The organism is Gulosibacter sediminis (genome assembly GCF_030011715.1).
Classification (GTDB): Bacteria; Actinomycetota; Actinomycetes; order Actinomycetales; family Microbacteriaceae; genus Gulosibacter; species Gulosibacter sediminis.
Window position 1 is genome coordinate 1 of the sequence record NZ_JASCYH010000016.1, and the last position, 51637, is coordinate 51637.

52 protein-coding genes are annotated in these 51637 nt (G+C 68.1%); 49 read left to right on the forward strand and 3 right to left on the reverse strand.

What is annotated here, in order from left to right:
- Nucleotides 1-23 precede the first annotated feature (23 nt).
- The 10 genes from pdxT (at nt 24) to QM019_RS07025 (ending at nt 10631) form a co-directional block, all read left to right on the forward strand.
- Nucleotides 24-620 carry a pyridoxal 5'-phosphate synthase glutaminase subunit PdxT gene (gene pdxT, locus QM019_RS06980; RefSeq protein ID WP_282852435.1) on the forward strand — a complete coding sequence of 199 codons (597 nt, stop codon included), beginning with the start codon at nt 24-26 and terminating at the stop codon, nt 618-620.
- A gap of 20 nt (nt 621-640) precedes the next feature.
- A complete protein-coding gene (locus QM019_RS06985) occupies nt 641-1915 on the forward strand; it encodes a M18 family aminopeptidase (RefSeq protein WP_282852407.1) in 1275 nt (424 codons plus the stop codon).
- 66 nt (nt 1916-1981) lie between these two features.
- Complete coding sequence (locus QM019_RS06990; protein WP_125105825.1) at nt 1982-2743, forward strand: YebC/PmpR family DNA-binding transcriptional regulator; 762 nt, start codon at nt 1982-1984, stop codon at nt 2741-2743.
- Nucleotides 2744-2759: 16 nt separating this feature from the next.
- The gene (ruvC, locus tag QM019_RS06995) at nt 2760-3380 is read left to right on the forward strand and encodes a crossover junction endodeoxyribonuclease RuvC (RefSeq protein WP_282852408.1); all 621 of its coding nucleotides are present in this window, start codon (nt 2760-2762) and stop codon (nt 3378-3380) included.
- 4 nt (nt 3381-3384) lie between these two features.
- A complete protein-coding gene (ruvA, locus tag QM019_RS07000) occupies nt 3385-3981 on the forward strand; it encodes a Holliday junction branch migration protein RuvA (RefSeq protein WP_282852409.1) in 597 nt (198 codons plus the stop codon).
- Nucleotides 3978-4976 (forward strand): Holliday junction branch migration DNA helicase RuvB, encoded by a 999-nt coding sequence (gene ruvB, locus QM019_RS07005; protein ID WP_282825387.1) that lies wholly within the window; start codon nt 3978-3980, stop codon nt 4974-4976. Before ruvA ends, ruvB begins: the two co-directional genes overlap by 4 nt.
- 80 nt (nt 4977-5056) lie before the next feature.
- Complete coding sequence (gene yajC, locus QM019_RS07010) at nt 5057-5491, forward strand: preprotein translocase subunit YajC (protein ID WP_164509674.1); 435 nt, start codon at nt 5057-5059, stop codon at nt 5489-5491.
- A gap of 44 nt (nt 5492-5535) precedes the next feature.
- Nucleotides 5536-7263 carry a protein translocase subunit SecD gene (gene secD, locus QM019_RS07015; RefSeq protein ID WP_282825390.1) on the forward strand — a complete coding sequence of 576 codons (1728 nt, stop codon included), beginning with the start codon at nt 5536-5538 and terminating at the stop codon, nt 7261-7263.
- Complete coding sequence (gene secF / locus QM019_RS07020) at nt 7263-8330, forward strand: protein translocase subunit SecF (RefSeq protein WP_282852410.1); 1068 nt, start codon at nt 7263-7265, stop codon at nt 8328-8330. The genes secD and secF overlap by 1 nt, the downstream gene beginning before the upstream one ends.
- A 54-nt stretch (nt 8331-8384) precedes the next feature.
- A complete protein-coding gene (locus tag QM019_RS07025; RefSeq protein ID WP_282852411.1) occupies nt 8385-10631 on the forward strand; it encodes a RelA/SpoT family protein in 2247 nt (748 codons plus the stop codon).
- Here the strand turns inward: QM019_RS07025 and QM019_RS07030 are convergent.
- From QM019_RS07030 to QM019_RS07040, 3 genes are all read right to left on the reverse strand, one after another.
- Nucleotides 10533-11057 carry a hypothetical protein gene (locus QM019_RS07030; RefSeq protein WP_282852412.1) on the reverse strand — a complete coding sequence of 175 codons (525 nt, stop codon included), beginning with the start codon at nt 11055-11057 and terminating at the stop codon, nt 10533-10535. The genes QM019_RS07025 and QM019_RS07030 overlap by 99 nt on opposite strands.
- A 75-nt stretch (nt 11058-11132) precedes the next feature.
- The gene (locus tag QM019_RS07035; protein ID WP_282852414.1) at nt 11133-12389 is read right to left on the reverse strand and encodes a DUF349 domain-containing protein; all 1257 of its coding nucleotides are present in this window, start codon (nt 12387-12389) and stop codon (nt 11133-11135) included.
- A gap of 84 nt (nt 12390-12473) precedes the next feature.
- The gene (locus QM019_RS07040) at nt 12474-13241 is read right to left on the reverse strand and encodes a peptidylprolyl isomerase (protein ID WP_282852415.1); all 768 of its coding nucleotides are present in this window, start codon (nt 13239-13241) and stop codon (nt 12474-12476) included.
- Nucleotides 13242-13294: 53 nt separating this feature from the next.
- On the opposite strand from QM019_RS07040, the gene QM019_RS07045 reads away from it, so the two are divergent.
- The 39 genes from QM019_RS07045 (at nt 13295) to pyk (ending at nt 51563) form a co-directional block, all read left to right on the forward strand.
- Nucleotides 13295-14623: a replication-associated recombination protein A gene (locus QM019_RS07045; protein ID WP_282825402.1), complete on the forward strand. Its 1329-nt coding sequence runs from the start codon at nt 13295-13297 to the stop codon at nt 14621-14623.
- Between the two features lie 118 nt (nt 14624-14741).
- Nucleotides 14742-15371: a 30S ribosomal protein S4 gene (gene rpsD / locus QM019_RS07050; protein ID WP_125105833.1), complete on the forward strand. Its 630-nt coding sequence runs from the start codon at nt 14742-14744 to the stop codon at nt 15369-15371.
- A gap of 95 nt (nt 15372-15466) precedes the next feature.
- Nucleotides 15467-15838: a DUF948 domain-containing protein gene (locus QM019_RS07055; RefSeq protein WP_193127788.1), complete on the forward strand. Its 372-nt coding sequence runs from the start codon at nt 15467-15469 to the stop codon at nt 15836-15838.
- A gap of 40 nt (nt 15839-15878) precedes the next feature.
- Nucleotides 15879-16088 carry a Na+ dependent nucleoside transporter N-terminal domain-containing protein gene (locus tag QM019_RS07060; protein WP_193127789.1) on the forward strand — a complete coding sequence of 70 codons (210 nt, stop codon included), beginning with the start codon at nt 15879-15881 and terminating at the stop codon, nt 16086-16088.
- A gap of 15 nt (nt 16089-16103) precedes the next feature.
- A complete protein-coding gene (gene alaS, locus QM019_RS07065; RefSeq protein ID WP_282852416.1) occupies nt 16104-18773 on the forward strand; it encodes an alanine--tRNA ligase in 2670 nt (889 codons plus the stop codon).
- Nucleotides 18773-19228, forward strand: a complete 456-nt coding sequence (ruvX, locus tag QM019_RS07070) for a Holliday junction resolvase RuvX (protein WP_282825410.1) — start codon at nt 18773-18775, stop codon at nt 19226-19228. Before alaS ends, ruvX begins: the two co-directional genes overlap by 1 nt.
- A gap of 15 nt (nt 19229-19243) precedes the next feature.
- Nucleotides 19244-20599, forward strand: coding sequence for an endolytic transglycosylase MltG (mltG, locus tag QM019_RS07075; protein ID WP_282852417.1), 1356 nt, complete (start codon nt 19244-19246; stop codon nt 20597-20599).
- Between the two features lie 5 nt (nt 20600-20604).
- On the forward strand, nt 20605-21498 hold the full coding sequence (locus QM019_RS07080) for a shikimate dehydrogenase family protein (RefSeq protein WP_282825413.1): 894 nt from the start codon (nt 20605-20607) through the stop codon (nt 21496-21498).
- 12 nt (nt 21499-21510) lie between these two features.
- The gene (gene aroC / locus QM019_RS07085; protein ID WP_282825415.1) at nt 21511-22779 is read left to right on the forward strand and encodes a chorismate synthase; all 1269 of its coding nucleotides are present in this window, start codon (nt 21511-21513) and stop codon (nt 22777-22779) included.
- Nucleotides 22776-23315 carry a shikimate kinase gene (locus QM019_RS07090; protein ID WP_282825416.1) on the forward strand — a complete coding sequence of 180 codons (540 nt, stop codon included), beginning with the start codon at nt 22776-22778 and terminating at the stop codon, nt 23313-23315. The genes aroC and QM019_RS07090 overlap by 4 nt, the downstream gene beginning before the upstream one ends.
- 8 nt (nt 23316-23323) lie before the next feature.
- Entirely contained in the window at nt 23324-24415 is a 1092-nt protein-coding gene (gene aroB / locus QM019_RS07095) for a 3-dehydroquinate synthase (RefSeq protein WP_125105842.1), read from the forward strand.
- Between the two features lie 73 nt (nt 24416-24488).
- Complete coding sequence (efp, locus tag QM019_RS07100; protein WP_125105843.1) at nt 24489-25052, forward strand: elongation factor P; 564 nt, start codon at nt 24489-24491, stop codon at nt 25050-25052.
- The gene (gene nusB / locus QM019_RS07105) at nt 25052-25471 is read left to right on the forward strand and encodes a transcription antitermination factor NusB (protein ID WP_282825419.1); all 420 of its coding nucleotides are present in this window, start codon (nt 25052-25054) and stop codon (nt 25469-25471) included. Before efp ends, nusB begins: the two co-directional genes overlap by 1 nt.
- Nucleotides 25472-25604: 133 nt before the next feature.
- Complete coding sequence (gene pyrR / locus QM019_RS07110) at nt 25605-26159, forward strand: bifunctional pyr operon transcriptional regulator/uracil phosphoribosyltransferase PyrR (RefSeq protein ID WP_282825421.1); 555 nt, start codon at nt 25605-25607, stop codon at nt 26157-26159.
- Nucleotides 26156-27112 (forward strand): aspartate carbamoyltransferase catalytic subunit, encoded by a 957-nt coding sequence (locus QM019_RS07115; RefSeq protein WP_282825423.1) that lies wholly within the window; start codon nt 26156-26158, stop codon nt 27110-27112. Before pyrR ends, QM019_RS07115 begins: the two co-directional genes overlap by 4 nt.
- Nucleotides 27109-28419 carry a dihydroorotase gene (locus QM019_RS07120; RefSeq protein ID WP_282852418.1) on the forward strand — a complete coding sequence of 437 codons (1311 nt, stop codon included), beginning with the start codon at nt 27109-27111 and terminating at the stop codon, nt 28417-28419. Before QM019_RS07115 ends, QM019_RS07120 begins: the two co-directional genes overlap by 4 nt.
- Nucleotides 28419-28940, forward strand: coding sequence for a PH-like domain-containing protein (locus QM019_RS07125; RefSeq protein ID WP_282852419.1), 522 nt, complete (start codon nt 28419-28421; stop codon nt 28938-28940). Before QM019_RS07120 ends, QM019_RS07125 begins: the two co-directional genes overlap by 1 nt.
- Nucleotides 28937-30091 (forward strand): glutamine-hydrolyzing carbamoyl-phosphate synthase small subunit, encoded by a 1155-nt coding sequence (carA, locus tag QM019_RS07130; RefSeq protein WP_282825429.1) that lies wholly within the window; start codon nt 28937-28939, stop codon nt 30089-30091. Before QM019_RS07125 ends, carA begins: the two co-directional genes overlap by 4 nt.
- 14 nt (nt 30092-30105) lie before the next feature.
- On the forward strand, nt 30106-33408 hold the full coding sequence (gene carB / locus QM019_RS07135; RefSeq protein WP_282825432.1) for a carbamoyl-phosphate synthase large subunit: 3303 nt from the start codon (nt 30106-30108) through the stop codon (nt 33406-33408).
- Nucleotides 33405-34310: an orotidine-5'-phosphate decarboxylase gene (pyrF, locus tag QM019_RS07140; protein ID WP_125105851.1), complete on the forward strand. Its 906-nt coding sequence runs from the start codon at nt 33405-33407 to the stop codon at nt 34308-34310. Before carB ends, pyrF begins: the two co-directional genes overlap by 4 nt.
- The gene (gene gmk / locus QM019_RS07145; RefSeq protein WP_282852420.1) at nt 34307-35212 is read left to right on the forward strand and encodes a guanylate kinase; all 906 of its coding nucleotides are present in this window, start codon (nt 34307-34309) and stop codon (nt 35210-35212) included. Before pyrF ends, gmk begins: the two co-directional genes overlap by 4 nt.
- A 32-nt stretch (nt 35213-35244) precedes the next feature.
- On the forward strand, nt 35245-35580 hold the full coding sequence (gene rpoZ, locus QM019_RS07150) for a DNA-directed RNA polymerase subunit omega (protein ID WP_125105853.1): 336 nt from the start codon (nt 35245-35247) through the stop codon (nt 35578-35580).
- A 19-nt stretch (nt 35581-35599) separates the two neighbouring features.
- Complete coding sequence (gene coaBC / locus QM019_RS07155; RefSeq protein WP_282825437.1) at nt 35600-36871, forward strand: bifunctional phosphopantothenoylcysteine decarboxylase/phosphopantothenate--cysteine ligase CoaBC; 1272 nt, start codon at nt 35600-35602, stop codon at nt 36869-36871.
- Between the two features lie 71 nt (nt 36872-36942).
- Nucleotides 36943-38145, forward strand: coding sequence for a methionine adenosyltransferase (metK, locus tag QM019_RS07160; protein WP_282852422.1), 1203 nt, complete (start codon nt 36943-36945; stop codon nt 38143-38145).
- Nucleotides 38142-40124 carry a primosomal protein N' family DNA-binding protein gene (locus QM019_RS07165; RefSeq protein WP_282852423.1) on the forward strand — a complete coding sequence of 661 codons (1983 nt, stop codon included), beginning with the start codon at nt 38142-38144 and terminating at the stop codon, nt 40122-40124. Before metK ends, QM019_RS07165 begins: the two co-directional genes overlap by 4 nt.
- A 26-nt stretch (nt 40125-40150) precedes the next feature.
- Entirely contained in the window at nt 40151-41071 is a 921-nt protein-coding gene (gene fmt / locus QM019_RS07170; RefSeq protein ID WP_282852424.1) for a methionyl-tRNA formyltransferase, read from the forward strand.
- Nucleotides 41068-42468, forward strand: coding sequence for a transcription antitermination factor NusB (locus QM019_RS07175; protein WP_282852425.1), 1401 nt, complete (start codon nt 41068-41070; stop codon nt 42466-42468). The genes fmt and QM019_RS07175 overlap by 4 nt, the downstream gene beginning before the upstream one ends.
- Nucleotides 42461-43144, forward strand: a complete 684-nt coding sequence (gene rpe / locus QM019_RS07180; protein WP_193127798.1) for a ribulose-phosphate 3-epimerase — start codon at nt 42461-42463, stop codon at nt 43142-43144. The genes QM019_RS07175 and rpe overlap by 8 nt, the downstream gene beginning before the upstream one ends.
- 9 nt (nt 43145-43153) lie before the next feature.
- A complete protein-coding gene (locus tag QM019_RS07185; RefSeq protein WP_125105860.1) occupies nt 43154-43417 on the forward strand; it encodes a phosphoribosyl-ATP diphosphatase in 264 nt (87 codons plus the stop codon).
- Between the two features lie 13 nt (nt 43418-43430).
- The gene (hisG, locus tag QM019_RS07190) at nt 43431-44270 is read left to right on the forward strand and encodes an ATP phosphoribosyltransferase (protein ID WP_282852426.1); all 840 of its coding nucleotides are present in this window, start codon (nt 43431-43433) and stop codon (nt 44268-44270) included.
- Between the two features lie 2 nt (nt 44271-44272).
- Nucleotides 44273-45058 (forward strand): imidazole glycerol phosphate synthase subunit HisF, encoded by a 786-nt coding sequence (gene hisF / locus QM019_RS07195; protein ID WP_282852427.1) that lies wholly within the window; start codon nt 44273-44275, stop codon nt 45056-45058.
- Nucleotides 45051-45422: a phosphoribosyl-AMP cyclohydrolase gene (gene hisI, locus QM019_RS07200; protein WP_193127801.1), complete on the forward strand. Its 372-nt coding sequence runs from the start codon at nt 45051-45053 to the stop codon at nt 45420-45422. The genes hisF and hisI overlap by 8 nt, the downstream gene beginning before the upstream one ends.
- A complete protein-coding gene (locus tag QM019_RS07205; RefSeq protein ID WP_211198206.1) occupies nt 45419-46048 on the forward strand; it encodes a Trp biosynthesis-associated membrane protein in 630 nt (209 codons plus the stop codon). Before hisI ends, QM019_RS07205 begins: the two co-directional genes overlap by 4 nt.
- Nucleotides 46049-46082: 34 nt before the next feature.
- Nucleotides 46083-46313: an HGxxPAAW family protein gene (locus QM019_RS07210; protein ID WP_125105865.1), complete on the forward strand. Its 231-nt coding sequence runs from the start codon at nt 46083-46085 to the stop codon at nt 46311-46313.
- A 6-nt stretch (nt 46314-46319) separates the two neighbouring features.
- Nucleotides 46320-47093, forward strand: coding sequence for an indole-3-glycerol phosphate synthase TrpC (trpC, locus tag QM019_RS07215; RefSeq protein ID WP_125107340.1), 774 nt, complete (start codon nt 46320-46322; stop codon nt 47091-47093).
- Between the two features lies 1 nt (nt 47094).
- A complete protein-coding gene (gene trpB, locus QM019_RS07220) occupies nt 47095-48318 on the forward strand; it encodes a tryptophan synthase subunit beta (protein WP_282852430.1) in 1224 nt (407 codons plus the stop codon).
- The gene (gene trpA, locus QM019_RS07225) at nt 48315-49100 is read left to right on the forward strand and encodes a tryptophan synthase subunit alpha (protein ID WP_282852431.1); all 786 of its coding nucleotides are present in this window, start codon (nt 48315-48317) and stop codon (nt 49098-49100) included. The genes trpB and trpA overlap by 4 nt, the downstream gene beginning before the upstream one ends.
- Nucleotides 49100-50065 carry a prolipoprotein diacylglyceryl transferase gene (gene lgt / locus QM019_RS07230; RefSeq protein WP_282852432.1) on the forward strand — a complete coding sequence of 322 codons (966 nt, stop codon included), beginning with the start codon at nt 49100-49102 and terminating at the stop codon, nt 50063-50065. Before trpA ends, lgt begins: the two co-directional genes overlap by 1 nt.
- 34 nt (nt 50066-50099) lie before the next feature.
- Entirely contained in the window at nt 50100-51563 is a 1464-nt protein-coding gene (gene pyk, locus QM019_RS07235) for a pyruvate kinase (RefSeq protein ID WP_282852434.1), read from the forward strand.
- The last annotated feature ends 74 nt before the right edge of the window (nt 51564-51637 follow it).

Consider the following 51637-nt stretch of genomic DNA (forward strand, 5'->3'; position numbering starts at 1 on the left):
CACCGCCTTGCCGCGCGCGGCGGGTGAGCCCCGCGCCGATCATCGGCGGGCTCGCGCTGCAGGGCGACGTGCGCGAGCACGCCCGGATGCTCGAGCAGCTCGGCGTGCGGGTGCGGCTCGTGCGCACCCCGGCCGAGCTCGCCGAGGTCGACGCGCTTGTGCTGCCGGGCGGCGAGTCGAGCACGATCGACAAGCTCTCGCGCATCTTCGAGGTGACCGAACCGATTCGCGCGCGCATCGCCAAGGGGATGCCCGTGCTCGGCACCTGCGCGGGCCTGATTCTGCTCGCCGACCGCATCACCGACGCGGCCCCGGGGCAGCAGACGTTCGGTGGCCTCGACGTCACCGTGCAGCGCAACGCCTTTGGCTCGCAGCTCGACTCGTTCGAGGCCGAGGTCGCGTCGCCGATCGAGGGGGAAGAACCGGCGACGGTCGCCTTTATTCGCGCGCCCATCGTCGTCGAGGTCGGCGAGCGGGCCGAGGCACTTGCTAGCGTTACGGGCGACCGGGTCGTCGCGGTGCGGCAGGACAATCTGCTTGGCATCTCGTTCCACCCCGAGGTGACCGGCGATACGAGCTGGCACCGCCACTTCCTCGAACTCGTCGAGGAGGCCCGCTAACCGACCCCGAGGAGCCGCGCGTGACGCCGACGATCGATACCACGTTTACCCAGATTCGTGAGCTCGTAAGCACGTCACCCACCGCGTTCCACGCTGCCGAGGAGGTGGCCCGGCAGCTGACGCTGGCCGGTTTCACCCGGCTCGAGGAAACCGACGAGTGGCACCTCGCGGCGGGCGGCTACGTCGTCGTCCGCGACGGCGCCGTCACCGCCTGGGTGCTTCCCGAGCACGGTGCGGCCGCCGCGCCAGTGCATCTCGTCGGCGCGCACACCGACTCGCCCGGCTTCCGGCTCAAGCCAAGCCCCGCATCCGCCCGCGAGGGCTGGCAGACGGTCGGCGTTGAGGTTTATGGTGGCCCGCTGCTCAACTCGTGGCTCGACCGCGACCTCCGCGTCGGGGCGCGGCTCGCCCTCGCCGACGGCAGCACCGTGCTCGCCCATACGGCCGACGGGGTCGCGCGCATCCCGCAGCTCGCGGTGCACCTCGACCGCGGCGTCAACGCCGACGGCGTCAAGCTCGATCGCCAGCAGCACACCCGGCCCATCGTCGGCCTCGACACCGCCGGCCAGCTCGTCGATGCGCTCGCCGCATCGGCCTCGGTCGACCCCGCCGCGGTCGTCGCGCTCGACGGCTTTGTGGTCGACGCGCAGGCGCCCGCGCGCATCGGCCTCGAGTCGAACCTGCTCGCGTCGGGCCGACTCGACAACCTTGTCAGCGTGCACGCCGGGCTGCGCGCGCTCATGTCGGCGACGAACCCCCAGGGCGCAATCCCGATGCTCGCCGCGTTCGACCACGAAGAGGTCGGTTCGGCCTCGCGCACGGGCGCGGCCGGGCCGTTCCTCGAGGACGTGCTCGCGCGCATCCGCGCCGGGCTCGGCGCGGAGGTCGAGACCGTGAAGCGCGCCAACGCCGCGAGCTGGAGCATCTCGAGTGATGTCGGCCACGCCGTGCACCCGAACTACCCGAGCCATCACGGCGACGAGGTGCGCCCCCACGCCGGCCGTGGGCCGATCCTCAAGATCAACGCCGACCAGCGGTACACGACGGACGCGGCGGGCGAGGCACTCTGGCACGGTCTGTCGACGCGCGCCGGGGTGCCGGTGCAGCGATTCGTCTCGCGCAACTCGATTCCTTCGGGGTCGACCATCGGCCCGATCTCGGCCACCCGGCTCGGCTTCCGCACCGTCGACGTCGGCATCCCGATCCTGTCGATGCACTCGGCACGCGAGCTCGCCTCGCTCGAGGATGTGCTCGGCCTTGAGCGTGTCCTGCGCGAGTTCTTGGGCCAGTCGTAAGCGGAGGGCGGGCTCGGCCCGCTAAAATGAAGCGTTCAGCAAGCGCAATCGATTCAGGGGGAACCAATGTCGGGTCACTCCAAGTGGGCAACTACCAAGCACAAGAAGGCCGTTATCGACGCCAAGCGCGCGAAGGCCTTCGCTAAGTACATCAAGGTGATCGAGGTTGCCGCGCGTACTGGCGGCCCCGACCCCGACGGCAACCCCGCGCTCGCCGATGCGATTCAGCGCGCCAAGAAGATCTCGGTGCCGAACGACAACATCGACCGTGCCGTCAAGCGCGGCGGCGGCCTTACCGGTGAAGTCGTCTCGTACGACAGCATCATGTACGAGGCCTACGCTCAGGGCGGCGTCGCAATGCTCATCGAGTGTCTGACCGACAACCGCAACCGTGCGGCCGCCGAAACGCGCCTCGCCGTGACGCGGTCGGGCGGCACCATGGCCGACCCGGGCTCGGTCGCGTTCAACTTCGAGCGCAAGGGCGTCATCGAGGTCGCAAAGCGCTCCGGCGAGCCGAGCGAAGACGACATCCTGCTCGCCGGCCTCGACGCCGGCCTTGAAGAGGTCATCGACCACGGCGAGGCGTTTGAACTGCGCACCGAGGCCACCGACCTCGTCGCCGTCCGCACCGCGCTGCAGGAGGCCGGCATCGACTACGAGTCGGCCGAGGCGGAATTTGTCGCGAACGTGCTCGTGCCGGTCGACCTCGAGACCGCGAAGAAGGTGCTCGGCGTGATTGACGCGGTCGAAGACCTCGACGACGTGCAGAACGTCTACACGAACATGGAGATCCCGAGCGACGTGCAGGAGCAGCTCGACGCTGAATAGCGGCGAGCGATCCCGCGTGGCCCAACGCATCCTCGGCATCGATCCCGGTCTCACCCGTTGTGGGGCCGGGATCGTCGACGTTGGCCAGGCGCGTCGGGTCGACCTCGTGCACGTCGAGGTCATCCGCACGCCCACCGACGCCGAGCTCCAGCCGCGGCTCGGGCTCATCGGAGTCGCGGTCGAGCGGCTACTCGACGAGTATCGTCCCGACGCGGTGTCGATCGAGCGCGTCTTCGCCGAGCAACGCAACCTCAACACCGTCATGGGCGTTGCACAGGTGACCGGCATCGTGATCCGCGAGGCGCACCGCCGTGGCATCGACGCCGAACTGCACACCCCATCCGAAGTCAAGGCGGCCGTGTCGGGCTACGGCAACGCCGACAAGGTCCAGGTGCAGCGCATGGTGCAGCGCATCCTGCGCCTGGATGCGCCGCCGAAGCCCGCCGATGCCGCCGACGCCCTCGCGCTCGCCATCTGCGCCGCGTGGCAGTCACCGCTCGCCCGCGTGCGCCCAGAGCAGCGCAGCCACGGCTCCGGGCTCGGGCAGGTAAAGCCCGTCAGTGGCGCCACGCCGGCGCAGGAAGCTTGGCTCGCCGCCGAGCGTTCCGCGAATTCGGGTCGCCGACGCCTACGCTGAATTAGTGATTTCTCAGCTCACCGGAACGGTGTCCTACGTCGGCGCCACGCGCGCCATCATCACGGTCGGTGGCGTCGGATTCGATGTGCTCGTCACCGCGACGCACGCGCTCGAGCTGCGCGTCGGCGCCGAGCTCACGCTGACCTGCACGCTCATCGTGCGTGAGGACTCGCTGACGCTCTACGGTTTCCGGGATGCGCGCGAGCGCGAAGTTTTCGGGTTGCTCACGTCGGTCACGGGCGTCGGCCCGAAGTCGGCAATGGGCGTGCTCGCGCAGCTGCGACCCGACGAACTCGCGACGGCGGTCGAGAACGAAGACCTCGCGGTCTTCAAGAAGGTCTCGGGCGTCGGCCCGAAGACGGCAAAGCTCATCACGGTGCAGCTCAAGGGCAAGCTCGTGGGTGTCACCGTTTCGGGGACCACCGGGGGAGCCACGGTCTCCGGTTCGACCCGCGACGACGTGGTTGAGGCACTCGTCGGACTCGGCACGCCACAGAAACAGGCGCAGGAGGCCGTCGAGCGTGCGAGCGAGGGCGCCGCCGGGGTCGACGTGCCCATGCTGCTTCGCGCCGCGCTACGAGAGCTCGGCGGTGCGCGATGACCCAGAGCCCGCTCGACGCGCAACGGAACGACGGCGAACTCGAGTTTGAGTCGACGCTGCGTCCGCGGCTGCTCGACGAATTTATCGGCCAGGAGAAGGTGCGCGAGCAGCTGCACCTGCTGCTGCGGGCCGCGGAGCTGCAGCACCGCACGCCAGATCACATCCTGCTTGCGGGCCCGCCCGGACTCGGCAAGACGACCCTCGCGATGATCGTGGGCCAAGAGACAGGGCAGGCGCTGCGACTCACCTCGGGGCCGGCGCTGCAGAACGCGGGCGACCTCGCGGCTGTGCTCTCGAGCATGGTGCCGGGCGAGGTGCTGTTCATCGACGAGATTCACCGCATGGCCCGCACTGCCGAGGAAATGCTCTATCTCGCGATGGAGGACTTTCGCATCGACATCATGGTCGGCAAGGGCGCTGGGGCACAGTCGGTGCCGCTCGAGCTCGCGCCGTTCACCGTGGTCGGCGCGACCACCCGATCGGGTTTGCTGCCCGCGCCGCTGCGCGACCGCTTTGGCTTCACGGCGCACCTCGAGTTCTACGCCGACAACGAGCTCGAGCGAGTGCTGACGCGCACCGCGCGGCTGCTCGACCTCGACGCGCGGCCGGGCGCGCTCGACGTGCTCGCGTCGCGCTCGCGCGGCACGCCTCGTATCGCGAACCGGCTGCTGCGTCGCGTGCGCGACTACGCGCTTGTGCACGACCGCCCGATGGACGACGTTGCAGTGAGCGAGGCCCTCGCCCTCTACGACGTCGACAGTCTCGGCCTCGACCGACTCGACCGGGCGGTGCTTGACACGCTTATCCGGCGCTTCGAGGGCGGGCCGGTCGGTGTGCGCACGCTCGCCGTCACGGTGGGCGAGGAAGCCGATACCGTTGAGGCCGTGGTCGAGCCGTTCCTTGTCCGCGCAGGGCTCATTGCGAGAACCCAGCGGGGCCGCATCGCGACACCTGCCGCCTACGACCACCTGGGCGTACGGCCTGGTGCCCTATAATCGTCACGTTTGTCGAGCATTCGGCTCGCTGCGCGATCCGCACCCCACACGAATATTTCTGGAGTCACTTTATGGAACCCATGCTCGTCCTTCCCCTGCTGCTGCTCGTCGTCATGATGGTCTTCATGTGGCGGAGCAACAAGAAGCGGCAGGCGCAGCAGCAGGAGATGCGTCAGCAGCTCGTGCCCGGCACCGAGGTCATGACCCAGGCCGGTATTTACGGCACCATCGTCGACATGGACGAAGCCAACAACGTCGTCACCATTGAGAGCGGCCCGGGCACCCAGTTGCGCGTGCACTCGGCGACCATCGTCAACGTCGTGACGCCGACCGTGCCGGACGACGCCTCGTCGCTGACCGGTGAGGAGTCGGCCGACGACTTCAGCGAGCAGCTGGACGCAGAGACTGTCTCGCCCACCGACGCCGACACCTCGCTCGAGGCCGACTCGCGCTACGACGTCGACCCGGAGTCGACCGACGACGACGCTGCCGACGACGGCCGTTCGAAGCTCTAACCACGAAATTCAGCGCCGCGTCCGCGGCGTGAAAGGCACGATTCTTGGCAACCTCGAAACGATCCTCGCAGGCGGTGCGGGGAGCCAAATCCACGCTGCTCTGGTTCGGCATCATTCTCATCGTGCTCGGCGGCCTGAACTGGGCCTCTGTCGCGTTCCAGAATGGGCAGTGGACCCCGAAGCTCGCCCTCGACCTTGAAGGCGGCACCCAGGTGGTGCTCGCGGCGCAGCTCCAGGAGGGTGCTGCCGCGCCCTCGGGCGACCAGATGGCGCAGGCCGCGTCGATAATCCGACAGCGCGTGGATGCCTCGGGCATCTCCGAGGCCGAGGTGACGACGCAGGGCGGCACGAATATCGTCGTGTCCGTTCCCGGTGAGCTCGACGCCGAGACCCAGAACCGGATCGAGTCGAGCGCCAAGCTCGAGTTCCGGCCCGTGCTCTACACCGACTCGGCCTCGAACGTGCAGGTCGTCAAGCCCGAAGACTTCGGTATGGAGAGCTTCAACGCGACGCCGACCATCGAACCGACCGATGGCTCTGACGTCGCCCAGCTCACCGACCAGCTCTTCGCCGACTTCCTCGCGTTCGACTGCGCCGACGTCATGAACGAGTCCGCGGCCGCCGACCCCGAGCAACCGATGATCGCCTGCGACGAGAGTGGCACCGAGAAGTTCGTGCTCGGGCCCGTCGAGATCTCGGGCGAGCACATCAGCGACGCCACCTCGAGCATGGTCACGAACCAGCAGGGCGTCGCGACCGGCCAGTGGGGCGTCAACCTGCAGTTCGACGCGACCGGCACTGCCGAGTTCCGTGCGGTGACCGAGCGCCTTGTCGCGATCGGCTCCACCGTCGACGCGACGACCGGCACGGCCGACACCACGCGTTCGCGCTTCGCAGTGACGCTCGACGGCAACGTCATCGTTGCGCCGACGGCCAACGCGGTGATTACCGACGGCAAGGCACAGATCACCGGTAGCTTCACCGAGCAGTCGGCAAAGGACCTCGCCGACCAGCTCAAGTTCGGCGCGCTGCCGTTCAGCTTCCAGACCCAATCCACCCAGACCATCTCGGCGACGCTCGGCACCTGGCAGCTCCAGGCCGGTCTCATCGCCGGCGCGATCGGTCTGCTGCTCGTGCTGCTCTACTCGCTGCTGCAGTACCGTCTGCTCGGCCTCGTGACGATGGCTTCGCTCGTGTCGCTCGCGGTCGTGTCGTACCTCGTCGTCACGCTGCTGTCGAACCAGGAGGGCTACCGCCTGTCGCTCGCCGGCGTCGCAGGGCTGATCATCGCGATTGGTATTACTGCCGACTCGTTCATTGTCTACTTCGAGCGAATCAAGGATGAACTGCGTGAGGGCCGCTCGCTGCCGTCGTCGGTCGAGCGAGGTTGGTCGCGCGCGATCCGCACGATCCTCGCCTCGGATGCGGTGAACCTGCTCGTCGCCATCGTGCTGTTCTTCGTCGCGGTCGGCAACGTGCGCGGCTTCGCCATCACGCTCGGCATCACCACGCTCATCGACCTCTTCGTCGTGACGATGTTCACGCATCCGCTCATGCGCCTGCTCGCGACCACGAAGTTCTTCGGCGGCGGGCACCCCGCGTCGGGGCTCGACCCGCGCGCCCTGGGGGCCGCCTACCGCGGCCGGGGCGAGTTCCGCCGCTCGGCACAGGTAAAGAAGACGAAGGTTCAGACCTCCGCGAAGGAGGCCGAGCGCCGCCAGTCGCTGGCGGAGCGCAAGGCCGCTGAGGCCGCAGCGAAGGGGGAGAAGTAATGAAGCGCTTCACGCAGTGGGGTAACGACCTCTACACCGGCGAGACCTCGATTGGCTTTGTCCGCCGCCGCAACACCTGGTTCATCATCGGGATCGTGCTGATCTGCCTTTCGGTGGCATCGCCGTTCCTGCGGGGTGGCTTCAACTTCGGCATCGAGTTCACCGGGGGCTCCGAGTTTCAGGTCAGCGCGCCGACGACCCAAGACCAGACGCTCGCGACCGAAGACGCTGCCGCCTACAGCGAGACGCCCGCGCGTGTGCAGCTGCTCGGCGACGGCTCGATCCGCGTGCAGACCGACACGCTGACGCAAGAAGAGAACAACGCGCTGCGCGCCGACCTGGCTGAGTCGTACGGCACCACCGTCGAGCATGTCGCCGTGTCGACGATCGGCCCGTCGTGGGGTGCCGACATCACGCGACAGATGGTCATCGGCATCATCGTGTTCCTTGTACTCGCGGCCGCCCTCATGTCGTTCTACTTCCGCACCTGGAAGATGGCTGTGGCCGCGATCCTCGCGCTGTTCCACGACCTCATCGTGACGGCGGGGGTGTACGCGCTCACCGGGGTGGAGATCACGCCGGCGGCGGTCATCGGCTTCCTGACGATCCTCGGCTATTCGCTCTACGACACCGTCGTGGTGTTCGACAAGGTACGCGAGAACACGAAGAACTACGGTCCGGGCAGCGCCCGCACGTTCGCAGAATCGGTGAACCTCGCGATCAACCAGACCCTCGTGCGTTCAATCAACACCTCGGTCGTCGCGCTCCTGCCCGTCATGGCGATTCTCTTCATCGGTGCGTTTGTCATGGGCGCCGGTACGCTTCGCGACATTTCGCTCGCGCTGTTCATCGGCATCCTCGTCGGCGCGCTCTCGACGATCTTCCTCGCGGGCCCGCTTTACTCGGCCCTGCGTGCGCGTGAGCCCAAGATCCGCGAGACCGACGCCGAGATTCGCCGCCGACGCGACGCGGGCATCGAGCCCGACGCGGAGCCCGAGCATGAGGACGACGACGCCGACGGCGAACCGGCCCGCCCCGAGCGCGAGAACGACGGCGCTCAGGTATAAACTCGCAATTCTAGGTACCTCGCGGTGGCGGGGTGGTGAGGAAAGGCGGGCGGGATGAGCGAAGCGAGTTCGCTGTCGATGCGTCGGCTCGTGCCGCGGATCTTTACGAAGTCGGCGTCAGCGCCCGCGATTGAGCGGCTCGTGCGCGTCCTGCGGGGCCACGACTCGCGAGCCGATATCGGCCTCGTGCAACGTGCCTATGAGGTCGCCGTTCGCTCTCACGAGGGGCAGTTCCGCCGCAGCGGCGAGCCCTACATCACCCACCCCATCGCCGTCGCCGAGATCCTCGCGGGGCTCGGCATCGGCCCCGTCACGATCGCCGCTGCCCTCCTCCACGACACGGTGGAGGACACCGACTACTCGCTCGATCAGCTCCGCGAGGAGTTCGGTGACGAGATCGCGATGCTCGTCGACGGCGTCACGAAGCTCGACAAAGTCACCTATGGCGACGCTGCGCAGGCGGAGACGGTCCGCAAGATGATCGTCGCGATGTCGAAAGACATCCGTGTGCTCGTCATCAAGCTCGCCGACCGGCTCCACAATGCCCGCACGTGGGGCTTCATGCCGCCCGAGAAGGCACAGAAGAAGGCCACCGAGACCCTCGAGATCTACGCGCCCCTCGCGCATCGCATGGGTATTCAGGCGATGAAGAACGAGCTCGAGGAACTCTCGTTCGCGGTGCTGCACCCCAAGATCTACTCCGAGATCGAACACCTCGTGAAGGATCGCCAGCCGCAACGGCAGCGCTACCTCGACCGAGTGATGAAAGAGGTCCGCGGCGACTTGCGCGATATGCGGGTGCGTGGCCAGGTGAACGGGCGCCCGAAGGAGCTCTACTCGATTTACCAGAAGATGGTGGTGCGCGGCCGCGACTTTGACGAGATCTATGACCTCGTGGCGATCCGCATCATCGTCGACACGGTGCGCGACTGCTACGCCGTGCTCGGCGCGATCCACGCCCGCTGGACCCCGATGCCTGGCCGGTTTAAGGACTACATCGCGACGCCCAAGTTCAACCTCTACCAGTCGCTCCACACGACCGTGATCGGGCCCGACGGCAAGGCCGTCGAGATCCAGATTCGCACCCACGAGATGCACCAGCGCGCCGAATTCGGTGTTGCCGCGCACTGGCTCTACAAGCAGAACATGCAGAACGGCCAGTCGGCGCGAGGCTCGGGTGTGACGAGCGAGATGGCCTGGCTCGAGCGCATCAACGATTGGCAGCAAGAGACGAGCGACTCCGACGAGTTCCTCGACTCACTCCGCTTCGAGATCGGGGCGAAGGAGGTCTACGTATTCACGCCGCAGGGCAAGGTCATCGGCCTGCCGCAGTCGGCGACGCCGGTCGACTTCGCATACGCGATTCACACCGATGTCGGGCACCGCACGATGGGCGCGAAAGTTAATGGCCGACTCGTGCCGCTCGAGACGAAGCTGCAGAACGGCGACACTGTCGAAATCTTCACTTCGAAGAACCCGGATGCGGGGCCCAAGCAGGACTGGCTCGCGTTCGTCGCGTCGCCGCGGGCCCGAAACAAGATCCGCCAGTGGTTCTCGAAGGAGCGCCGCGACGAGGCGATCGAGCTCGGCAAGGAGCAGGTCGCCAAGGAGATGCGCAAGGTCAACATGCCGATGACCCGCGACATCGTGCAGGAAGCCTTCGAAACCGTGTCCTCGACGCTGCGCTACGTCGACGTCTCGGGGCTCTATGCAGCCGTGGGCGAGGGCCATGTGTCGGCGAAGTCGGTCATCGAGAAGATCCAAAACGAGCTCAGCGCCGACCAGGACGTCGATGAGGAACTCAGCGACCTCCACATCACGGGCAGCCCGATCAACCAGCCGGCCGTGAGCGACTCCGGCGTGCTCGTGCGCGGCTCACCCGACATCCTCGTCAAGGTCGCGAAGTGCTGCACGCCCGTTCCCGGGGACGAAATTGTCGGCTTCATCACGCGTGGCCAGGGGGTCTCGGTGCACCGCACTGACTGCCGCAACGTTACCTCGCTCGAGCTGCAGCCCGAGCGCATGATCGACGTCGAGTGGGCCGCGAGCTCCAAGGCCGTGTTCCTCGTGAACATCCAAGTCGAGGCGCTCGACCGAGGCGGGCTACTCAGCGACATCAGCCGCGTGCTGTCGGAGCATCACGTGAACATCCTCTCGGCGACGGTGCACACCTCGCGCGACCGGCTGGCGATCTCGAAGTTCTCATTCCAGATGGGCGACACGACGCACCTCGACCGGCTGCTCGGGGCGGTGCGGCACATCGATGGCATCTACGACGTCTATCGCGTGCACACCGGGTAGTCCGGCGATCAGCGCGAGCGCGTCGGCGAACTGGCCGGCTTCGAGGGCGTCGAGGATTGTGCGCCGTGGGCTCGTGATGGTGAGTTGCGCGAGTCGGCGCACCTCGTGCGGCGCGTAGCTGCCGAAGCGAGGCACGACGCCGGGTAAATCAAGGGTTGAGCGCCAACTGCGCCGCGTCACCTCGACGGTGTCGGGCGCACCGCCCCCGAGGTAAACCCAACGCGCGGCCGCGCCGCTGACGACGCGGCCGTCGTGGCGCACCGGCCAGAGGCTTCGGGCTCGGTCGCGGAGCGTCGGGCGTTCGTCGAGCGCGAGATAGAACTCGAAGCCAGGGATGCCGTGGCGAGCGATTTCGCCCTCGCGCCACATCAGCTGTAGCTCGGTCGGGGTGAAGTCGTCGAGTTCGGCGGGGGAGATGGAATCCATGCCCGCATCTTGCCGGAAAGACAGCTGTGCCGGGCCGTGTTGTCCACAGCCCGGCACAAGCCTCTAACGGGAGTCTCAGCCCTCGATGGCGCGCAGCCACGCCTGGCGGGCGGCCAGCGCCTCCTCGGCGTCCTTGAGGCGCTTCGGGTTGCCCGACTCCTTCGCGGCTACCACGTCGGCCTCGAGCTTCGCGATTGCGTCGTGGAGCTGCGAGGTCATGCCCGACTGGCGGGCCTGCTTCTCGGGGTTCGAGTTGGCCCAGTGGTCGTCATCCAGCTTGCGCACGTGCGACTCGATGCGGCGCAGTTGATCCTCGACGTCGCGGAAGCGGTCACGCGGCACGCGGCCAACCGCATCCCAGCGGTCCTGCACCTGGTTCAGACGCTCGCGTGCCTGGCGGCGGTCGGTGATGTCAAGAATCGGCTTGGCGTCGTCGAGGATCGCGAGCTTGAGCGTCAGGTTCTCCTGGTACTCGGCGTCGTCCTGGGCGTCGACCTCGGCCTTGGCCTGGTAGAGCACGTCGCCCGCGGCCTTGAACTTCGCCCACAGGGCGTCGTCGTGCTTGCGGCCAGCACGGCCGACGGTCTTCCACTCGTCGAGCAGCCGGCGGTACTCCGGCACGCCGTCGGCGCCCTTCGGTGCGAGGGCGTCGGCTCGGGCGATGATGTCCTGCTTCGCGTCGCGGGCCGAGCGGTGCTCGCTGTCGAGGTGTGCGAAGAACTTGCGACGCTCGGTGTCGAGGGTCGTGCGGGCGACCCGGAAACGCTTCCAGAGGGCGTTCGCGTCGGCCTTCGGCAGGCGCGGGCCGGTCTTCTGGTGGTCCTGCCATTTCGCGAAGAGCTCCTCGACCTTGGCCGAGGTCTGCTTCCACTGAATCGAGCTCGGGTCCTGCGCAGCGAGCGTCTCGGCCTCAACGACGATCGACTCGCGGTACGTCATCGCCTCGCTGACGGCCTCGCGGTGCTCCTCCTGCTGCTTCTCGCCGAGTTCGGCGACCTCGCCGCCGAGCGCGTCGAGGCGGGTGCGTAGCGCGGCGAAGTCGCCGACGGCGCTTGCGCCCTCGAGCTGACCACGCAGGGCCTTCACCGAGCGGGCGATGTCATTCGGGTTGGCGCCGGCCTTAGAGCGCTGCTCAAGCAGCGACACCTGCGCGGCGAGGTCGTCGAACTTGCGCACGAAGTAGTCGAGTGCTTCCTGCGGGGTGCCGTCGGGGTACTGACCCACCTGGCGTTCCTGTCCGTCCTCGGTTACGAAAACCGTCCCGTCGGCTTCAACTCGGCCAAATGGGTGTTCGGGCAGTCCAGTCATGTTGGGGAATTCCTTGATCGTCATCGATGGAATGGAGACTCAGCAGAGTCTTGGCGGTACCGCAATGGTATTGCATGGTGGTGGGCGGGCTTGACCCCGGTTCGTTGGCTATTCGACGGTGATGTCGGTGATGACGGCGGGCGCGAGGGGCGTGCCATCGCCGGTGGAGCCGCTCGAGGGGTCGACGCCCTCATCGACGATCTGCGCCTGCAGTTCGTCGAGTCCGCTCGTGACCTGGCCGATCACCGAGTAGCCGGGTGCGGGCAGCTCGGTGTCTTCGTACACGATGAAGAACTGCGAACCCATCGAGTCCTCAGCCTGGCTGCGCGCCATCGCGAGGGTGCCAGCGGGGTAGACCCCGTCCTCGGGCACGTTCTCGAGCGGACCGAACTCATAGCCCGGGCCCCCGGTGCCCGTGCCGGTCGGGTCGCCGCACTGGAGCACGTAGAGGCCCTCGGTCGTGAGACGGTGGCACGAGGTCTCGTCGAAGTAGTCCTTCTGCGCGAGGTCGAGGAGGTTCGCCGTCGCCTGCGGCGCGTTGACGCCGTCGAGGGTGATGCCGAGCTCGAAGGCGCCGTCGTTAAAGTCGATCGTGCCGGTCCACTCGCGGTCCTCGGCGATCGAGGGGTCGGGCACCGCGGCAGCCGACGTCGCGGTCTCGCCCGGTGCGGTCGACTCGGCGGCCGGAGCGGCAGCGAAGCCGCCGGTCGTGGTGAACGCGACTTGCCCACCGACTGCGACGAGGGCGGCGACGACCAGGGCGATGATGCCCTTGCGGTTGTCGGTGCGGCGGCGGTCAGTCTGCACGTCGTGCACGACAACTCGTGCCTCGTGCTCGCGCTGACGGCGACGCATTTCCTTCGCGTTCTCTGCCACGGTTCTCCTTCGGCTGGGCATTCGACCCATGCAGCTTACTAACATTAGTGACGATGACTGGTCAGGTGACGCTTGGAAGCGACGGTGTCGCGCCGCTTGCTGCGCGCATGCGGCCGCGGGATCTCGATGAGGTAGTGGGGCAAGAGCACCTGCTGCGGCCGGGGTCGCCGCTGCGGCGGCTCGCGAGCGCCGAGGCGGCGGACAACGCTGGCACCTCGGTGATTCTTTGGGGACCGCCCGGCACCGGCAAGACGACGATCGCGCAGGCGCTGGCCAACAGCGGCGGGCGGCGGTTCGTGCAGCTCTCCGCGATCTCGGCGGGAGTGAAGGACGTTCGGGCCGTCATGGACGAGGCCCTGCGTCAGCGCGACTTCTACGACGAAGGCACTGTGCTCTTCCTCGATGAGATCCACCGCTTTACTAAGGCACAGCAGGATGCGCTGCTGCCGGGGGTCGAGCAGGGCTGGGTCACGCTCGTGGCCGCGACGACCGAAAACCCGTCGTTCTCAGTGATCTCGCCGCTGCTCTCCCGCTCGCTGCTGCTCACGCTGCGCTCGCTCGACGATGCCGATCTGGCCGGGCTGCTTGATCGCGCCGTGAGCGACAAGCGCGGGCTCGACGGCGCCGTCGGCCTCGACGAGGATGCTCGGGCTGCGATCGTGCGCATGGCGAGCGGGGATGCGCGGCGCGCGCTGACGACGCTGGAAGCCGCAGCCGCCGGGGCACAGGCGTCCGAGCATCCGACCATCACTGCCGAGGATGTCGAGAGCGCGAGCGACCAGGCACTGCTGCGGTACGACCGGCAAGGCGACGAGCACTACGACGTCATCTCGGCGTTCATCAAGTCGATTCGCGGCTCCGACCCCGACGCGGCCCTGCACTACCTCGCGCGCATGATCGTCGCGGGGGAGGACCCCCGCTTTATCGCGCGGCGCCTGATGATCTCGGCCTCGGAGGACATCGGCATGGCCGACCCGCAGGCCATGGTGATCGCGGAGTCGGTGGCGAGCACCGTCGCGCTCATCGGTATGCCAGAGGGGCAGATTCCGCTCGCGAACGCGACCGTCTATCTGGCGACCGCGCCAAAGTCGAACGCCTCGTACACCGGCATCGGCGCCGCGATCGCCGACGTGAAGGCAGGCAACGCGGGGCGCGTGCCGATGCACCTGCGCGATGCCCACTACCCGGGCGCGAAGCGGCTCGGCCACGGTAAGGGCTACGCGTATCCGCACGATGACCCAATCGGCGTCGTCGAACAGCAATACCTGCCCGACACCCTGCGGGATCGCGTCTACTATTCGCCGACCGAGCACGGCTGGGAGCGGGAAATCACGCAGCGGCTCGATAAACTGCGCCGCATCACCCGCGGGGACGCGGGCTAAGCGCGTGCCGTGGTAAGCTAGATCGGTTCATTTGACGCCTCGTCCACAGGGAGAGGCGGAGAGCACTATTTGTCTGCACGCTCACGCGTGTCATGCGAACATCAGAAAGGAAGACTTCGTGTCGAAGAAGTCGCGTACCCGTTCGAAGGTGCGTCTGTCGCGCGCCCTCGGCGTTGCACTTACCCCCAAGGCCGCCCGTCTCATGGAGAAGCGTCCCTACGCTCCTGGTGAACACGGCCGCACCCGCCGCAAGACCGACAGTGACTACGCTGTCCGCCTGCGCGAGAAGCAGCGTCTGCGCGCCCAGTATGGCCTGCGCGAGAAGCAGCTTCAGATCGTCTTCTCGGAGGCTCGCCGCAGCGCCGGCCTGACCGGTGAGAACCTCGTCGAGCTGCTCGAGCAGCGCCTCGACGCCCTCGTCGTGCGTGCCGGCTTCGCCCGCACCACCGCGCAGGCGCGTCAGCTCGTCGTGCACCGCCACATCCTCGTCGACGGCAAGATCGTCGACCGCCCCTCGTTCCGCGTGCAGCCGGGCCAGACCATCGGCGTCAAGTCGCGCTCGGAAGACCTCGAGATCTTCCAGGTTGCCGCTGCCGGTGGCCACGCCGAGGTGCTCCCGGCCGTGCCGGGTTACCTCGAGGTGCAGCTCGACAAGCTCCAGGCGAAGCTCGTGCGTCGCCCGAAGCGCGAAGAGGTGCCCATCACCTGTGAGGTCCAGCTCGTCGTTGAGTACTACTCGGGCCGCTAAGCGTCCCGAGCGGTCCTCGACCGCCCGCTAGCATAGAGAGCGGATCGCCCACCGGCGATCCGCTCTCGTCATTTCAGGTTCAGGAGAATTTCGCTATGTCAGGTGGTGACATCGCCGGGCTGATCGCTGCGGGCGCGTTCCTGCTACTCGTCGTGCTGCTTGCGGTGCCGATCATCAAGCTCGGTCGAGTGCTCGACGAAGTTCGCCGCGGTGTCGGCGACTCGGTCGACAGCATCACGCCGACGCTGGTTGAGACGCAAGAGACCATGCGTGAGACGAACCGCCAGCTCGCGAAGGTCGACGCGATCACCGAACAGGTGCACGAGACCACCAGTAATGTGAACTCGCTTGTCGCGCTAACCGCCGCCACGGTCGGTGGCCCGCTCATCAAGCTGGCGGGCTTCTCCGCCGCCGCGGCGGCCGGGTTCCGCGCGTTGAAGCCGCAGCGCGGCTCGCGCAAGAAGTAGTCACTTTCCTCCGTCGTCCCTTCAAGGAGCTCATCGCACTATGCGTAACGTCGTTCGTTCCGTCGCACTCGTCGTCGGAGGCGTCGCCGCTGGCTTCGCCCTTGCCCACTTCATGAACTCGACGCCCCGAGGCCGCGCCGCGTTCGCCGCGGTGAACGAGTTCACCGCCGACTTCACCGAGGCGGTCAAGCAGGGTTACGAGGCCCGCACCGAAGCCATCTACGCCGCCATCGAAGCTAACGAAAAGTAAGAGTCCCGCACAGCCATGCTCACCGCCGAAATCAAGCGCCGCTTCCTCTCCTACTTTGAGGAGCGCGGCCACACCGTCGTCCCCTCCGCCTCGCTCGTCAGCGACGACCCCACGGTCATGTTCACGATCGCCGGCATGGTGCCGTTCATTCCATACATGACCGGCATGGTGCCAGCGCCGTACCCGCGTGCGACGAGCGTGCAGAAGTGCATCCGCACGAACGACATCGAGGAAGTCGGCAAGACACCACGCCACGGCACTTTCTTCCAGATGGGTGGCAACTTCTCGTTCGGCGACTACTTCAAGCGCGAGGCGATCGAGTTCGCCTACACGCTCCTCACCAAGCCCCAGTCCGAGGGCGGCTTTGGTTTCAACCACGAAGACCTCTGGGTCACCGTGTACAAGGGCGATGACGAGGCGTACGACGCCTGGCTCGAGCTTTCCGAGATCCCGGCCGAACGCATCCAGCGCCTCGGCGAGGACACGAACTACTGGTCTGCTGGTAAGCCCGGCGGCCCCGCCGGTCCCGACTCGGAGATCTTCTTCGACCGCGGCCCCGCCTACGGCGTCGACGGCGGACCCGCGACCGATGACGACCGCTACGTCGAGATCTGGAACCTCGTGTTCATGCAGTACGAGCGAGGCGCCGACAACGGTGACGGCACGTTCGAGCTGCGCGGCGAGCTGCCGCAGCGCAACATTGACACCGGCATCGGCATCGAGCGCATCGCGTTCCTGCTGCAGGGCGTCGACAACATGTACGAGACCGACCAGGTGCGCCCCGTGCTCGACCGCGCGAGCGAGATGGCCGGCCGAAGCTACGGCGCGAACCACGAGGACGACGTGCGCCTGCGCGTCGTCGCCGACCACGTGCGCTCGTCGCTCATGCTCATCAGCGACGGCGTCCAGCCGAGCAACGAGGGCCGCGGGTACATCCTGCGCCGCCTGCTGCGCCGCGTCGTGCGCAACATGCGCCTCCTTGGCGTTGAGACGGCGACCTTCCCCGAGCTGTTTCCGGTGTCGATGCAAGCCATGCGCGACGCCTACCCCGAGGTCGAGGCCGATTTCGACCGCATCAGCCGCATCGCCTGTGGCGAAGAGGTCACGTTCCTGCGCACCCTCGCGCAGGGCAACACGATCTTCGACGAGGCCGTGGCCAAAGCGAGCCAGGCGGGTTCGTCGGTGCTCGACGGAGAAACCGCGTTCAAGCTGCACGACACCTTCGGATTCCCAATCGATCTCACGCTCGAGATGGCCGAGGAGTCGTGCCTGCACGTGAACCGCGACAAGTTCGACGAGCTGATGCGGGCGCAAGTCGAGCGCGCGAAGGCGGATGCTCGGGCGCGCCGTTCGGCGCTTGCTGACCTCAGCGTCTACAGCGACTTCCGCGCGCTCGGCGAGACCGCGTTTGTTGGCTACGACCAGCTCGAGACCGAGTCCGAGGTGCTCGGCATCATCGTCGACGGCGTGAGCGTGCAGGAGGCCGCGGCCGGCCAGACGGCCGAGCTCATCCTCGGTGAAACGACGCTCTACGCCGAGGCCGGTGGCCAGGACGCCGACCAAGGCTGGCTGCGCTCGCCCTCGGGCGGGTTCACTTCGCGCGTGCTCGACGTGCAGAAGCCCGTGCCGGGCCTCATCGCGCACACCGTTGAGGTCACGCAGGGCACGATCGGGGTCGGCGAGCGCGTCGAGTCGGTCGTCGACGCGGTCTACCGCCGCCAGGCCTCCGAGGCCCACACCGCGACCCACCTCATCCACGCCGCCCTGCGCGACACACTCGGCGGGGATGCGCACCAGACCGGTTCATATAACAAAGCCGGCTACATGCGCCTCGACTTCTCGTGGAACGACGCGCTCTCGAGCGAGACGCGTAGCGAGATCGAGGAGATCGCGAACGGCGCCGTGCGCCGCGACTACGAGGTCATCACCCGCGAGATGGCGCTCGACGAGGCGAAGGAGCTCGGCGCCCGCGCCCTCTTCGGCGAGAAGTATGGCGACCGGGTGCGCATGGTCGAGATCGGCGGCGCGTGGTCGCGCGAGCTCTGCGGTGGCACCCACGTCGACACGTCGGCGCAGGTTGGCATCGTCAACCTCATCGGTGAGTCAAGCGTGGGCGCGACGAACCGCCGCGTCGAGGCGCTCGTTGGCCGCAACGCCTTTGCCGAGTTCGCGACCGAGCGCGCGCTCGTCCGCGAACTTTCGAGCGGCCTGCGCGTGCCGCGGGAGCAGGTGACTACCCGCGTCAACGACCTGCTCGCCGACCTGAAGCAGGCGCAGAAACGCATTGCCGAGCTCGAGACGCAGCAGCTGCGCGCGCGCATCCCCGAACTCCTCGCAGGCGGTACCCGAGTGGGCAATGTGACGTTCATCGGCGCGTGGATCGGCGCTGTGGGCAGCGCCGACGACGTGCGCACCCTCGCGCTTGAACTGCGCGAGCGCGCCGGCAGCGAAGCTGTCGTCGTGGCGCTCGTCGGTCAGGCTGGCGAGAAGCCTTCGGTCGTCGTCGCCACGAACCAAGCCGCGCGCGACGCCGGCGCGAACGCTGGCGCCCTCGTCAAGGTCGCCTCGGGCGCGCTGGGCGGCGGCGGCGGCGGGAAGCCGGATGTCGCCCAGGGTGGCGGCCAGGACGCGTCAAAGCACGAGGACGCGCTCGCCGCGATCCGCGCGGCCCTGCAGGCCAACTAGTGCGCCGCGGCGTTCGCTTCGCCGTCGACGTCGGTAAAGCCCGCATCGGGGTCGCCCGCAGCGACCCCGATGGGCTGCTCGCCGTGCCCGTCGAAACGGTGAAGCGCGACCTCGAAGGTGACACGCACATCCGCCGACTCGTCGAACTCGTCGACGAGTACTCGGTGATGGAGGTCATCGTCGGTCACCCGCTCAACCTGCGCGGCGAGTCGACGCCCTCGACCGAGGATGCGATCGGCGTTGCGCGCGAGCTCGCGGCCGCGATGACAGCACCCGTGCGGCTGCTCGACGAGCGCCTTACGACGGTGTCGGCGGCGAAGCAGTTCCGCGCGAGCGGCAAACAGGCGTCGCGCTCGCGTGACCAAATCGACCAAGCCGCGGCAGTAGTACTGTTGCAAGACGCACTTGACCGGGAACGCTCGAGCGGAATGCCGCCGGGCGCCGCACTCGACTAATCCGCGAGGAGCCTCGTGACCAACGAAGATCACCAGCAGTCTGCCGATGATCAGCAGCCGATCACGCGACGTGAGGCTCGAGAGCGTGAGCGGGAACGACTCGCGCGTGAGCTGAAGGCGCAGAACACCGGGCCGCTCGACGTCTCGGAGGCTGCGGCATCGGCCCCGGCAGGGTCGCAAACCGAGCCAGCGGGCGCACCGCAGCCCTCGTCAACGCCGCCCTCGCGCGCTGAGGCAGCCGACCACGACCCCGTTGCCGAGATCTTCAGTTCGACGATCGACGAGCGGTCGTCGAAGGGTCGCGGTCGCGGTCGGCGTCGCCGTGGACGCGGTTGGATCGCGATGCTCGTGGCATTGCTCGTGCTCGTCGGCGGCGCATTCTGGGGTTGGCAGCTCGTCGGCGACCGCATTCTCGGCATGTTTGGCATCCACAATGACGACTTTGAGGGCACCGGCAACGGCACCGAGGTCGACTTCAGCATTCTTGAGGGCGACACCGGCACGACGATCGCGACCCGGCTGCAGGAGAAGGGCGTGATCAAGGAGTCGACCGCGTTCATCCGCGAAGTCACGTCGCAATCCGAAGAGCCGCAGTTCTACCCGGGCACCTACGGGCTCGAGGAGGAAATGAGCGCGGCCTCGGCGCTCGAGGTGCTCACCGACGACACGGCGCGCATTGAAAACACCGTGACGATTCCCGAGGGCACGGTCGCGTCTGACATCTATACCCTCGTCGAGTCGAACGTTGGCATCTCGGTCGACGACCTCCAAGCCGCGGCGAAAGACCCCCAATCGTTCGGCCTGCCCGACGAGGCCGAGAGCTTGGAGGGGTTCCTATTCCCCGCCACCTACACGTTCGAACCCGGCGTCGACGCGACGACGGTGCTGCAGACGATGGTCGACCGCACCTACCAGTCACTCGACGCGGCCGGCGTGCCCGACGACCAGGTCTGGGACATCATCCGCATGGCCTCACTCGTCGAGAAGGAGGCGCGCATCACCGAGGACTTCTACAAGGTCGCGCGCGTCTTCTACAACCGCCTCGACATCGACATGCCGCTCCAGTCCGACGCGACGGTGACGTATGGCACCGGCGAGTACGACCGGGCCGCGACGACCGACGACGAGCGCAACAATGAGGACAACCCGTACAACACCTACGTGCACACGGGCATGATTCCCGGTCCGATCTCGAACCCGGGCGACACCGCGATCGACGCCGCGATGAACCCGGCCGACGGCCCCTGGCTCTACTTCGTCACCGTCAACCTCGAGACGGGCGAAACGGTGTTCTCGGAGACCTACGAGCAACACCAGCAGGCGGTCAACCAGTGGCTCGCCTGGATGGAAGAGCACCCGGACTACGGATAGCCCGCATGACGAACGAACGCTACCCCGTGGTGCCCGAGGGCTTCAACGATAGCGAGCCACCGCGCGGCATCGGTTCGCAGCGGCTCGCCGTGCTCGGCGACCCCGTCGGCCATTCGCGGTCGCCGCAGCTGCAGCTCGCGGCGTACCGCGCGCTCGGGCGCCGGTGGGAGTATTCCCGGTGGCGCATCCCTGCTGGACAGCTCGCGGCTGCGCTCGACGCGCGCAGCCAGGGCTGGCGCGGTTTCTCGGTGACGGCGCCGCTCAAAGCCGAAGCGCTCGCGTTCGCGAGCGAGGTGAGTGCGGATGCGCGGCGCAGCGGCGCCGTGAACACGCTCGTCTTCGATTCGCTCGAGCCGGGCGCCCCCGCGCGGGGTGAGAACACCGACATCCCGGGTATTGTCCGGGCCTTTGGCGAACGCGGCCTCGAGCGCATTGAAGGTGTCGCCCACGTGCTCGGCGCGGGGGAGACCGCGGCGAGCGTCGCGATTGCCGCCCAGCGCCTCGGCGCCTCGCGGATTGAGGTCTACGCGCGTCGCCCCGAGCGGGCGGAGGCCCTCGCCGAGCGCCTCGGCGACGGCGTCACCGGCCGCACGCTCGCGGACTGGGTGCTCGGTGACGACACGGCGTTCGTCGGCGATACCGTGCCTGGGGGCTACGTGCTGGCCAACGACATCGGCCCCGTGCCCGCGGGCGCCGCGCTGCTCTCGGCGGCCTATCACCCTTGGCCAACGCCGCTCGCTGAGCGGTGGCAGGACGCCAGCGCTCCGGTGGTCACCGGCCTCGACATGTTGCTCCACCAAGCGGTACTCCAAGTGCGGCTGTTCGGCGGCGACACGATCGACGAGCCGCTGCCGAATGAGGCCGAGGTCGTCGAGGCAATGCGCGCCGCGCTGTCGTGAGAGAATGGGGGAATGCTTCGTTGGCTGACCGCGGGGGAGTCTCACGGCCCCGAACTGCTCGCTGTTCTTGAGGGACTGCCCGCCGGCGTCCCCATTTCCAAGGCCGAGGTGCAGGCCGACCTCGCGCGCCGCAAACTCGGCTATGGCCGTGGCGGCCGCATGAAGTTTGAGGCCGACGAACTCACGCTCTCGTCGGGCGTGCGGCACGGCGTGACGATCGGGTCGCCCCTTGGCATTCGCATTCAGAACACCGAGTGGCCGAAGTGGACCGAGGTCATGAGCCCCGAGCCTGTCGGGCCCGAGGTGTTCGAGACCGGCCGCGGCACGCGCCTCACCCGCCCCCGACCCGGTCACGCCGACCTCGTCGGCATGCAGAAGTACGGCTTCGAGGAGTCGCGTCCCGCCCTCGAGCGCGCGAGCGCCCGCGAGACCGCCGCCCGCGTCGCACTCGGGGCCGTCGCGAAGAAGTTCCTCGCCGAGCTCGGCATCAGCACCGTCAGCCACACCGTCTCGATCGGCGACGTCGCCCTGCCCGATGACGCACCCCGGCCACTGCCCGACGACGTCGAGCGGCTCGACGCCGACCCGGTGCGCTGCGTCGATGAGGCGACGAGTGCCGCCATGGTGGCGCGTATCGACGAGATTCGCCACACGGGCGACACCATCGGCGGTCTCACCGAGGTGCTCGTCTACGGCCTGCCTCCGGGGCTCGGCTCGTACGTCCACTGGGACCGCCGTCTCGACAGCCGCCTCGCAGGAGCGCTCATGAGCATCCAGGCGATCAAGTCGGTCGAGGTCGGCGACGGCATCGAGACGACCCGCCGCCCGGGCACCGCGGCGCACGACCCGCTCTACGCGGTCGAGGGTGAGATTCGCCGCTCCTCCGACCGTGCCGGCGGTATCGAGGGCGGCATGACGACGGGCGGCGTGCTCCGCGTTCGCGTCGGTATGAAGCCGATCGCGACGGTGCCCCGCGCGCTGCACACCGTCGATGTCGCCACCGGCCAGAACGCCACCGCGCACCACCAGCGTTCTGACGTCACGGCCGTGCCCGCCTCGGGCGTCGTCGCCGAGGCCATGACGGCGCTCGTACTCGCGAACGCCGTCGTCGAGAAGTTCGGCGGCGATTCGCTCGAGGAGGTGCGCCGCAACCTCGGCAGCTACCTCGCGTCGATTCCCGAACACCTGCACACGAACCCCGAACTCGTCGACCCCGACGCGGTCGATGAGGAGGTCGACGAGACGCCGATGGGCGACTCGCGCAGCGAGTGGCGCGTATGAGCCTCGTGTTCATCGGGCCGCCCGCGGCCGGTAAGACCCGGGTCGGCAAGCAGCTCGCGCGCAAGCTCGGGGCCACCTATGCCGACACCGACAAGCTCATTGCACGCGAGCACGGCGCGATTGCCCAGTTCATTCCCGAACACGGCGAGCAAGAGTTTCGCCGCATCGAGCGCAACACTGTGCACGCGGCACTCGCGGCCTACGAGGTGGTCTCGCTCGGCGGCGGCGCGATCCTCAACGAGGACACCCAGGCGCAGCTTGCAAGCGGCGAACACACCGTCGTACTGCTGATCGCCTCGCCCGAGGCAATCAGCGAGCGCATCAGCGGCAAGACGAACCGGCCGCTGCTCAACGGCATCGACTCGTGGGTTGCGACCTACGAGGCCCGCCGCGAAATCTACGAGCGGCTCGCGCACCTCACGGTCGACACGAGCTTTCGCCCCATGTGGCAGGTCTCGAACGAGGTGCATCGCTACCTCAAGCGCATCGGTTCGCCGCTCATCCGCAATTCCAGCCCCGCACAAGCCGACAACTAGGAGAATTCGTGACCAACGACATCACCACGCTCGAGGTCGAGGGCCCGCACGGGCCCGTGCTCGTGGGGCGAGGACTGATCGCGAATCTTGACCAACACCTGCCGAAATTGCTTGGCGACACGGCTGAGCAGGTATTCATCATCCACCAGCCGTCGCTTGGCGCGATCGCCGAGCAACTGCGGATGCAGCTCACGCCGCACTTCCGACGCGTGCTCATGGCCGAGATTCCGGATGCGGAAGACGCGAAGCGTGCGCAGGTCGCGGAGTGGCTGTGGCAGCTGCTCGGCCAGAGCGACTTCACCCGCACTGACGCGATTATCGGCCTCGGCGGCGGCGCGACCACAGACCTCGCCGGTTGGGTCGCGGCCTCATGGCTGCGCGGCGTGCGCGTTGTGCAGGTGCCCACCACGGTGCTCGGCATGGTCGACGCCTCGATTGGCGGCAAGACCGGCATCAACACGAACGAGGGCAAGAACATGGTGGGCGCGTTCCACCCGCCGGTCGGCGTCGTCGCCGACCTCGACGTGCTCGACCAGCTGCCGCGCAACGAGCTCGTCACCGGCTTTACCGAGGCGGTCAAGGTCGGCTTCATTCACTCGCCCGAGATCCTCGACCTCATCGAGGCCGACCCCGAGCGCGCGACCGACCCGACGAGCGACGAGTTCCGGCGCATCCTCGAGCTGTCGATCCAGTACAAGCTCGAGGTGACCGCGGCCGACCTTCGCGAGAGCGGTGGCCGCGAGATGCTCAACTATGGGCACACGCTCGGACACGCGATCGAGCACACCGAGCGGTACCAGTGGCGCCACGGCGCCGCCGTCGCGATCGGCATGCACTACGCGGCCGAGCTTGCCCGGCTCTCGGGCCGGCTCAGCGACGCGGCAGCCGACCGGCACCTGCGCATCCTCAAGCTGCTCGGCCTGCCGACCGGGTACCCGGCCGACCGCTGGGCGACCCTGCTGTCGGTGATGCACCGCGATAAGAAGGCGCGCGGCAAGCTGTTGCGTTTCGTCGTGCTCGACGACATCGGCCACCCCACGATCATGACCGCGCCCGACGAGAGCCTGCTCTTTGCGGCCTACCAGGAGATCGCCTCCTAACCGCTCGAGGGCGCAACCGCGCGGCGAACGGTCGCGCTATGCTAGAGCGTCGAAAATTTGAAAGGAAACTCAGATGGCAACCACCGCTGATATCAAGAACGGGATCGTGCTGATCATCGACGGTCAGCTCTGGCAGGTAATCGAGTTCCAGCACGTCAAGCCCGGCAAGGGTGGCGCCTTCGTGCGCACGAAGCTGAAGAACATCGTCCAGGGCAAGACGGTCGACCGCACGTTCAACGCAGGTTCGAAGATCGAGACCGCGATCGTCGACCGCCGCGACTTCCAGTACCTCTATCAGGACGGCGATGGCTTCGTCTTCATGGACCAGTCCGATTACGACCAGCTCACCGTCCCGTCGACGATCGTCGGCGACGGCGCGAAGTTCCTGCTCGAGCAGCAGGAAGTTCAGATCGCCATGTACCAGGGCGAGCCCCTCTACATCGAGATGCCGGCCTCGGTCGTGCTCGAGATCACCTACACCGAGCCGGGCCTGCAAGGCGACCGTTCGAACGCCGGCACGAAGCCCGCAACCGTCGAGACCGGCGCCGAGATCCAGGTGCCCCTGTTCGTGAACCAGGGCACCCGCGTCAAGGTGGACACCCGCACGGGTGACTACCTGGGCCGCGTGAACGACTAGTGAGCGCCCGCACCAAGGCCCGCAAGCGGGCCATGGACATGCTGTTCGTGGCCGATGTCATGGAGCGCGGGCTGCGCGACGTGCTCGCCGAAGAGCAGGCCAAGGCGCTGCACGAGCCCGAACGCGAGGCCTCGTGGCGCTATGCGCGCGAGATCATCGAGGGCTACCTCGAGCACGAGCACGACATTGACACACGCATTGAGGCGACGGCGAACGGCTGGACCCTCGAGCGCATGCCGAGCGTCGACGCCGCGATCCTGCGCATCGGCGTGTGGGAAATCATCTATAACGGCGAGGTGCCGGCCGAGGTCGCCATCAACGAGGCGATCACGGCCGCGGGGGAGTACTCGACCGACGACTCCTCGCGCTTTATTAGCGGCGTGCTCGGCACGATCGCCGATGGCAACGCCACCGCGTAACCAGCGCATCCCTTCAACGCGCCGTGCGCCCGAGTCTGGCTCGGGGCACGGCGCGTTCGCATTCGAGGTAAGATAGTCGCCGGTAGATCGTCCTTTAATGAGCCGTCCAGAGAGGCGGAGAAGGGGGTCGAACGTGACGGAACGCGAAGTGCTCCAGTCCGACGACGTCGAACGTGTCCTGAAACGGATTTCACACGAGATTCTCGAAGCCAACGCTGGTGGCGAGGAAGTTATCCTCCTCGGCATCCCCACTCGCGGCGTGCCCCTCGCTCGCCGTCTCGGCGAGTTGATCGCCCGCATCGAGCACCGCGAGGGCTCCGTCGACGAGTTTGTCGGCGAGATCGATATCACCCCGTATCGCGACGACCTGCGCAGCCGGCCCCTCACCGAGTCGCACCCGACGCGCATCCCGCTCAGCGGCATTGACGGCAAGACCGTCGTGCTCGTCGACGACGTGCTGTTCTCGGGCCGTACCGTGCGAGCCGCGCTCGACGCGCTCAACGACCTCGGCCGCCCGCGGGTGGTGCAGCTTGCGGTGCTCGTCGACCGCGGCCACCGCGAGCTGCCGATTCGGGCCGACTTTGTCGGCCGCAACCTGCCCTCCGCGCGCAGCGAGCGCATCTCGGTCGAGCTGCGTGAAATCGACGGCGCCGACCGCGTCGTCATCACCGATGGGGGTCGCGCTTGAAGCACCTCATCTCGACCCGCGACCTGAGCCGCGACGACGCCCTGCTGCTGCTCGACACCGCCGCCGACATGGCCGCGACCCAGCGTCGAGAGGTGAAGAAGCTGCCTGCCCTGCGCGGGATCACGGTCGTCAACCTGTTCTACGAGGACTCAACGCGCACGCGCATCTCCTTCGAGGCCGCCGAAAAGCGCCTCAGTGCCGACGTCATTAACTTCGCCGCCAAGGGGTCGAGCGTCTCGAAGGGAGAGTCGCTCAAGGACACCGCCCAGACGCTGCACGCGATCGGCGCCGACGCCGTGGTGATTCGCCACCCCTCCTCTGGCGCACCGCAGCTGCTCGCCGACCGTGACTGGATCGACGCGCCCGTGCTGAACGCGGGCGACGGCATGCACGAGCACCCCACCCAGGCGCTCCTCGACGCCTACACGCTCCGCGAGCGCCTGCACGGCGACGCCGCGCGGGGGCACGACCTCGACGGCGTCCACGTCGTCATCGTCGGCGACATCCTGCACTCCCGCGTCGCCCGGTCGAACGTGTGGCTACTCACGACGCTCGGCGCGCGCGTCACGCTCGTCGCGCCGCCGACGCTCCTGCCGTCGGACACCTCGCACTGGCCAGCCGAGGTCAGCTACGACCTCGACGCCGTGCTCGCGACCCGCCCCGACGCGGTGATGCTGCTGCGCATCCAGGGCGAGCGGATGCGCGACGCCTACTTCCCCCACACACGCGAGTACGCTCGGATGTGGGGCCTGAACGCCGCCCGCTTCGAGCGGCTCGGTGGCGACACGCTGATCATGCACCCGGGCCCAATGAACCGTGGCCTCGAGATCTCCTCGGTCGCCGCGGATTCGCCGCAGTCGACCGTGCTCGCGCAGGTCGCAAACGGCGTGAGCGTGCGGATGGCCGCACTGTACCTACTTTGCTCCGGAGTTCGAGAGGCTGGCGACAAATGACCCTTCTGCTGACCGGGGCGCAGCCGTATGGCGAGCAACCGCGCGACCTGCTCATCGTCGACGGCGTGATCCGCGAAGTGGCCGAGCCCGGCACCATCACCGCGCCCGAGGGTGCCGAGACGATCGATCTCAGCGGTCAGGTGCTGCTGCCCGGGCTCGTCGACCTCCACGTGCACCTGCGTGAGCCCGGCATCGAGTCCTCCGAGACCGTCGCCACGGGCTCCCGCGCCGCCGCGAAGGGCGGCTTCACCACGATCTTTGCGATGGCGAACACCTCACCGGTGCAGGACACCGCGGGCGTCGTTGAGGCGGTCTGGGCCCTCGGCCGAGACGCCGGCCTGGCCGACGTGCGTCCCATCGGCGCGGTCACGGTGAGCCGCGCGGGCGAGCAGCTCGCCGAGCTCGGCTCGATGGCCGACTCGCGTGCCGGCGTGCGCGTGTTCTCTGACGACGGTGACTGCGTGTTTGACCCGCTCATCATGCGGCGCGCGCTCGAGTACGTGCGGGCCTTCGACGGCGTCGTCGCGCAGCACGCCCAGGAGCCGAAGCTCACGGTCGGCGCGCAGATGAACGAAGGCGCCGTTTCGGCCGAGCTTGGCCTCGGCGGCTGGCCCGCCGTCGCCGAATCGTCGATCATCGCGCGTGATGCGCTGCTCGCAGAGCAGACCGGCTCCCGCGTGCACGTCTGCCACGTCTCGACCGAGGCCGCGATCGAGGTAGTGCGCTGGGCGAAGGCTCGCGGCATCGACATCACCGCCGAGGTGACCCCGCACCACCTCATCCTGACCGAGGAGCGCGTGCGCGGCTTCGACGCCCGCTTCAAGGTGAACCCGCCGCTGCGCACCGACGCCGATGTGGTGGCGCTGCGCGCCGCCCTCGCTGACGGCACGATCGACGCCGTCGCGACCGACCACGCCCCGCATCCGCGAGATGCCAAGGAGCGCGAGTGGGACTTCGCCGCGATGGGCATGGTCGGCCTCGAGTCGGCCCTGCGTGTCGTGTACGCGACCATGGTCGAGCCCGGCACCATCACGTGGCAGGACGTCGCGCGCATCATGAGCGAGGCACCGGCTCGCATCGGCCGCGCCGACGACGCCGGCCGCCCCATCGCCGTCGGCGAGCCCGCGAACCTCACCGCCTTCGATCCGTCGGCCGGGGGAGAATTCACCGAGGCTGACCTCGCGGGCAAGTCCACCAACTCGCCGTTCCTTGGCATGCACTTGCCGGGCGCGGTCACCACCACGATCTTCCGCGGCGTCCCCACGCTGCGCGAAGGCAACGTCGTTATTCCGGGGGAGGAGTCCTAATGCCCGGTCCGATCATCGCCACTTCGTGCATCGTTGCGGTCTGCGCCATCATCGTTGGTGCCATGGCCCTCGGCTGGCGACGACGACAGCGAACGCAGACCGCCCTCGGCACTCCGGATGCCCTACCCGAGGGCCTCGGCGAGCCGCGCTTCGCGGTTGACGACGCCCACTACGTCGCGACCTCGACGACGGGCAACGCACTCGACCGCATCGCGGTGCGCCCGCTTGCCTACCGCGGCCGCGCCACCGTCGAGGTGCACTCCGACGGCCTCGCGGTCGGTATCGCCGGCGAGGACGCCTTCTTCATCCCCGTCAACAAGCTTGAGACCGTTGCGGTCGCGCAGGCGACGATCGACCGCGCCGTCGAGCGCGATGGCCTGATCGTCGTGCGCTGGCTGCTCGACCCGGACCACTCGGTCGAGACGTACCTGCGCGTCGTCAACCCCGAGCACCGCGAAAAGCTCATCGCCCGCATCGGCGACCTCATTGAACCCGCACCCACCACCCAGGAGACCGCATGATCACCACCGAACCTGCCGTACTCGTTCTTGAAGACGGCGCCCGTTACGAGGGCCTGGCCTACGGTGCACGGGGCGCACGACTCGGAGAGCTCGTGTTTACGACCGGCATGACCGGCTACCAGGAGACCCTGACCGACCCGAGCTACGCGGGGCAGATCGTCGTGCAGACGGCGCCGCACATCGGCAACACCGGCGTGAACCCCACCGACATGGAATCCGACCGCTACTGGGTCGAGGGCTACGTCGTGCGCGACCCGAGCCGCGTCGTCTCGAACTGGCGCGCGACGGGCGACCTCGAGGACGCGCTCGACGAGCAGGGCATCGTCGGCATCTCCGAGGTCGACACTCGCGCCCTGACGCGTCGCATCCGCAGCGAGGGTGCTATGCGTTCGGGCATCTTCTCGGGCGACGCCTACAACGACTCGCCGGAGGCCCAACTCGAGCAGGTGCGCGCCCAGCCGTCGATGGCCGGCCAGTACCTCTCCGACAGGGTGACGACCGAGGCCGCGTACCTGAGCGAGCACACGAACGACGGCGACGCGCTCGGCAAGGTCGCGCTGCTCGACCTCGGCATCAAGCTCGCCACGATCCGCAACCTCAATACGGCCGGGTTCGACGTGCACGTGCTGCCGGCGAACGTGACGGCCGACGACGTGCGCGCGCTCGGCGTCGACGCGCTCTTCTACTCGAACGGCCCCGGCGACCCCGAGGCGAATCAGCAGCAGGTTGAGCTGCTCGCCGAGCTGCTGCGGGATGGCCTGCCCTTCATGGGCATCTGCTTCGGCAACCAGCTGCTCGGGCGCGCGCTCGGCTTCGGCACCTATAAGCTGCCGTTCGGCCACCGCGGCATCAACCAGCCCGTGCTCGACACCGAGACCGGCCGCGTCGAGATCACGGCGCAGAACCACGGCTTCGCGGTCGACATCCCGATTGGTGAGCCCGTCGAATCGCCCGCCGGCTTCGGCCGCGTCGAGGTGAGCCATATTGGCCTCAATGACCAGGTGGTCGAGGGCCTGCGCTGCCTCGACATCCCCGCCTTCTCGGTGCAGTTCCACCCCGAGGCCGCGAGCGGTCCGCACGACGCGGCCGCCCTCTTTCTCCGCTTCCGAGACCTCGTGCTCGGCAACACGACCCCCGCGACGAACAACTAGGAGCCGACGAATACATGCCAAAGCGCACCGACATTAATAGCGTCCTTGTCATCGGTTCCGGCCCGATCGTCATCGGCATCGCGGCGGAGTTCGACTACTCCGGCACCCAGGCGTGCCGCGTGCTGCGCGAGGACGGCATCCGCGTCATCCTCGTGAATTCGAACCCGGCGACGATCATGACCGACCCGGACTTCGCCGACGCGACGTACATCGAGCCGATCACCCCCGAGGCGATCGAGAAGATCATCATCAAGGAGCGGCCCGACGCGATCCTTCCGACGCTCGGCGGCCAGACGGCCCTGAACGCGGCCATGGAGCTCGACGAGCTCGGCATCCTCGCGAAGCACGGCGTCGAGCTCATCGGCGCGAAGGTCGACGCGATCCGTCGCGGTGAAGACCGCCAGGTGTTCAAGGAGCTCGTCATCGAGGCGGGCGCCGACGTCGCGCGTTCGCACATCGCGCACACCATCGACGAGGCGAAGGTGGCCGCGGCCGACCTCGGCTACCCGCTCGTGGTGCGCCCCTCGTTCACGATGGGTGGCCTCGGCTCGGGCTTCGCCCACACCGAGGAGGAGCTCGTGCGCATCGTCGGCGAGGGCCTGCTCGCGTCGCCGACCACCGAGGTGCTGCTCGAGGAGTCGATCCTCGGGTGGAAGGAGTATGAGCTTGAGCTCATGCGCGACAACTTCGACAACACCGTCGTCATTTGCTCGATCGAGAACTTCGACCCGGTGGGTGTGCACACGGGCGACTCGATCACCGTCGCGCCCGCGCTGACGCTCACCGACGTCGAGTTCCAGAACCTCCGCGATATCGGCATCGACATCATCCGCCGCGTCGGCGTCGACACCGGTGGCTGCAACATCCAGTTCGCCATCGACCCGGCCACCGGTCGCATCATCGTCATCGAGATGAATCCGCGCGTCTCGCGCTCGTCGGCGCTCGCCTCGAAGGCGACCGGATTCCCGATCGCGAAGATCGCCGCGAAGCTCGCGATCGGCTACCGCCTCGACGAGATTCCGAACGACATCACCCGCGTCACGCCGGCGAGCTTCGAGCCCACGCTCGACTACGTCGTCGTCAAGGTGCCGCGCTTTAACTTCGAGAAGTTCCCGGCCGCCGACCCGCTGCTCACGACGACCATGAAGTCAGTCGGCGAGGCCATGGCGATCGGCCGCAACTTCACGACGGCGCTGCAAAAGGCGCTGCGCTCACTCGAGAAGCGCGACTCGTCGTTCACCTGGGGCGACGATCCGCGCAGCATCGACGAGCTGCTCGAGAGCATCGCGATTCCGACTGACGGCCGCATCGTGGACGTGCAGATCGCCCTCGCGAAGGGCGCGACGCCTGAGCAGGTCTTCGAGGCGACGAAGATCGACCCCTGGTTCATCGACCAGATCGCGCTCATCAACGAGGTCGCCGACCACGTGCGGCAGGCCGAGGGCCTGGATGCGCCGACACTGCGGCTCGCGAAGCGTCACGGCTTTTCGGATGCCCAGCTTGCGCAGCTTCGCGGGCTCGGCGAGGGTGAGGTGCGCGCCATCCGCCGCAACGCCGGCGTCGTGCCTGTCTACAAGACGGTCGACACTTGCGCGGGTGAGTTCCCGGCCTTCACGCCGTACCACTACTCGAGCTACGACAGCGAGACCGAGGTGACCTCGAGCGACCGCAAGAAGATCATTATCTTGGGCTCGGGGCCGAACCGCATCGGGCAAGGCATCGAGTTCGACTACTCGTGCGTGCACGCGAGCTTCGCGCTCTCGGATGCCGGGTACGAGACCATCATGGTGAACTGCAACCCCGAAACGGTCTCGACCGACTACGACACCTCCGACCGCCTGTACTTCGAGCCGCTAACGCTCGAGGACGTGCTTGAGATCGTCGACGCAGAGCGGGCGAGCGGCGAGCTGCTCGGCGTGATCGTGCAGCTCGGCGGCCAGACGGCCCTTGGCCTCGCGAAGGGCCTTGAGGCCGCGGGCGTGCCGATCCTCGGCACCGACCCCGCCGCGATCGACCTCGCGGAGGAGCGCGGGCTATTTTCTGAGATCCTCGACAACGCGGGGCTCGCGGCGCCCGCGAACGGCACCGCCGTCGACGCCGCCACCGCCCACGAGGTCGCCGAGTCGATCGGCTACCCCGTGTTGCTTCGCCCGAGCTTCGTACTCGGCGGTCGCGGCATGGAGATCATCTACGACTCGGCGCAGCTCAACGACTACTTCGTGCGCACCGCGAACCAGGTCATCATCTCGAAGTCGCACCCGCTGCTCGTCGACCGCTTCCTCGACGACGCCACCGAGATCGACGTCGACGCGATCTACGACGGCACCGAGCTCTACATCGGCGGCATCATGGAGCACATCGAAGAGGCCGGTATCCACTCGGGCGACTCGGCCTGCACCCTTCCCGCGATCACGCTCTCGAACCGCGTGCTCGAGGAGGTCCGCGACGCCACGCTGAAGATCGCCGAGGGCATCGGCGTCAAGGGCCTGCTCAACGTGCAGTTCGCGATTAGCGCCGGCCGCCTGTACGTCATCGAGGCGAACCCGCGTGCATCGCGCACCGTGCCGTTCGTGTCGAAGGCGCTCGGTGTGCAGCTCGCGAAGGCGGCGAGCCGGGTCATGGTCGGCGACTCGATCTCGCAGCTGCGCACCGAGGGCATGCTCGCGGCCGAGGGCGATGGCACCATCCAGCCGATGGATGCGCCGGTCGCGGTCAAGGAGGCCGTGCTGCCGTTCAAGCGCTTCCGCACCCGTGACGGCAGCATCGTCGACGCGCTGCTCTCGCCCGAGATGCGCTCGACGGGCGAGGTCATGGGCATCGACAACGACTTCCCCCGCGCCTTTGCGAAGAGCCAGATCGCGGCCTATGGCGGACTTCCCGAGTCGGGCAAGCTGTTTGTGTCGGTGAACGACCGCGACAAGCGGTCCATCGTCGCGCCGATCATGCGGCTTGTCGATCTCGGCTACGAGCTCTACGCCACCGAGGGCACCGCCCGGGTGTTGGCGCGCCACGGCGTCCATGCCGAACTCGTCGGCAAATTCACCGCCGACGAGCACTCGACCATGCCGACGGAGCGCCCGAACATCGTTGACATGATTCACGCTGGCGAGATCGATATGGTCATCAACACGCCTTCGGGGGGAGCCTCCCGGGGCGACGGCTACGAGATCCGGACCGCCGCAGTCTCGGCCGACCTCCCCATCTTCACCACGATGTCGGAGCTGCAAGCCGCGGTCGCGAGCTTCCAGGCGCTGCGTGATGGCTACGACGTGACCCCGCTGCAGGACTACAACGCACGTAGGAAGGCAATCTCGTGAGCGACACCACCCAGCCGGCCGTACCGGCATCGACCGGCCCTTCGTTCGGTGAGCGCCTCGCCGACACGATGGACCGCTACGGTCGGCTCTGCGTCGGCATCGACCCGCACACGCACCTGCTGCAGAAGTGGGACCTGCCCGTGAGCGCGGTCGGCGCGCACGAGTTTGGCCTGCGCATCATCGAGAAGCTCGCGGGCCGGGTCGGCATCGTCAAACCGCAGGTAGCGTTCTACGAGCGCTTCGGCGCGAGCGGGTACCGCGTGCTCGAGGATGTCTTCGAGGCGGCACGCCAGGCCGGGCTGATCGTGATCGCCGATGTGAAGCGCGGCGATGTGGGTACGACCCTCGAGGCCTACTCGGAGGCGTGGCTGACCCCTGGCATGCCCCTCGAGGCCGACGCCATGACGATCAACCCGTACCAGGGCTTCGACACTTTCCGGAAGCCGCTCGAGATGACCGAGCAGTACGGCAAAGGTGTGTTCGTGCTCGCCGCCACGTCGAACCCCGAGTCGGCGTCGGTGCAGACCGCTCGCCGCGTACGCGGCTCGCAGGAGGGCCGCTCGGTCGCCGGCGGCATCGCCGCGCGCGCGGCGCTCTGGAACCGCGAGCACTCGGTGGGGCGCGCGAAGGGCTCGGTCGGTGTCGTCCTTGGCGCCACCGTCGACATGCAGCTGCTCGATATCGATGTCGACGACCTGGCGACCGAACCCGACACCCCGATCCTCGCGCCGGGCTTCGGCGCGCAGGGTGCGGCGTTCGAGGACGTCACGAAGATTTTCGGGAAATCGGCCAAGAATGTCATAGTTACTTCATCGCGCTCGATGCTCGACGGCGGCCTCGCCGGCCTGGACGACGCGATCACCTCGAAACTCGACACCCTGAAGAACGCCTTCGCCGTATGACTTTGACCCCGCCTCCCGTTGACCGCTCCGCCGCCTCAAAAGCGGCGGTCGCCGCCCGGCGCGCCCGGGCCGAGGTGAAGAACCGCATCTCGTCGGGCGCCGCTCGACCCATCGACGTGCTCGACGCCGCGGGCGATCGGGAGCATCCGGCCTCGACGCTGCGCATCACGCAGTTTCTGCGGTCGATTCCGCACATCGGCGTCACGAAGACCGAACGCATCCTCGCTGAGCTGCAGATCGCACCCGTCAAGCGCCTCGGCGGTCTCGGTCGCAATCAGCGCGAGCGGCTGCGCGCCTGGCTCGGTGAATGGGAACAAGCGAGCGGCGCGACGCCCCGGGTCGTCGTGCTCGCCGGGCCGACGGCGGTGGGCAAAGGCACGGTGTCGCGATACATTCGCGAGCACTACCCCGACGTGCACATCTCGGTCTCGGCGACGACCCGCAGCCCTCGTCCCGGTGAGGTCGAGGGTCGCGACTACTACTTCGTGGACGACGCCGAGTTTGACCGCATGGTCGAGTCGGGCGAGATGCTCGAATACGCGACCGTGCACAACTCGTATCGCTACGGCACGCCGGCCGCGCCGATCCGCCGCGAGCTCGCGGCCGCGCATCCGGTCTTGCTGGAAATTGACCTTCAGGGCGCGCGACAGGTGAAAGCTGCGATGCCAGAGGCTAGACTGGTGTTTTTGTTGCCCCCGTCATGGGATGAGTTGGTTCGCCGACTCATCGGACGCGGCACGGAAACGCCCGAGGAGCAGCAGCGCCGGCTCGAGACCGCGAAGGTGGAACTGGCCGCGCAGCACGAGTTTGACGCCCGAGTCGTCAACGAAACCGTTCCGAGGGCCGCCGGCGAAGTCGTCCGCCTCATGGGATTCGACGTTCCCCGAGACGACGCAAGCTGACGCACGAAGCCGACTGAATACAAGGAAGCACCATGATTGACAAGCCCAAGGGCATCATCGACCCGCCGCTCGACGACCTGCTCGAGCGCGTCGACAACAAGTACCAGCTCGTGATCTTCGCCTCGAAGCGCGCTCGTCAGATCAACGACTACTACACCGACCTGCAGGACGGTGCGATCTACGACAACGTCGGCCCGCTCGTCGACTCGGCCGTGGACGACAAGCCCCTGTCGATCGCCCTGCGCGAGATCAACCAGAACAAGCTCGTCATGCGCGAGCCCCAGGCAGCGCCCGAGATTGTTCTGCCCGGTGACGACGACATCATCGATTTCGGTGACGACGACGTCACCCCCGCCGAGTCCGAATAGCCTCAGGCGCACCGCGACGATGACGACAGCGAACGAGCACGCGGCCGCCAGCTGGCGCATCGTCGTTGGTGTTTCGGGTGGTATTGCCGCCTACAAGGCCGTCTCGGTCATTCGGCAGCTCGTGCTGCTCGGCCACCACGTCGAGGTGATCGCCACGCCCTCGGCCCTCGAGTTCGTCGGTGCGCCGACGTTCGAGGCGATCAGCCGCAACCCGCTGCGCCGCGACGTGTTCGAAAACGTCCATGCGGTGCAGCATGTCGCGGTCGGCCAGCACGCCGACGTCGTCGCGGTCGTGCCCGCGACGGCGAACACGCTTGCGCGGATGGCCGCCGGGCTCGCCGACGACCTGCTCACCAACACGATTCTCGCGACCGGTGCCCCGGTCGTGGTAGCGCCCGCGATGCACACCGAGATGTGGCAGCACCCCGCGACCCAGGCGAACGTCCACCGGCTCGACGAACGCGGGGTCACCATCGTTGGCCCCGAGTCCGGGCGCCTCACCGGCACCGACGAGGGCCCTGGCCGGCTCGCCGATCCCGACGACATTGTCGCGGCGATCCTCGCCGCCGCTCGCACCGCCGAGCGCGAGCGGGCCGCGGCCGCGCAGGGTCGCGACCTGGCGGGCATCCGGATGCTCGTGACCGCCGGCGGCACCCGCGAGGCGATCGACCCAGTGCGGTATCTGGGCAACCGTTCCTCGGGCAAGCAGGGCGTCGCCCTCGCCGCCCGGGCGGCGGCGAGGGGTGCCGAGGTGACTCTCATCGCCGCGAACGTCGAGGTCGCCACCCCCGACGACGTACAGCTCGTGCGTGTCTCGAGCGCCGAGCAGCTCGCCGCGGCCGCGACCGAGCTCGCGCCGAAACAGGACGTCATCATCATGGCCGCGGCAGTCGCCGACTTCCGGCCCGATCGCGTTTCGAATGACAAGATCAAGAAGGAGTCGACGGGCGACACCCTGACGCTCACCTTCACGAAGAACCCCGACATTCTGCGCAACCTCGTCGAGGTGCGACCCGAGGGCCAGCTCATCGTTGGCTTCGCGGCCGAGACTGAGGCCGACGACGCGGCCCGGCTCGAACTCGCGCGCGCCAAGGTGAAGCGCAAGGGCAGCGATCTGCTCGTGCTCAACCGAGTCGGCTGGGATCACACCTTCGGCCGCGAGGAGACCGAGATTCAGGTGCTCAACCTCGCCGGCGACGTGCTCGCTGAGGACGTCGGCGACAAGCTGTCGGTGGCCAACACTATCCTTGACGTCGTCGTGGCCGAACGCGGCGACGACACCGCGAATTAGCGTTCGCACTTCACACAAGTCCTCCCACGCGGCGCCCGGCGCCGCGCACTCCTAGGGAAAGTGAGCCAATCATGTCAAATCTCCGACTCTTCACCTCCGAATCGGTCACCGAGGGACACCCCGACAAGATCTGCGACCAGATCTCCGATCGCATCCTCGACAACCTCCTCGCCCAAGACCCCTCGGCGCGCGTCGCCGTTGAGACCCTGGTGACAACCGGCCAGGTGCACGTAGCGGGCGAGGTGCGCACCTCGGGCTACGCGGACATCGCGGGCATCGTGCGCAAGACCATCACCGAAATCGGCTTCACTTCGAGCGACTACGGCTTCGACGGCAACCTCTGCGGCGTCTCGGTGTCGATCGGCGAGCAGTCGCTCGAGATCTCGAGCGGCGTCGAGCAGTCGCTCGAGCATCGCGAGGGGTCAAGCGACGACGAGATCTCGAAGCTCGGCGCAGGCGACCAGGGCATCATGTTCGGTTACGCCAGCAACGAGACGCCCGACATGCTCCCGCTGCCGATTTGGCTTGCGCACCGCCTCGCCGAGCGCCTCACCGAGGTGCGCAAGAACGGCGTGCTCGGCCACCTTCGTCCCGACGGCAAGACGCAGGTGACCATCGGCTATGACGACGAGCACCAGCCCCGCAGCGTCGAGACGATCGTCATTTCGACCCAGCACGACGCCGACGTCACCCTCGAGCAGCTCAAGAACGACGTCGTGCGCGAGGTCGTCACGCCCGTACTCGCCCGTGTGAGCGAACTCGATACTTCGGGCCTGCGCATCCTCATTAACCCGGCCGGCAACTTCGTGCTCGGTGGCCCCGCTGCTGACGCGGGCCTCACGGGTCGCAAGATCATCGTCGACACCTACGGCGGCATGGCACGCCACGGTGGTGGCGCGTTCAGTGGCAAGGACCCATCGAAGGTCGACCGCTCTGCCGCGTACGCCATGCGCTGGGTCGCGAAGAACATCGTCGCGGCGGGCCTCGCCGACCGCGCCGAGTTCCAGGTCGCCTACGCCATCGGCACGGCCGAGCCGGTGGGCCTGTACTGCGAGACCTTCGGCACCGAAAAGGTCTCGAACGAGACGATCCTCGCGGCCGTGCGCCAGGTGTTCGACCTCCGCCCCGCCGCGATCATCCGAGACCTCGAGCTGCACCGCCCGATCTACTCGAAGACGGCCGCTTACGGTCACTTCGGTCGCGATTTGCCCGAGTTTACGTGGGAGCACACCGACCGAGCCGAGGCGCTGCGCGAGGCCGCCGGCCTCGAATGACCCACGCCGTCGCTCGAGTCGTACTCGAGTCGCCGCTGCCACAGCTCGACCGGGTCTTTGAGTATGAGATTCCGGTCGAGTTGCGTGGTCAACTCCGCGAGGGGATGCGCGTCAAGGTGCCGCTGCGCAGTGGCGGTCGCGTCGTGGGCGGCTACGTCGTCGAGTTGACCGACGACCCCGAGTACACGGGACGACTCGCGAAGGTCGAGCAGCTCGTATCGGGGGCGCGGGTGCTGCCGCCCGAGCTCGCCCGCCTTGCGCGGGCCGTGGCCGATCGCCAGGCCGGCACGATGTCTGACGTGCTGCGCCTCGCGATCCCGGCGCGCTCGGCGCGGCTCGAGGGTCGCTGGCTCGACGACGAAACGGGGGAGCGAGCCGGCCGTGCCGCCGCAGCCGCACCGGTGCTTACCTCGCACACCTCGCTCGAAGCCAGCTACGGCCCCGAACTCCTTGACGCGCTGCGCGGCGACACGCCGGTGCGGTGGTCGCTTCGCGTCCCCGTCGGGGTCGCTGGCGCTACTCCGCGCGCGCTGCGCACGCTCGTCGAGATGGCCGCCGAACTCGTCGCGATGGGCCGTTCGGCCATCGTGCTTGTACCGGACTACCGCGACCTCGATCTCGCGATCGCTGCGGCCGAGGGGGTGCTGCCGACGGCGTCGGTGCGCCGCTTCGATTCACGACTCAAGCCGATGCCGCGCTACGAACAATTTCTGCGGGCGCTTGAGCCGGTACCCCAGCTCGTGGTTGGCACCCGGGCGGCGGTCTACGCGCCCGCGCATCGGCTCGGCGGCATCCTCATGTGGGACGACGATGATGAATCGTTCCGCGAGCCGCACGCGCCGTACGCACACGCGCGCGAGGTGGCGCTCATGCGTGCGCAACAGCAGAACTGCGCCGTGATTCTTGCGGGCCATGCGCCCTCGCTCGAGGCGGCGCGGCTGCTCTCGACCGGCTGGCTGCACGAAGTCCGGCCGCTGCGGCCCCAGCGGCCGAAGGTCATCCCGGCTGCCGCGACGCTCGGTGACGAGTCGGCGCAGCGCGAGGCGCGCATCCCCTCGTCGGCCTGGCGCGCCGCGCGCGAGGGACTCGACCGTGGCCCGGTGCTCGTGCAAGTCGGGCGGGCCGGATATCGCCCGTATCTCGCGTGCGCGAGCTGCCGCACGTCGGCCTCGTGCTCATTCTGCGGCGGTCGGCTGCAGCAGCACGGCCCTGGCGGCGTGCCCTCGTGCGCCGTCTGCGGTCGGCCACATGCCGATTGGACGTGTCGCGAGTGCGGCGAGGCGAAGCTGCGCTCCGGCGGCATCGGCCACCAGCGCACGGCCGAGGAGCTCGGCCGTGCGTTTCCTGGCGCGCGCATCGTGCTGGCCGATGGCGAGGAGCGCCTCGTCGCCGTCGACGCGACGCCGCAGCTCGTCGTGGCCACCCGCGGCGCCGAGCCGGTGCCCGAGGGTGGCTATCGGGCGGTGCTGCTGCTTGACGTCGAGGGCGCCCTCGCGCGCGAGTCGCTCGGCGCTACGGAGGCGGCGATGCGCGCCTGGTCGAACGCGGCGGCCCTCGTCGCCGACGACGGCGCCGTGATTCTCGCGGGGCAGCCGTCGCCTCCGCTCATCGCCCTGCGCGATTGGCAGCAGACCAATTGGGCGAGTGCCGAGCTGGCCGAGCGGCGCGAACTCCACTTCCCGCCCGCTGTGCGGGTCGGGGTGATCACCGGTAACGAACTCGAGGTCGACACCGCGGTGCGGCGACTCACCGACCTCGACGCGGTCGAAGTGCAGGTGCTCGGTCCGGTGCCAGACCCCGAACAGCACGACCGGGCGCGGGCCGTGATTCGCTTCAGCTATCGCGACGGTGTCACGGTCGCGGCCGCGTTGAAGTCCGAGCTCATTGCCCAGGCATCGGCGAGTCGACGTCGCGCGGGCGGGCGGGGAACGCCGTCATCGACGCTGCGCGTTCAGCTCGACGCACCCGACGTGTTCTAGTCAGTAGCATCGTTTCAGGAGGATCCATGCGAATCGCATTTGCCGGAACACCGCAGGCCGCGGCGCCGACGCTCGAGGCGCTCGTCGCCGCCGGGCACGACGTCGTCGCGGTGCTGACGCGCGAGGATGCGCCCGTCGGCCGCAAGCGCGTGCTCACGCCGTCGCCGGTCGCCGCGCGGGCCGAGGAACTCGGGCTGCACGTGGTACGCGCGAACCGGGTGACCGACGAGGCCACCGCCGAGCTGCTGGACCGTGGCTTCGACCTCGGTGTGGTCGTGGCCTACGGCGGCATTCTGCGCAGCCCGCTGCTCGACACGCCCCGCCACGGGTGGATCAATCTGCACTTTTCGCAGCTGCCTCGCTGGCGCGGTGCCGCGCCCGTGCAGCGGGCGATCATGGCCGGCGACGCGGCGAGCGGTATCGCGGTGTTCCAGCTCGAGGCGGGCCTCGACACGGGGCCGACCTTCGTGAACCGATCGGTTGATATCGGCACGCACGAAACCGCCGGCGAGCTCCTCGAGCGGCTCGCCGAGCTCGGCGCGCCCGACGTCGTGACGACGGTCGCCGAGATCGAGGCAGGGACCGCCGAGGCGACTCCCCAGACCGGGCACGCGACCACCGCGGCCAAGCTCACGGTGCGCGACGGGCTTGTCGACTGGCACGGCAGCGCGGCCGAAATCGACGCGCTCGTGCGGGGCGTGACGCCCGAGCCGGGTGCCGCCAGCGAGCGCGACGGTCAGCGGTTCAAACTGCTGCGCGGCGCCGTGGCCGAGACCACGCACGCGGCCGGCTCGCCCGGCGACGTGAGCGAGCGCAAGGGCCGCATCTTGGTGGCGACCGGCGAGGGCAGCTACGAACTGCTCGAGGTGCAGCCCGCCGGCAAGAAGCCGATGTCGGCCGCCGATTGGTGGCGGGGCCAGCGCGGCGCCGCGGTGCGCCTCGGATGAGTCGCTCGCGGACCCCGCGCGAGGTCGCGCTTGACGTGCTCATCGCGGTGATCGAGGACGAAGCCTACGCCAACCTGCTGCTGCCGAAGCGGCTCGAATCGGCCGATCTCCACGGCACCGATGCCGCGTTTGCGACCCAGCTGACGCACGGCACGCTGCGCGCGCTCGGCTTCTACGACTGGATCATCGCCGAGGTCTCGGGCCGGCCGCTGCGCAAGATTGACGCCGTCGCGCTTGCCTCGCTCCGGCTCGGCGCACACCAGTTGCTCGACACCCGCGTCGCGGCCCACGCCGCCGTCAATGAGACCGTGAACATCGTGCGACGGCGGGAGGGCCGTGGGCCCGCGGGCTTCGTCAACGCGATTTTGCGGGGCATCGCGGGCCGAGACCGCGACGAATGGCTCGCGCAAATCGAGACGAAGGTTTCGGATGCTCGGGAGCGGCTCGCGATCACGCACGCGCACCCGCGTTGGATCGTCGACGCGTTTGCGGCGGCGCTCAAACGGGAGGACCGCGCTGGGGAACTCGTCGCGCTCCTCGAGGCCGACAACGTGGCGCCGCACGTGCAACTGGCTGCCCTTCCCGGTCGAGCCGGCAGGGATGAGCTCGCGAGCGAGTCCGCGCGACTCCGAGCGCAGCCCGCGGCGCCGACCGCGCTCGAACTCGAGTCGGGTGACCCCGCCAAGCTCGAGGCCGTGCAAGCGCACCGGGCGCGAGTGCAGGACGCCGGCTCGCAGCTCGTCGCGCTCGCGCTGACCCGAGCCGAAGCGCTGCGGCCGGGGGAGCGACTCCTCGATCTTTGCGCCGGGCCCGGCGGTAAGTCGGCGCTCGTCGCGGCAGAGACCCTCGTCGCCGGCGCCGAGTTCACGGCGAACGAGGTGACGCCCTCGCGCGCCGGTCTCGTGCGACAGGCGCTCGAGCCGCTCGGGGAATTCGAGGTGACCGAACTCGACGGTCGTGAATTTGCCGAGCGAGCCGGCCGCTTCGACCGCATCCTCGTCGACGCACCGTGCACGGGCCTCGGCGCTCTGCGGCGTCGGCCCGAGGCGCGCTGGCGCAAGTCCGAGCAGGATGTTCGCGAACTCGCGGTGCTGCAGCGCGAACTGCTCGACGCGGCGCTGCGAGCGACCGCGCCGGGAGGGCTCGTCGCGTACGTGACCTGCTCACCGCATCCGGCAGAGACGACGGAGGTGGTCGAACGCGCCGTCGCCGCTGGCGCCGCATCTCCCCTCGACACTCGAGCGATTTGCGGTGAGCTCGCGCCCGATCTCGACCTTGCCGAGATCCGCGTTGGCACCGGCACCGCGGTGCAACTGTGGCCACATCGCCACGGCACCGACGCGATGTTCCTCGCGCTGCTGCGCACCCCGAACGAAGAGGAGCCCCCTCGTGGCTGACGTCCGCATTAACCCGTCGATCCTCGCCGCCGACTTCGCGAACTTCGCTGGCGAGCTCGACCGCATCCGCACTGCCGATGCGGCCCACGTCGACATCATGGACAACCATTTCGTGCCGAACCTCACGTTCGGCCAGCCGATGGTGGAGCGCCTGCAGCAGATCTCGCCGATTCCACTCGACCTCCATCTCATGATCCAAGATCCAGACCGCTGGGCGCCGCAGTTTGCCGAGCTCGGCGTCTTCTCGGTGACATTCCACCTCGAGGCCGCGACCGCGCCCGTGACCCTTGCCCGCGCGATCCGCGATCGCGGCGCACGGGTGGGGGTGGCGCTGCGACCCGGCACACCGCTCGCTCAGATCGAGGAGCTGCTCGAGCACTTCGACCAGCTGCTGATCATGACGGTCGAGCCGGGCTTCGGCGGGCAGTCGTTCATGGCCGAGACGATGCCGAAGCTTCGGCAGGCGCGCGAGTGGGCCCGCGCGCACGACGCCGAACTCTGGTTGCAGGTCGACGGCGGCATCTCGGCCGACACCATCGAGATTGCCGCCGCGGCCGGAGCCGACACGTTCGTGGCGGGCTCGGCAGTATTCCGAGGCGAGCCGGCGGACGAAATCGCCCGCCTGCGCGAGCTCGCGAGCGCGCACGTGCACGCTGCTGACACCGCAACCCACTAGGGTGGAGCCGTGAAGAGCTTTGAAGATCTGTTTGCCGAATTGAGCGAAAAAGCCGCCACGCGCCCCGAGGGTTCGGGTACGGTCGCGGAGCTGGATCGCGGGGTCCATTTCATCGGCAAGAAGCTCGTCGAAGAGGCTGCCGAGACGTGGATGGCAGCCGAATACGAATCCGACGCCGAGTGCCAGGCAGAGATGTCCCAGCTCATCTACCACCTGCAGGTGATGATGCTCGCCAAGGGTTACTCGCTCGAAGACATTTACCAGCACCTCTAGGAGACCCCCACACATGCTTCGCATTGCTGTGCCCAACAAGGGCATGCTCGCGGCGACCGCCAACGAGATGCTCATCGAGGCGGGCTACCGTGGCCGCCGCGGCGACCGCGAACTCGTCGCGTTCGACCCCGTCAACGAGGTCGAGTTCTTCTATATTCGCCCGCGCGACATCGCCACCTATGTCGGCGAGGGCGTGCTCGACGCCGGCATCACCGGCCGCGACCTGCTGCTCGACTCCGAATCGAAGGCGAGCGAAATTCGCGCGCTTGACTTTGGTGGCTCGACCTTCCGCTTTGCCGCGAAGCCCGGCGAGTTCTCGGAGCTCGCCGACCTCAACGGCAAACGGGTCGCTACCAGCTTTGTCGGCCTGCTCGGCGCCTACTTCGCTCAGCACGGAGTTGACGCCGAACTCGTGAAGCTCGACGGCGCCGTCGAATCGTCGATTCAGCTCGGCGTCGCCGACGCGGTCGCCGACGTCGTCTCGACCGGCACGACGCTGCGCCAGGCCGGGCTCGAGATCTTCGGCCCCGTCATTCTTGAGTCGACCGCAGTGCTCATCTCGACGCCAGCCAAGGTCGAGCACACGCGCACGCTGATCAAGCGCCTCGAAGGTGTGCTCGTCGCGCGACGCTACTCGATCATGGACTACGACATCCCCGCCGAGAAGCTGCAGGCCGCCATGGCGATCACGCCGGGCTTCCAGTCGCCGACCGTCTCGCCGCTGCACGACGAGACGTGGTTCGCCGTGCGCTCGCTCGTGCCGAACCGCGAGCTCAACCAGGTGATGGACCAGCTCTCCGACGTCGGCGCCCGCGCGATCCTCGTGACCGCGCTCCAGGCCGCACGGATGTAACCATGACGAGCTCCACCACCGACTCGCTCGCGGTTCGGGTCATCCCGTGCCTCGATGTGGCCGACGGCCGCGTCGTCAAGGGCGTCAATTTCCTCAACCTCCGCGACGCCGGCGACCCCGTCGAACTCGCGATCGCGTACGCGCAACAGGGCGCCGACGAGATTACCTTCCTCGACGTCACCGCGACGAACGAGAACCGGGCTACCACGTTTGACCTGGTCACCCGCACGGCCGAGAACATCTTTATTCCCCTCACCGTTGGAGGCGGGGTGCGCAGCGTCGAGAACGTCACGCAGCTGCTCGCGTCGGGCGCCGACAAGGTCGGCGTGAACTCGGCGGCGATCGCGCGGCCGAGCCTGATCGACGAGATCGCGGCGAAGTTCGGGGCGCAGGTGCTCGTGCTCTCGCTCGATATTCGCCGCAGCGACTCGACCGAGTCGGGCTTCGTCGTTACGACCCACGGAGGCCGCACCGACACCGGCATCGACGCGCTCGGTTGGGCGCGCGAGGCCAGCGAGCGCGGCGCCGGCGAACTCCTCGTCAACTCGATGGACGCCGACGGCACGAAGGCGGGCTTCGATCTTGAGCTGATCGAGCGGATGCGCGGGCTCGCGACCGTGCCCGTCATCGCCTCTGGCGGTGCGGGCAGGGTCGACGACTTCGCGCCCGCGGTCGCTGCCGGCGCCGATGCGGTGCTCGCGGCAAGCGTCTTCCACTACGGCGAGATCACGATCCCCGAGGTCAAGCGGTCCCTGCGCGACTCGGGTGCGGTGGTGCGCGATGTCTGAGCAGCCTGACCTCACGACCGAGCAGATCGAACAGATCATCGCCCAGGTGCAGTTCGCTGAGAACGGCCTCGTTCCGGCGATCGCGCAGCAGTGGGACACCGGCGAGGTGCTCATGATGGCGTGGATGAGCGCCGAGTCGATCCGACGCACGCTCACCGAGCGTCGGGCCGTCTACTGGTCGCGCTCGCGCGACGAACTCTGGCGCAAGGGTGATACCTCGGGCCACACGCAGGCCGTGAAATCGTTCGCGGTCGACTGCGACGCCGACACCGTGCTGCTGCGCGTGCACCAGGAGGGCGCCGCGTGCCACCTTGGCACGCGCACCTGCTGGGACTCCGACCCGAACGCGGTGCATTTCTCGTGAGCCCCCGCCTGAGCAAACGGTTGAGCCTCCTTGGCCCGGTCGTGTTCGCCGCGCTCGCGATGATCGCGTGGACGCAACCGTGGGCGCACCTCGTCCTCGACGTTGAGGGCACCTCGGCCGACATCACGGCCTCGGGCAGCGATGCCTCGCTGCCCGTCATGGCGCTCTCGCTCGCGGCACTCGCGGGCACCGCCGCGATGGCGATGGCGCAGCGCAGTTGGCGGCTCATCCTGGCGATCCTGCTCGTCCTGCTCGGCGCGGGCATCGCGGTCACCGCGAGCCTCGCCTATGGCGATCCCGCCGCCGGCCTCCTCGCCCCGGTCGGTGAGGCGACCGCGATCGGCGGCGAAAACGCGATTCGTCAGGTCATCGCGACCGGAGAGGTGAGCGGCACCGCGTGGCCACTCATCGCCGCGATCGGCGGCGTCGGGGTGGCGATCTCCGGCGCGTTCGCGGCGATCACCTCGCGCAGCTGGGCGAGCGGCGGCCGTCGATTCGATCGGGATGCGAGCAGCGAACAGGAGGCCGATGAGGCCGTCGGCGACACGCGCGTGAGCCAGTGGGACGCGCTCTCGGCGGGCGATGACCCGACCGACGAAGAATCGCCCACTCGCCAGGTAGACTGATCAGGTATCTGGCAGCGACACAAGGAGTCATGGGATGTCGAACGAGGACGTCGTTTTCTCGAAGTACCACGTCGAAGACGAAGGCAACTCGGTTGCGGGCTGGACGGGCTTCACGCTGATCTGCCTCGGGTTCTTGATCGGAACCGTCGGTCTCTTCCTCAACATCGACATCATTCTCTGGATCGGCGTTGCGCTGATCCCGATCGGTGCGCTTGCCTGGGTCATCATGCAGGCGGCTGGCCTCGGGCCCAAGGAACACCACTAAGCCATGATGCTCGACGACCTTCTTGCGGGCTCGCTCGAGGACGCCGCGCGCCGTCGCGCCGAAGTGCCAACTGCTGAGGTCGAGCGTCTTGCGCTCGCCCAGTCGCCCGCGCTCGACGCGGTTGCTGCGCTGTCTCCGCGCGACACCGTCAACATCATCGCCGAGGTGAAGCGCGCGAGCCCCTCGCGCGGCGCCCTGGCAGGCATCCCCGATCCGGCCGACCTCGCTCGTCGCTACGAGCGCGGGGGAGCCGCGGCCATCAGCGTGCTCACCGAGGAGCGCAAGTTTCTCGGCTCGCTCGACGACCTCCGCGCCGTGCGCGCGGCCGTCGACATCCCGGTGCTCCGCAAGGAGTTCATCGGTGAGGAGTACCAACTGCTCGAGGCCCGCGCGGCCGGGGCCGACCTCATCCTGCTCATCGTGGCGAGCCTCGACCAGGCGACCCTGACGCGACTCAAGTCGTTTGCCGAAGACCTCGGCATGACGGCACTCATTGAGGCGCACACCCGCGAGGAGTTCAACCGCGCGCTCGACGCGGGCGCCAAGGTGCTCGGCGTGAACGCGCGCGACCTCCAGACGTTCGAGATGCATCCCGAGCTCTTCGGCGAGCTTGCCCCGAGCTATCCCGAGGGCGTCATCAAGGTTGCCGAGTCGGCGGTGCTGCGCCCGGAACACGTGCGCGCCTACCGCGACGCTGGCGCCGACGCCGTGCTCATCGGCGAAGCGCTCGTGACGGGCGACGATCCAGAAACCACCATCAAGGAATACCTACAGGCATAACGTGACTCAGTACCGGAACGCGCAGGGACCATACTTCGGCGAGTTCGGTGGACGCTTCGTCCCCGAAAGCCTCATCGCCGCGCTCGACGAGCTCGACCGCGAGTGGACGGCCGGCAAGAATGACCCGGAGTTCTGGGGCGAGTTCCAGCGCCTCCTGCGTGACTATGCTGGGCGGCCCTCGCTGCTCACCGAGGCGCCGACCTTCGCGAAGTCGGCGGGCGGGGCGCGCATCCTGCTCAAGCGCGAGGACCTCAACCACACCGGCTCGCACAAGATCAACAACGTGCTCGGCCAGGCGCTGCTGACCAAGCGCCTCGGCAAGACGCGCATTATCGCCGAGACCGGCGCGGGCCAGCACGGCGTCGCGACCGCAACCGCGGCCGCGCTATTCGGCCTCGACTGCACCATCTACATGGGCAAGGTCGACACCGAGCGCCAGGCCCTCAACGTCGCACGCATGCGCCTGCTCGGCGCCGAGGTGATTGCCGTGGCCTCGGGCTCGCAGACGCTGAAGGACGCCATCAACGAGGCGTTCCGCGACTGGGTCGCAAACGTCGAGACGACGAACTACATTTTCGGCACCGCGGCCGGGCCCCACCCATTCCCGGCCCTCGTGCGCGACACGCAGCAGGTCATCAGCGTCGAGGCACGCCAGCAGTGCCTCGACCTCACCGGCGCGCTGCCGGATGCCGTGGTTGCCTGCGTCGGCGGCGGCTCGAACGCGATCGGCATGTTCGAGGCCTTCCTCGACGACGAGACCGTCTCGCTGCACGGTATCGAGGCGGCGGGGGAAGGCGAGGACACCCCGCGCACCGCGGCGACGATTGGCACCGGCCGCACCGGTGTGCTGCACGGCGCCAAGACGCTGCTCATGCAAGACGACGACGGCCAGACGATCGAGTCGCACTCGATTTCGGCGGGCCTTGACTACCCGGGCGTCGGCCCCGCGCACTCGTGGCTCGCGATGACGGGGCGCGTGAGCTACTCGGGTGCGACCGACACCGAGGCGATGGAGGCCATGCGCCTGCTCTCGCGCACCGAGGGCATCATTCCTGCGATCGAGTCGGCGCACGCGCTTGCCGGCGCGATCAAGATCGGGCAGCAGCTCGGCCCCTCGGCGACGATCATCGTGTCGCTCTCGGGCCGCGGCGACAAAGACATGGAGACCGCAATGAACTACTTCGAGCTCAGCGACGCGAGCCGCGTGATCGGAGGCGACAAGTGAGCACGTCTCAGGTCGAGCGCGCCATCGACGCCGCCCGCACCGAGCGCCGGGGCGCCTTCATCGGCTACCTTCCCGCCGGTTTCCCGAACCTTGACGCCTCCGTTGATGCCGCGATTGCGCTCTCGCGGGCCGGCGCCGACGTCATCGAGTTCGGGGTTCCCTACTCCGACCCGGTGATGGACGGCCCCGTGATTCAGGCCGCCTGCCAGCAGGCCCTCGCCTCGGGCTTCCGCGTGAGCGACCTGTTCCGCGCGATCGAGCGGGTGCGCGCCGAGGTCGACACGCCCATCCTAGTGATGAGCTACATCAACCTCATGTTGCAGCACGGCATCGACGCGTTCGCGGCCGACCTCGGCTCGGCGGGCGGCGCGGGCGCGATCACGCCAGATCTGATCCCCGACGAGGCCGACGAATGGCTCGCGGCGGCGAGCGCGCACGATCTCGACCGGGTGTTCCTCGCGGCGCCGACGTCGAGTGACGAGCGCCTCGAGAAGATCATCGCCTCGTCGCGCGGCTTCGTGTACACCGTCTCGACGATGGGCATCACCGGCGCGCGCGCCGACGTCGACCACGCCGCGCGCGTGCTGGCCGACCGGCTTCACCAGGCCGGCTGCGAGCGGGCCTGCGTTGGCATCGGCATCTCGACCGGCGAGCAGGTTCGCGACGTGCTCGACTACGCCGAGGGCGCGATCGTCGGCTCGGCGCTCGTGCGCTCGCTCGGCGAGGGCCTCGACTCGCTCACCGACACCGCCCGCTCACTCGCACAGGGAACGGAGCGCTAGTGCCCGCGCCGACCTCGATTCCATCGCCGCCCGCCGAGTGGGCGGCCTTCTCGATCGGCCCCTTGACGCTGCACGTCTACGCCCTCGTCATCGTGCTCGGCATCGTCTTCGCGGTGTGGTGGACGAACCGGCGTCTGACTGCGCGCGGCGGCGAGCCGTGGATCATCATCGACATTGCGGTGCCCGCGGTGATCCTCGGCCTGCTCGGCGCGCGGCTCTACCACGTGGCGACGCACCCGGCCGACTACTTCTACGAGGGCGCCGACTGGTGGCGCGTGTTTGCCATCTGGGAGGGCGGCAACGCGATCATCGGCGGCCTCATCGGCGGCGCGATCGGCGCGTACATCGTCTGCCGCATGCGCGGCATCCGCTTCCTTAGTTTCGCGGATGCGGTGGCCCCGGCCCTGCTCGCGGCGCAGGCAATCGGCCGCATTGGCAACTGGTTTAACCACGAGCTGTTCGGCTGGCCGACCGATCTGCCCTGGGGCCTCGAGATTCCGCAGCCGAATGCGGCGATTCCCGAAGGGCTGCCCGCCGGCACGCTGTTTCACCCGACTTTCCTCTACGAGATGCTCTGGAACCTCGTCGGCATCGGCGTGATTCTCGTGCTCGAGCGGATGTTCCGGATGCGCTGGGGCAAGACGGTCGCGATCTACTTCATCTGGTACGGCGTGGGTCGCATGATGATCGAGTCGATCCGCGTCGACTACTCCGAGGTCATCCTCGGCCTGCGCTCGAACGTGTTCGGCGCGCTCGTGCTCGCGCTGATCGGCGTCGTGCTCTTCATCGTGCAGACGCGGCGCTACCGAAGCAACGAGCAGTCGATCTACGCCGACGACCATGTCTGGAGCGAAGACGACGACGCCGAGACGCCCGACCCCGAGGAATCTCCCGTGGCGGTCACGGCCGGCGTCAACGAAGCTGTAACCACCACCGACAAGAATGGCTCCGACGAGTCGAAGTAATCGACTCGTTCTCGCGAACTACGAAGAGGTCAACATGACACGACGCGCGAAAATTGTCGCGACGCTCGGCCCCGCGGTGTCCTCGCCGGAGGGTATCCGAAGCCTGCTGACGGCCGGCGTCAACGTGACGCGATTCAACCTCAGCCATGGCGACCACGAGGTGCACACGACCAACTACGGCTACGTGCGCGACGCATCCGAAGAACTCGGCCTGCCGGCGGCGGTGCTCGTCGACCTGCAGGGCCCGAAGATCCGCCTCAGCAAGTTTGAGGCCGGCCCGTACCAGCTCGACAAGGGCGACACCTTCAAGATCACCGTCGACGACATCGTCGGCAACCAGCAGATCGTCAGCACCACCTTCAAGGGGCTCACCGGCGACGTGCGCCCCGGCGACCCGATTCTCATCGACGACGGCCGCGTCGCGCTGCGCGCGACCGAGGTGACCGACACGACCGTCACCGCGGTCGTCGAGGTGGGCGGCCCCGTCTCGAACAACAAGGGCATCAACCTGCCCGGCGTCGCGGTCAACGTGCCCGCGCTGAGCGAGAAAGACGAAGACGACCTCCGCTGGGGTCTGCGCATCGGCGCCGACATCATCGCGCTCTCGTTCGTTCGTGGCCCCGAGGACATCACTCGGGTGCACGAGATTATGGACGAGGAGGGCGTTCGCCTGCCCGTCATCGCGAAGGTCGAGAAGCCACAGGCCGTCGACCGCCTCGCCGACATCGTCGATGCCTTCGACGGCATCATGGTGGCCCGCGGCGACCTCGGCGTCGAGCTGCCCCTCGAGCAGGTGCCGATCGTGCAGAAGCGTGCGATCGAGCTCGCACGCCGCCGAGCGAAGCCGGTGATCGTGGCGACGCAGATGCTCGAGTCGATGATTTCGAGCCCGCGCCCGACCCGTGCCGAGGCCTCGGACTGCGCGAACGCGGTGCTCGATGGCGCCGATGCGCTCATGCTCTCGGGCGAGACGAGCGTCGGCGAGTACCCGATCATCACGGTCGAGACGATGGCGCGCATCATCGAGTCGACTGAGGAGCACGGGCTGAGCATGATTCCGCCGCTCGGCACCCAACCCTTCACCCAGGGCGGCGTCATCACCCTCGCCGCGACGGAGGTCGGTGAGTTCCTCGGCGCGAAGTACTACTGCGTCTTCACCGAGTCAGGCGACTCGGTGCGCCGCCTGTCGCGGCTGCGCCCGCAGATCCCGATGCTCGGCTTCACTCCGAGCGCGGCGATTCGTCGCCGCATGAACCTCAACTGGGGCGTCGACGGCATCATCGTCGAGCGCAAGAAGCACACCGATGAGCTGTTCCTCCAAGTCGATGAGTACCTCATCTCAACCGGCAAGGCGCAGCGCGGTGACAAAGTCATCGTCATTGCCGGTTCCCCTCCGGGAGTTCCCGGCTCGACGAACGACCTGCGCGTGCACCGCGTAGGCGACGCCCTCGACGCGGTGGCGCCGGCCTACGAGGGGCGCCACTCCCGCAAGGGCTAGCGGCTCGCGCGTACGAACAGGGCTGCCACGATCGAACTGATCGTGGCAGCCCTGGTCGTACGCGGGGGGGCAGG

Excerpts from the sequence above, each read along its gene's own strand:
- QM019_RS07060 (WP_193127789.1), top strand. The coding sequence starts at position 15,879 with ATGCGTAACGTCGTTCGTTCCGTCGCACTCGTCGTCGGAGGCGTCGCC.
- hisI (WP_193127801.1), top strand. The coding sequence starts at position 45,051 with ATGTCTGAGCAGCCTGACCTCACGACCGAGCAGATCGAACAGATCATC.
- QM019_RS07125 (WP_282852419.1), top strand. The coding sequence starts at position 28,419 with ATGCCCGGTCCGATCATCGCCACTTCGTGCATCGTTGCGGTCTGCGCC.
- QM019_RS07175 (WP_282852425.1), top strand. The coding sequence starts at position 41,068 with ATGAGTCGCTCGCGGACCCCGCGCGAGGTCGCGCTTGACGTGCTCATC.
- efp (WP_125105843.1), top strand. The coding sequence starts at position 24,489 with ATGGCAACCACCGCTGATATCAAGAACGGGATCGTGCTGATCATCGAC.
- trpC (WP_125107340.1), top strand. The coding sequence starts at position 46,320 with ATGCTCGACGACCTTCTTGCGGGCTCGCTCGAGGACGCCGCGCGCCGT.
- QM019_RS07165 (WP_282852423.1), top strand. The coding sequence starts at position 38,142 with ATGACCCACGCCGTCGCTCGAGTCGTACTCGAGTCGCCGCTGCCACAG.
- alaS (WP_282852416.1), top strand. The coding sequence starts at position 16,104 with ATGCTCACCGCCGAAATCAAGCGCCGCTTCCTCTCCTACTTTGAGGAG.
- QM019_RS07080 (WP_282825413.1), top strand. The coding sequence starts at position 20,605 with ATGACGAACGAACGCTACCCCGTGGTGCCCGAGGGCTTCAACGATAGC.
- gmk (WP_282852420.1), top strand. The coding sequence starts at position 34,307 with ATGACTTTGACCCCGCCTCCCGTTGACCGCTCCGCCGCCTCAAAAGCG.
- QM019_RS07210 (WP_125105865.1), top strand. The coding sequence starts at position 46,083 with ATGTCGAACGAGGACGTCGTTTTCTCGAAGTACCACGTCGAAGACGAA.
- carB (WP_282825432.1), top strand. The coding sequence starts at position 30,106 with ATGCCAAAGCGCACCGACATTAATAGCGTCCTTGTCATCGGTTCCGGC.
- QM019_RS07090 (WP_282825416.1), top strand. The coding sequence starts at position 22,776 with ATGAGCCTCGTGTTCATCGGGCCGCCCGCGGCCGGTAAGACCCGGGTC.
- yajC (WP_164509674.1), top strand. The coding sequence starts at position 5,057 with ATGCTCGTCCTTCCCCTGCTGCTGCTCGTCGTCATGATGGTCTTCATG.
- QM019_RS07030 (WP_282852412.1), bottom strand. The coding sequence starts at position 11,057 with ATGGATTCCATCTCCCCCGCCGAACTCGACGACTTCACCCCGACCGAG.
- QM019_RS07025 (WP_282852411.1), top strand. The coding sequence starts at position 8,385 with ATGAGCGAAGCGAGTTCGCTGTCGATGCGTCGGCTCGTGCCGCGGATC.
- QM019_RS07045 (WP_282825402.1), top strand. The coding sequence starts at position 13,295 with ATGACTGGTCAGGTGACGCTTGGAAGCGACGGTGTCGCGCCGCTTGCT.
- hisG (WP_282852426.1), top strand. The coding sequence starts at position 43,431 with ATGCTTCGCATTGCTGTGCCCAACAAGGGCATGCTCGCGGCGACCGCC.
- secF (WP_282852410.1), top strand. The coding sequence starts at position 7,263 with ATGAAGCGCTTCACGCAGTGGGGTAACGACCTCTACACCGGCGAGACC.
- hisF (WP_282852427.1), top strand. The coding sequence starts at position 44,273 with ATGACGAGCTCCACCACCGACTCGCTCGCGGTTCGGGTCATCCCGTGC.
- metK (WP_282852422.1), top strand. The coding sequence starts at position 36,943 with ATGTCAAATCTCCGACTCTTCACCTCCGAATCGGTCACCGAGGGACAC.
- coaBC (WP_282825437.1), top strand. The coding sequence starts at position 35,600 with ATGACGACAGCGAACGAGCACGCGGCCGCCAGCTGGCGCATCGTCGTT.
- QM019_RS07120 (WP_282852418.1), top strand. The coding sequence starts at position 27,109 with ATGACCCTTCTGCTGACCGGGGCGCAGCCGTATGGCGAGCAACCGCGC.
- ruvB (WP_282825387.1), top strand. The coding sequence starts at position 3,978 with ATGACCCAGAGCCCGCTCGACGCGCAACGGAACGACGGCGAACTCGAG.
- fmt (WP_282852424.1), top strand. The coding sequence starts at position 40,151 with ATGCGAATCGCATTTGCCGGAACACCGCAGGCCGCGGCGCCGACGCTC.
- QM019_RS06990 (WP_125105825.1), top strand. The coding sequence starts at position 1,982 with ATGTCGGGTCACTCCAAGTGGGCAACTACCAAGCACAAGAAGGCCGTT.
- aroC (WP_282825415.1), top strand. The coding sequence starts at position 21,511 with ATGCTTCGTTGGCTGACCGCGGGGGAGTCTCACGGCCCCGAACTGCTC.
- carA (WP_282825429.1), top strand. The coding sequence starts at position 28,937 with ATGATCACCACCGAACCTGCCGTACTCGTTCTTGAAGACGGCGCCCGT.
- rpoZ (WP_125105853.1), top strand. The coding sequence starts at position 35,245 with ATGATTGACAAGCCCAAGGGCATCATCGACCCGCCGCTCGACGACCTG.
- QM019_RS07055 (WP_193127788.1), top strand. The coding sequence starts at position 15,467 with ATGTCAGGTGGTGACATCGCCGGGCTGATCGCTGCGGGCGCGTTCCTG.
- QM019_RS07035 (WP_282852414.1), bottom strand. The coding sequence starts at position 12,389 with ATGACGATCAAGGAATTCCCCAACATGACTGGACTGCCCGAACACCCA.
- pyk (WP_282852434.1), top strand. The coding sequence starts at position 50,100 with ATGACACGACGCGCGAAAATTGTCGCGACGCTCGGCCCCGCGGTGTCC.